This window comes from Paenarthrobacter sp. NyZ202 (assembly GCF_049860755.1).
In the GTDB taxonomy this organism is placed as follows: Bacteria; Actinomycetota; Actinomycetes; order Actinomycetales; family Micrococcaceae; genus Arthrobacter.
Genome location: NZ_CP187556.1, coordinates 2,738,625 through 2,796,295, shown reverse-complemented (window position 1 = coordinate 2,796,295; position 57,671 = coordinate 2,738,625). Strand labels below are relative to the sequence as shown.

At 64.5% G+C, this 57,671-nt stretch carries 46 protein-coding genes and 5 tRNA genes (2 of these 51 cut by a window edge); 30 read left to right on the top strand and 21 right to left on the bottom strand.

The features are described from left to right. The 4 genes from nadA to ACPFL9_RS12940 form a co-directional block, all read left to right on the top strand. Positions 1 to 683, top strand: partial view of a quinolinate synthase NadA gene (gene nadA, locus ACPFL9_RS12955; protein WP_426003131.1) — the 3' portion only. Its footprint begins 625 nt before the window's first position; 683 of the gene's 1,308 nt are visible here — the last part of the coding sequence; its start codon lies off the left edge, out of view; the stop codon is at positions 681 to 683. A 64-nt stretch (positions 684 to 747) separates the two neighbouring features. Beyond that, positions 748 to 2,511, top strand: coding sequence for an L-aspartate oxidase (locus ACPFL9_RS12950; protein ID WP_426003130.1), 1,764 nt, complete (start codon positions 748 to 750; stop codon positions 2,509 to 2,511). Beyond that, positions 2,504 to 3,382, top strand: a complete 879-nt coding sequence (gene nadC, locus ACPFL9_RS12945; protein ID WP_426003128.1) for a carboxylating nicotinate-nucleotide diphosphorylase — start codon at positions 2,504 to 2,506, stop codon at positions 3,380 to 3,382. The genes ACPFL9_RS12950 and nadC overlap by 8 nt, the downstream gene beginning before the upstream one ends. Then, the gene (locus ACPFL9_RS12940) at positions 3,379 to 4,542 is read left to right on the top strand and encodes a cysteine desulfurase family protein (protein WP_426003126.1); all 1,164 of its coding nucleotides are present in this window, start codon (positions 3,379 to 3,381) and stop codon (positions 4,540 to 4,542) included. Before nadC ends, ACPFL9_RS12940 begins: the two co-directional genes overlap by 4 nt. A 64-nt stretch (positions 4,543 to 4,606) precedes the next feature. On the opposite strand, the gene ACPFL9_RS12935 is transcribed toward ACPFL9_RS12940, so the two are convergent. From ACPFL9_RS12935 to ACPFL9_RS12925, 3 genes are read right to left on the bottom strand one after another with little or no spacing between them, the layout of a single operon-like run. Then, entirely contained in the window at positions 4,607 to 5,104 is a 498-nt protein-coding gene (locus tag ACPFL9_RS12935; protein ID WP_426003125.1) for a GtrA family protein, read from the bottom strand. Between the two features lie 17 nt (positions 5,105 to 5,121). Beyond that, a complete protein-coding gene (locus tag ACPFL9_RS12930; RefSeq protein ID WP_426003123.1) occupies positions 5,122 to 5,970 on the bottom strand; it encodes a fumarylacetoacetate hydrolase family protein in 849 nt (282 codons plus the stop codon). Between the two features lie 29 nt (positions 5,971 to 5,999). Further along, a complete protein-coding gene (locus ACPFL9_RS12925) occupies positions 6,000 to 6,569 on the bottom strand; it encodes a DM13 domain-containing protein (protein ID WP_426003122.1) in 570 nt (189 codons plus the stop codon). Positions 6,570 to 6,702: 133 nt separating this feature from the next. Here ACPFL9_RS12925 and ACPFL9_RS12920 point away from each other — a divergent pair, with 133 nt between their 5' ends. Next, positions 6,703 to 7,935 (top strand): SLC13 family permease, encoded by a 1,233-nt coding sequence (locus tag ACPFL9_RS12920; protein ID WP_426003121.1) that lies wholly within the window; start codon positions 6,703 to 6,705, stop codon positions 7,933 to 7,935. A gap of 13 nt (positions 7,936 to 7,948) precedes the next feature. Here ACPFL9_RS12920 and ACPFL9_RS12915 read toward each other — a convergent pair whose 3' ends face one another. Continuing rightward, positions 7,949 to 8,599 (bottom strand): DUF1684 domain-containing protein, encoded by a 651-nt coding sequence (locus ACPFL9_RS12915; protein ID WP_426003119.1) that lies wholly within the window; start codon positions 8,597 to 8,599, stop codon positions 7,949 to 7,951. Between the two features lie 161 nt (positions 8,600 to 8,760). Between ACPFL9_RS12915 and ACPFL9_RS12910 the strand changes: the two genes are divergently transcribed. After that, the gene (locus ACPFL9_RS12910; protein ID WP_426003118.1) at positions 8,761 to 9,567 is read left to right on the top strand and encodes a transglutaminase-like domain-containing protein; all 807 of its coding nucleotides are present in this window, start codon (positions 8,761 to 8,763) and stop codon (positions 9,565 to 9,567) included. 15 nt (positions 9,568 to 9,582) lie between these two features. Here the strand turns inward: ACPFL9_RS12910 and ACPFL9_RS12905 are convergent, their stop codons facing one another. The 7 genes from ACPFL9_RS12905 to bcp form a co-directional block, all read right to left on the bottom strand. After that, positions 9,583 to 10,044, bottom strand: a complete 462-nt coding sequence (locus ACPFL9_RS12905; RefSeq protein ID WP_426003117.1) for a MarR family winged helix-turn-helix transcriptional regulator — start codon at positions 10,042 to 10,044, stop codon at positions 9,583 to 9,585. Further along, complete coding sequence (locus ACPFL9_RS12900) at positions 10,044 to 11,168, bottom strand: LLM class flavin-dependent oxidoreductase (RefSeq protein WP_426003115.1); 1,125 nt, start codon at positions 11,166 to 11,168, stop codon at positions 10,044 to 10,046. The genes ACPFL9_RS12905 and ACPFL9_RS12900 overlap by 1 nt, the downstream gene beginning before the upstream one ends. Before the next feature lie 145 nt (positions 11,169 to 11,313). Further along, positions 11,314 to 14,535, bottom strand: coding sequence for an efflux RND transporter permease subunit (locus ACPFL9_RS12895; protein WP_426007562.1), 3,222 nt, complete (start codon positions 14,533 to 14,535; stop codon positions 11,314 to 11,316). A 69-nt stretch (positions 14,536 to 14,604) separates the two neighbouring features. Continuing rightward, positions 14,605 to 16,110, bottom strand: a complete 1,506-nt coding sequence (locus tag ACPFL9_RS12890) for a malate:quinone oxidoreductase (RefSeq protein ID WP_426003114.1) — start codon at positions 16,108 to 16,110, stop codon at positions 14,605 to 14,607. Positions 16,111 to 16,189: 79 nt separating this feature from the next. Further along, the gene (locus ACPFL9_RS12885) at positions 16,190 to 17,854 is read right to left on the bottom strand and encodes an ABC transporter substrate-binding protein (protein ID WP_426003113.1); all 1,665 of its coding nucleotides are present in this window, start codon (positions 17,852 to 17,854) and stop codon (positions 16,190 to 16,192) included. Between the two features lie 181 nt (positions 17,855 to 18,035). Next, a tRNA-Leu gene (locus ACPFL9_RS12880) sits at positions 18,036 to 18,117 on the bottom strand. A 58-nt stretch (positions 18,118 to 18,175) separates the two neighbouring features. Next, positions 18,176 to 18,649 carry a thioredoxin-dependent thiol peroxidase gene (gene bcp, locus ACPFL9_RS12875; protein ID WP_426003112.1) on the bottom strand — a complete coding sequence of 158 codons (474 nt, stop codon included), beginning with the start codon at positions 18,647 to 18,649 and terminating at the stop codon, positions 18,176 to 18,178. A gap of 85 nt (positions 18,650 to 18,734) precedes the next feature. On the opposite strand from bcp, the gene ACPFL9_RS12870 reads away from it, so the two are divergent. Further along, positions 18,735 to 19,211 (top strand): MarR family winged helix-turn-helix transcriptional regulator, encoded by a 477-nt coding sequence (locus tag ACPFL9_RS12870; protein WP_426003110.1) that lies wholly within the window; start codon positions 18,735 to 18,737, stop codon positions 19,209 to 19,211. A gap of 105 nt (positions 19,212 to 19,316) precedes the next feature. Here ACPFL9_RS12870 and ACPFL9_RS12865 read toward each other — a convergent pair. The 4 genes from ACPFL9_RS12865 to ACPFL9_RS12850 all read right to left on the bottom strand — a co-directional run bounded on the left by ACPFL9_RS12865 (position 19,317) and on the right by ACPFL9_RS12850 (position 21,836). Further along, positions 19,317 to 19,392, bottom strand: a tRNA-Lys gene (locus ACPFL9_RS12865). Positions 19,393 to 19,592: 200 nt separating this feature from the next. Then, positions 19,593 to 19,668: transfer RNA gene (locus tag ACPFL9_RS12860), tRNA-Lys, on the bottom strand. Positions 19,669 to 19,772: 104 nt separating this feature from the next. Then, positions 19,773 to 20,849, bottom strand: a complete 1,077-nt coding sequence (locus tag ACPFL9_RS12855; RefSeq protein ID WP_426007561.1) for a PQQ-dependent sugar dehydrogenase — start codon at positions 20,847 to 20,849, stop codon at positions 19,773 to 19,775. 108 nt (positions 20,850 to 20,957) lie between these two features. Further along, positions 20,958 to 21,836 carry a hypothetical protein gene (locus ACPFL9_RS12850; RefSeq protein WP_426003109.1) on the bottom strand — a complete coding sequence of 293 codons (879 nt, stop codon included), beginning with the start codon at positions 21,834 to 21,836 and terminating at the stop codon, positions 20,958 to 20,960. A gap of 234 nt (positions 21,837 to 22,070) precedes the next feature. Between ACPFL9_RS12850 and ilvD the strand changes: the two genes are divergently transcribed. From ilvD to metG, 8 genes are all read left to right on the top strand, one after another. Continuing rightward, positions 22,071 to 23,792 carry a dihydroxy-acid dehydratase gene (ilvD, locus tag ACPFL9_RS12845; RefSeq protein ID WP_426003108.1) on the top strand — a complete coding sequence of 574 codons (1,722 nt, stop codon included), beginning with the start codon at positions 22,071 to 22,073 and terminating at the stop codon, positions 23,790 to 23,792. A gap of 288 nt (positions 23,793 to 24,080) precedes the next feature. Next, a complete protein-coding gene (locus ACPFL9_RS12840; protein ID WP_426003107.1) occupies positions 24,081 to 25,985 on the top strand; it encodes an acetolactate synthase large subunit in 1,905 nt (634 codons plus the stop codon). 3 nt (positions 25,986 to 25,988) lie between these two features. After that, positions 25,989 to 26,501 carry an acetolactate synthase small subunit gene (gene ilvN, locus ACPFL9_RS12835; protein WP_011775174.1) on the top strand — a complete coding sequence of 171 codons (513 nt, stop codon included), beginning with the start codon at positions 25,989 to 25,991 and terminating at the stop codon, positions 26,499 to 26,501. 68 nt (positions 26,502 to 26,569) lie between these two features. Continuing rightward, positions 26,570 to 27,595, top strand: a complete 1,026-nt coding sequence (ilvC, locus tag ACPFL9_RS12830; protein WP_426003105.1) for a ketol-acid reductoisomerase — start codon at positions 26,570 to 26,572, stop codon at positions 27,593 to 27,595. Between the two features lie 253 nt (positions 27,596 to 27,848). Next, positions 27,849 to 29,444 (top strand): phosphoglycerate dehydrogenase, encoded by a 1,596-nt coding sequence (serA, locus tag ACPFL9_RS12825; protein ID WP_426003103.1) that lies wholly within the window; start codon positions 27,849 to 27,851, stop codon positions 29,442 to 29,444. A 209-nt stretch (positions 29,445 to 29,653) separates the two neighbouring features. Beyond that, complete coding sequence (locus tag ACPFL9_RS12820) at positions 29,654 to 32,464, top strand: FtsX-like permease family protein (protein ID WP_426003102.1); 2,811 nt, start codon at positions 29,654 to 29,656, stop codon at positions 32,462 to 32,464. After that, entirely contained in the window at positions 32,461 to 33,216 is a 756-nt protein-coding gene (locus ACPFL9_RS12815; RefSeq protein WP_426003100.1) for an ABC transporter ATP-binding protein, read from the top strand. Before ACPFL9_RS12820 ends, ACPFL9_RS12815 begins: the two co-directional genes overlap by 4 nt. Positions 33,217 to 33,319: 103 nt before the next feature. Next, positions 33,320 to 34,879, top strand: coding sequence for a methionine--tRNA ligase (gene metG / locus ACPFL9_RS12810; protein ID WP_426003099.1), 1,560 nt, complete (start codon positions 33,320 to 33,322; stop codon positions 34,877 to 34,879). A gap of 114 nt (positions 34,880 to 34,993) precedes the next feature. Here metG and ACPFL9_RS12805 read toward each other — a convergent pair whose 3' ends face one another. The 4 genes from ACPFL9_RS12805 to ACPFL9_RS12790 form a co-directional block, all read right to left on the bottom strand. Continuing rightward, positions 34,994 to 37,438 (bottom strand): ABC transporter permease, encoded by a 2,445-nt coding sequence (locus ACPFL9_RS12805; RefSeq protein WP_426003097.1) that lies wholly within the window; start codon positions 37,436 to 37,438, stop codon positions 34,994 to 34,996. An 18-nt stretch (positions 37,439 to 37,456) separates the two neighbouring features. Next, positions 37,457 to 38,251 (bottom strand): ABC transporter ATP-binding protein, encoded by a 795-nt coding sequence (locus tag ACPFL9_RS12800; protein ID WP_426003095.1) that lies wholly within the window; start codon positions 38,249 to 38,251, stop codon positions 37,457 to 37,459. Positions 38,252 to 38,338: 87 nt separating this feature from the next. Then, entirely contained in the window at positions 38,339 to 39,052 is a 714-nt protein-coding gene (locus tag ACPFL9_RS12795; RefSeq protein ID WP_426003093.1) for a response regulator, read from the bottom strand. Between the two features lie 4 nt (positions 39,053 to 39,056). Continuing rightward, entirely contained in the window at positions 39,057 to 40,241 is a 1,185-nt protein-coding gene (locus ACPFL9_RS12790) for a sensor histidine kinase (RefSeq protein ID WP_426003091.1), read from the bottom strand. Positions 40,242 to 40,361: 120 nt separating this feature from the next. Here ACPFL9_RS12790 and ACPFL9_RS12785 point away from each other — a divergent pair, with 120 nt between their 5' ends. From ACPFL9_RS12785 to ACPFL9_RS12740, 10 genes are all read left to right on the top strand, one after another. Continuing rightward, on the top strand, positions 40,362 to 41,414 hold the full coding sequence (locus ACPFL9_RS12785; RefSeq protein ID WP_426003089.1) for a 3-isopropylmalate dehydrogenase: 1,053 nt from the start codon (positions 40,362 to 40,364) through the stop codon (positions 41,412 to 41,414). A gap of 123 nt (positions 41,415 to 41,537) precedes the next feature. Further along, positions 41,538 to 42,650 (top strand): branched-chain amino acid aminotransferase, encoded by a 1,113-nt coding sequence (locus ACPFL9_RS12780; RefSeq protein ID WP_426003088.1) that lies wholly within the window; start codon positions 41,538 to 41,540, stop codon positions 42,648 to 42,650. A gap of 320 nt (positions 42,651 to 42,970) precedes the next feature. Beyond that, positions 42,971 to 43,780: an MBL fold metallo-hydrolase gene (locus ACPFL9_RS12775; protein WP_426003086.1), complete on the top strand. Its 810-nt coding sequence runs from the start codon at positions 42,971 to 42,973 to the stop codon at positions 43,778 to 43,780. 31 nt (positions 43,781 to 43,811) lie between these two features. Continuing rightward, entirely contained in the window at positions 43,812 to 44,588 is a 777-nt protein-coding gene (locus ACPFL9_RS12770; protein ID WP_426003084.1) for a fumarylacetoacetate hydrolase family protein, read from the top strand. Positions 44,589 to 44,708: 120 nt separating this feature from the next. After that, the gene (gene gltX, locus ACPFL9_RS12765) at positions 44,709 to 46,229 is read left to right on the top strand and encodes a glutamate--tRNA ligase (RefSeq protein ID WP_426003082.1); all 1,521 of its coding nucleotides are present in this window, start codon (positions 44,709 to 44,711) and stop codon (positions 46,227 to 46,229) included. Between the two features lie 11 nt (positions 46,230 to 46,240). Next, the gene (locus ACPFL9_RS12760; protein WP_426003081.1) at positions 46,241 to 46,981 is read left to right on the top strand and encodes an HAD family hydrolase; all 741 of its coding nucleotides are present in this window, start codon (positions 46,241 to 46,243) and stop codon (positions 46,979 to 46,981) included. Positions 46,982 to 47,107: 126 nt separating this feature from the next. Continuing rightward, positions 47,108 to 47,179: transfer RNA gene (locus tag ACPFL9_RS12755), tRNA-Gln, on the top strand. Between the two features lie 126 nt (positions 47,180 to 47,305). Further along, positions 47,306 to 47,381: transfer RNA gene (locus tag ACPFL9_RS12750), tRNA-Glu, on the top strand. Positions 47,382 to 47,467: 86 nt separating this feature from the next. Continuing rightward, a complete protein-coding gene (locus ACPFL9_RS12745; RefSeq protein ID WP_426007560.1) occupies positions 47,468 to 49,240 on the top strand; it encodes a dynamin family protein in 1,773 nt (590 codons plus the stop codon). Further along, complete coding sequence (locus ACPFL9_RS12740) at positions 49,237 to 50,853, top strand: GTPase (RefSeq protein WP_426003080.1); 1,617 nt, start codon at positions 49,237 to 49,239, stop codon at positions 50,851 to 50,853. Before ACPFL9_RS12745 ends, ACPFL9_RS12740 begins: the two co-directional genes overlap by 4 nt. Positions 50,854 to 50,895: 42 nt before the next feature. Here ACPFL9_RS12740 and ACPFL9_RS12735 read toward each other — a convergent pair whose 3' ends face one another. Both ACPFL9_RS12735 and ACPFL9_RS12730 read right to left on the bottom strand, forming a co-directional pair. Next, the gene (locus ACPFL9_RS12735) at positions 50,896 to 51,432 is read right to left on the bottom strand and encodes a DUF1697 domain-containing protein (RefSeq protein WP_426003079.1); all 537 of its coding nucleotides are present in this window, start codon (positions 51,430 to 51,432) and stop codon (positions 50,896 to 50,898) included. Positions 51,433 to 51,445: 13 nt separating this feature from the next. After that, positions 51,446 to 52,165, bottom strand: coding sequence for an IclR family transcriptional regulator (locus ACPFL9_RS12730; RefSeq protein WP_014922101.1), 720 nt, complete (start codon positions 52,163 to 52,165; stop codon positions 51,446 to 51,448). 132 nt (positions 52,166 to 52,297) lie between these two features. On the opposite strand from ACPFL9_RS12730, the gene leuC reads away from it, so the two are divergent. From leuC to ACPFL9_RS12705, 5 genes are all read left to right on the top strand, one after another. Continuing rightward, on the top strand, positions 52,298 to 53,749 hold the full coding sequence (gene leuC / locus ACPFL9_RS12725; protein ID WP_426003076.1) for a 3-isopropylmalate dehydratase large subunit: 1,452 nt from the start codon (positions 52,298 to 52,300) through the stop codon (positions 53,747 to 53,749). Between the two features lie 10 nt (positions 53,750 to 53,759). Continuing rightward, positions 53,760 to 54,359 (top strand): 3-isopropylmalate dehydratase small subunit, encoded by a 600-nt coding sequence (gene leuD / locus ACPFL9_RS12720; protein ID WP_426003075.1) that lies wholly within the window; start codon positions 53,760 to 53,762, stop codon positions 54,357 to 54,359. 168 nt (positions 54,360 to 54,527) lie between these two features. After that, complete coding sequence (gene murA / locus ACPFL9_RS12715) at positions 54,528 to 55,850, top strand: UDP-N-acetylglucosamine 1-carboxyvinyltransferase (RefSeq protein WP_426003073.1); 1,323 nt, start codon at positions 54,528 to 54,530, stop codon at positions 55,848 to 55,850. A gap of 12 nt (positions 55,851 to 55,862) precedes the next feature. After that, positions 55,863 to 56,657, top strand: a complete 795-nt coding sequence (locus ACPFL9_RS12710; protein ID WP_426003072.1) for a lysophospholipid acyltransferase family protein — start codon at positions 55,863 to 55,865, stop codon at positions 56,655 to 56,657. Next, a protein-coding gene (locus ACPFL9_RS12705; RefSeq protein ID WP_426003070.1) for an NAD(P)H-dependent glycerol-3-phosphate dehydrogenase crosses the window boundary here: on the top strand, positions 56,654 to 57,671 show its 5' portion. 35 nt of this gene lie beyond the right edge of the window; the window shows 1,018 of its 1,053 coding nt (coding positions 1-1,018); it begins with the start codon at positions 56,654 to 56,656; its stop codon lies beyond the right edge, outside the window. The genes ACPFL9_RS12710 and ACPFL9_RS12705 overlap by 4 nt, the downstream gene beginning before the upstream one ends.

The window sequence follows — 57,671 nt, the reverse complement described above, 5'->3', positions numbered from 1 at the left end:
CCGCCGCACTGAAGGCTTTTTGCGGCCGGAACGGCGGAATCGTCTGCACGTCCTCCAACGCCAAAATCGTGCTGGAGTGGGCCTTCGAACGCGGCCAGCGGGTGCTGTTCTTCCCCGATCAGCACCTGGGCCGCAACACCGCCAAGGCCCTTGGTGTTCCGCTGGAGCAGATGCCCATGTGGAACCCGCGCAAGGAACTGGGCGGCAACGAGGCCCGGACCTTGCAGGACTCACGCGTGATCCTCTGGCACGGATTCTGCTCCGTGCACAAGCGCTTCAACGTCGGCCAGATCGAGAAGGCCCGCCAGGACTTCCCGGGCGTCAACGTGATTGTGCACCCCGAGTGCCCCATGGAAGTGGTGGACGCGGCAGACTCCGCCGGTTCAACCGACTTCATCAAGAAAGCCATCGCAGCAGCCACCGAACCCACCACGTTCGCCATCGGCACCGAGATCAACATGGTGAACAGGCTCGCCGCGGAGAACCCGCAGCACACCATTTTCTGCCTTGACCCCGTCATTTGCCCGTGCTCCACCATGTACCGCATCCACCCCGGCTACCTCGCCTGGGTCCTTGAGGAACTGGTGGCAGGACGCATCGTCAACCGCATCACCGTGGACGACGCCGTGCAGGACAACGCCAAGATCGCCCTTGAGCGCATGTTAGCCGCCAAGCCTGCATAAACGTGCGCCGTCAAGCACGGCACAGGAATACCGGTTCACCGCAACTAGCCGAATCGAGTCCCACATGACCTCGACACACCTCCCGTCGAGCCTTTCCGGCCCACCCGCGCAGCGACTGATTGTTGTGGGGAGCGGCATCGCAGGCCTCTACGCCGCGCTGCTGGCCGCGGAGGCGGGCGCCGCCGTCGTCCTCCTGACCAAGGGCACGTTGGCGGACAGCAACACCTGGTTCGCCCAAGGCGGGATTTCGGCGGTCCTGCCGGAACCAGCCCCAGGTGACACGGTGGCCGCCCACATCGCCGACACCCTGAAGGCCGGCGCGGGCCATTGCGACCCCGAGGCCGTGCGGGTGCTGTGCACCGAGGCCCGACTGGACATGGTCGGCTTGGAACGCTTCGGGGTGCGTTTCGACCTGGACGACGACGGCGACCCCGCCTTGGGGCTCGAAGCCGCCCACTCGGCGCCGCGCATCCTGCACGCCGGTGGGGATGCCACCGGTGCCAAGGTGGCAGCTGCGTTGATCGGGAGCGTCCTGGAGTTCGAGGCGGCAGGGCGCATCCGCGTGGTCAGTGGAGCTTTCGCCACCTCCTTGCTCCGGACAACCGGTCCCGAAGGCCGCATTTCCGGTCTGACCTACCTGCACGAGGGCCATGAGGTTGCCCTTGCCGCGGACGCCGTGCTGCTGGCCACCGGCGGTGCCGGACAGCTCTTTGCGCAGACAACCAACCCCTCGGTTGCCACCGCCGACGGTCTGGCCCTCGCGTGGCGGGCCGGAGCTGCCGTTGCAGACCTCGAATTCTTCCAGTTCCACCCCACCTGCCTGGTTCCCCAGGCCGGAATGCAGCATGCTGCCGCAGGCGCCGACCCCCTGCTGATCTCTGAAGCCGTCCGGGGTGAAGGGGCCGTCCTGGTGGACGCCAACGGCCAGCGGTTCATGGGCGATTACCACCCCGACGCCGAACTCGCCCCGCGCGATGTGGTATCCCGCAGCATCGCCCTGCACTTGGCCGCCCTCGGCGACCCCAACGGACACGTCTACCTGGACGCCACGGTGATCGAGAAAGAACGCGGCGAAGGCTTCCTTGAGAAACGCTTCCCGACCATCAGCCACCGGACCCGGCAATCCGGTATCGACTGGACCACCGAACCCGTTCCGGTAGCGCCGGCAGCGCACTACTGGATGGGTGGGGTGGTGACGGACCTGTTCGGCCGGACGTCGGTGCCTGGTTTGTACGCCGCAGGTGAGGTTGCGTGTACCGGTGTGCAGGGCGCCAACCGACTGGCCAGTAATTCCTTGCTTGAAGGGCTTGTGTTTGCGCGGCGTGCCGTGGCGGGGTTCGTCTCCGGCGACCGCGGCGCTGCAGGCCCCTCGGCGCCTGCGCTCGCGGCTCGCACCGGCGATCGCCTCGCAAGCTCGGCGGCCGGTTCGGCCGCTCACGCGACAACGGCGCTTTCGGGGCCTCCAGCACCGCTTGGTGCGGGCGGACTGCCTTCTCCTGCGGATTTCTCTCGACTGGCCCTCCAGCAACTTATGACTGCCAAGGCCGGGGTGCTCAGGAATGGAACTTTGCTGGCGGAAGCCGAGGCTGTTCTCGATGGCTGGGCTGAGGATGTTTTGCCCTTGGTCGGAGCTGGTTCCTTGGATCCGCGGGAGCACGAGGACGCCAATTTGCTGCTGGCCGCGCAACTGCTTGTGCGGGCCGCCCGGGAGCGGCGTGGGTCCCTGGGGGCGCACTACCGCAGCGACAGCGTGACCGAACCAGCCGCCGTCGACCATTTTGACAAGCGTTACACCATGAGCCGGAAAGCGAGCCTCGTCCATGACTAACCTGACCCTCCCCGCCGCAGCAGTCCGGGACATCCTGGAACGGGCCTTCGCCGAGGACGCACCCAACGGAGACATCACCTCGCAGCTGCTCATCCCCGCAGACGCCCGAGCCACCGCCGTCCTGAACGCGCGCGTTCCCGGTGTCCTGAGCGGCGGAACGGTGTTTCGTGACGCGATGAAGCTCATTGACCCGGACACTGACGTTGAGTTGCTGCTCGCCGACGGTGAAACGTTCGACGCCGGTACCCACCTCGCGCGGGTCAGCGGACGCGCGCGTTCAGTACTGCTGGCTGAGCGGGTGGGCCTGAACCTGGTCCAGCGCATGAGTGCCATAGCCACGAAAACTGCCGAATTCGTGCGCTTGGTGGAAGGTACCCGCGCCAGGATCACCGACACCCGCAAGACCACGCCCGGGCTCCGGGTGCTGGAACGCTACGCCGTGCGTTGCGGCGGGGGAGCGAACCACCGCTACAGCCTGTCCGACGCCGTCCTGGCCAAGGACAACCACTTGGCCGTCATGACAGGAGGAGACTCCGCCAAACTTACCGGGCTGCTGCTCGCTGCCAAGGACCAACTGGGCCACACCACCCACTTCGAAGTGGAGGTGGACCGCGCCGAACAGATCGAGCCCGTCCTTGCCGCCGGTGTGGATACGATCATGCTGGACAACTTCACCACCGACGAACTCCGCGCGGGCGTCAAACAGGTCGACGGCCGGGCCATGGTGGAGGCCAGCGGAAACGTCAACCTCCACACTGTCGCGGAAATCGCGGCGACCGGCGTGGACGTGATCTCCGTTGGCGGCCTCACCCACAGCGTCACTGCCCTTGACCTGGGCCTGGACGTTGAACTCGAACTGAACCAGCCGTGATTTTCCTGGACGCAGCTGCCACCACACCCGTCCGCAGGGAAGTGCTCCAGGCCATGTGGCCCTACCTCAGCGGTGAGTTCGGCAACCCCTCAAGCCACCACAGCCTGGGTGAAGCGGCGGCGACAGCGCTCGCGGGGGCGCGGTCCGCCGTCGCGAATGTCCTGAACTGCCGCTCCGGCGAGGTGACCTTCACCTCCGGAGGCACGGAAGCGGACAACCTTGCCGTCAAGGGCATCGCCTTGGCCCGGAAGGCCGCAGACCCGGCGTTGAACCGGGTGGTGATCAGCGCCGTCGAACATCCGGCGGTGGAGGAATCGGCCCGGTACCTGGAACGGGTCCATGGCTTCGCCGTGGATGTAGTGCCGGTGGACGGGGACGGGCTGGTCACACCGGAGGCCCTGCGGGCAGTACTTCGTCCGGAAACCGCATTGGTCAGCATCATGTATGCCAACAATGAGGTAGGAACGGTCCAGCCTGTGGCCCAACTGGCGGCGGTGGCGCATGAACTGGATGTCCCCTTCCATACCGATGCCGTCCAGGCTGCCGGATGGCTGCCCCTGGACACCAAAGCCCTTGGCGTGGATGCCCTCAGCCTTTCAGGCCACAAGCTCGGGGCGCCGAAGGGCTCAGGGGTGCTGTTTGCCAGAGGCCGGCTGCGCCTGGAGCCACTGGTCCACGGCGGTGGCCAGGAACGTGGCAAGCGCTCGGGCACTGAGAATGTGGCCGGAGCGGTAGCACTCTCGACGGCGTTGACGCTCAGCCACGCCGAACAAAGCACTGCGGCAAGCCAGGTTGCCGGAATGCGGGACCGGTTCATTGAAGCGATCCTCGCGAACGTCCCGGGAGCTGTGTTGACGGGGCATCCTGTGAAGCGGCTGCCGTCGGTGGCATCCTTCTGCTTTCCGGGAACCAGCGGCGAGTCGGTCCTGCTGGAACTCGAACGGCTCGGCGTGGTGTGTTCCAGCGGGTCGGCCTGCGCGGCCGGATCGGATGCACCTTCGCCGGTTCTGTTGGCGCTCGGCCTGGATCCTGGAACGGCGCAGACCGCTGTACGTTTCAGCTTTACCTCTGCCGTGACCGCTGCAGACCTTGAGCAAACAGCGGTTGCCGTGGAAACCGCCGTCGGGCGCGTCAGGAACCTGGCCCACCACCCCAACTAGGTCGCAGTTGTGCGCGTTTTGACCCCTCAAAACGCGCACAAATGCGACTCAGTTGGGTGAGCCGTTAGATGTGGCGGGCGCGGCGGAAGATCCAGTGGCGCAGGAGCGTGAACCGCACAGCGGTGGCAAGGAACCCGGACAATGTGGTGGTCCACAGTTCTTCAGTGACCGTCGCTTCGGGTCTGACGAGGTGCAGGACCCCGAGGCTGCCGCCGGTGATGACCAGGGCAATGACGATGACGATCAGCCCGTTCACATGGTCCTGGGTCCGCTTCCTGCTCCCGGAGATCTTGAAGGTCACGCGGCGGTTCAGGGCTGTGTTCATCAGTGACGTCAGGATAAGGGCGATCGCGTTGGCCAGTTGGGGATCGATCCAGGGCCGGAGCACGGCGTAGATGGCCAGCGAACCGGCGGTACAGATGATGCCCACCCCCGTAAACCGGATGAGCTGGCGGACCACGGGGTATTTGAGGATGCCCCTGTGCCGTTTGCGCAGCAGTTTCGCTGCTGGGCTATCCGAGGGAGACGGGCGCAGTCCAGTGGCGTCCGCGGCTGTCTCCATGCCTTAAGCCTGTCACACTATGCGCCCTGGTTTTCCCACGAGGCCCCAGTGACCGGGTTGCGCAGCTCTCCGATGCCCTCCACACGGCACACCACCACGTCCCCGGGGCGGATCCGGGCACATTCTGCCGGGAAGCCCGTCAGCACCAGGTCGCCCGGCTGGAGGGTCATGAAGGCGCTCAGGTAGACCAGGATCTCGTCCACTTTCCAGCCGAGGTCGGCCGAACTGGCCGCCTGCAGTTCCTTGCCGTTGTGGATGATGCCGATGGCCAGGTCCGAATCGTCCAGGTCCGTGACGATCCACGGCCCAACGGGCGTAAAGGTGTCCTGGCTCTTGGCACTGATCCACAACTCGTCTGTTTTTTGCAGGTCACGGGCGGAGACATCATTACCGATGGTGAAGCCAAGGATCGCGTCGCGGGCCGTTTCCAGGGTCAATCCCCGGGCTGTGCGGCCGACGACGATCGTCAGTTCGGCTTCCGGGTCCACGTGGCCCGCCCCGTGGCCCAGCTGGATGGCTTCGTCCGGGCCGATCACGCTGGAAGCCGCCTTGTGGAAAGCCTGCGGTGGCAGGTCCCGCCCGGGTTGCCCCGTGTTGTGGGCCATCCCGAACACATTGACCGGTACCGAAGGGGCAAGGAAAGTGAACATCTTCTGGTCCACCACTGCGCCGATGTCCCAGCCGGCCCGGGCAGGGCCTGGAGCGTTGGCCCGTGATCCGGGAAAGGGGGTCTCGATGACAGTCCAGCTCCTGCCGGCATCCGAGTCGAAGTCCCGGGCATCATTGGCCACGAAGAACTGCTCGTCCGGCGTGGTGGGATCAAGGGGACGGACGCGTGCGATGCGGCGGGGGGAGAGGGACGTCATGGAGACATCCTACGTCCTCCGACGCGGTGCTAAGCAAGCGGAGCGGATCCGAAGGCGACGCTGAACCGATCGCACCACAGGACAACAGAGGCCAGCCCCGAGACATCGGTGCCCGCAGGAATGGCGTAATTCTGGTTGCCATGGGTGGCCTTGACAGCGCCGAGGTCAACATAGCGCCCCGACCGGTATTTGAACCAATCGCCGCCGGCTGGCAGGCTGCTCAGCCACACTTTGACGTCGGGCCCATCGCTGCTGGCCAGGTTCTCCAGGCGGAGAACATGGCTGCCGTCCGCGAGCTTCAGCAGCTGGGCGGTGCCACTGGTTGCATGTTCCTGCGATTGGAATGCGCCGGTACCAACCACAACCGGTACGGGGGTTTGTTGCGCTTCTGCAGGGATGGCCGCCTCGGCGCCGGAGGCCGAAGTATCAACCGCTGCGGGCGCCGAAACTCCCGGCGGCGCTTCGTCCACGGCACTGCTCGTGAAGAGCCGCCAGGGCTGGAACAGTGCTGCCCCGGCGACCAGCAATCCAAGGATTGCCGCCGCCGCAACGGCGACGAGCATCCGCTGGGTCCGCGGCCGGAAGAGGAGTCTGTTCATGCTTCAAGGCTAGGCTTCCACGGGCTCTGGCGGTGGGCCCATTGCTTACGATGCCATGACGCATTCTCCTGGCCGACAGCGAAGAACCCGGGCCGTGGGCGAAGAGCCGTGCCGTGGGTTTAGAATCCAGTCCATGCGTCTGGCGATCTTCGGGTTGGTCCTGCTGGTGGCCGGTGGGGTCACCGTTGCCGCGGGTATCCTGCCCTGGCACGAAGTGGCGGTCCTCGTGGACCGGGTGGCACCCATTCTCGGCTTCGTCGTTGCCATGACCGTGGTGACCGAGCTCGTCAGCGAGGCCGGCGCCTTCGAGTGGATCGCACGGCGCTTGGGCCGGTGGGGACGTGGAAGCAGCGTTTTGCTGTGGTTGTTATTGGCATTCTTCGCTGCGGTGAGCACCATTTTTCTGTCGCTGGATACGACGGCGGTCCTCCTCACCCCCGTGGTGGTCACCGTGGCAAAGCAGGCAGGCCTGCCGGTCCTGCCGTTCGCGTTGACCACGGTGTGGCTGGCCAACACGGCTAGCCTGTTGCTGCCGGTGTCGAACCTGACCAACCTCCTGGCACAGCACCACCTGGGCAGCATCAGTCCAGCGCAGTTCGCGCAATTGATGTGGGCGCCGTCCCTGGCCGCGGTCCTGGTGCCAATGGCATTCATTGCCGTTGTCTTCCGCCGCGACCTGCGCAGGGCCTACCCACGCAATGCTTCTGCTCCTGCGACCCCTGGGCCGTCCAAGACCATTGTGCCGTCCAAGACCACTGGGCCGTCCAAGGCTGCCGGAGACCGCGTGTTGCTGTCCGTCAGCGCGGTGGTGTTGGTTCTGTTGTTGCCCGCACTGGTATCGGGAACAGCGATCTGGATTCCAGCCACGACCGCCGCAGCCGTTCTGTTGGTCACGTTCGCTGTTCGCCGCCCCAAAGCACTGAAGGTGGCCCTGGTTCCGTGGTCCCTGCTGCTCTTCACCTGCGGACTCTTCCTGGTGGTCGAGGCCGCCCAATACCTTGGGGCATCGTCGCTGCTCGGAGAAGCCGCAGGCCAGGGTGAGGGGTTCCCGGACCTGCTGAGATTAGCGCTGACAGGTGCCCTGGGTGCAAACGTCGTCAACAATCTGCCGGCCTACTTGCTCGCCGAACCGCTCGCGGAAAGCCCCCTGCGAATGGCCGCTTTGTTGGTCGGAGTCAATGCCGGACCGCTTGTGGCTCCCTGGGCATCGCTGGCGACACTGCTATGGCACGATCGCCTGAAGCGGATGAATGTGCTGATCGCGTGGAAGGGTTACGCCGTCTTTGGCCTGATCGTGGCACCCCCGACGATACTGACGGCCATTGCCTGCCTCTCCCTTGCCGCTGCAGCCGGCCTGACTGGCTAGCCAACGCGAAAGGTTAGCCGGTGTACAACTCTCCAACAGGGATCTCCTCAGAGAGCCGGTTGGCCGGACCCGCGAGGGGGCACGCCCAGGCTTCGTTGTACGCGCACGAGGGGTTGTATGCGAAATTGAAGTCCAGCACGAACTCCTGTTCCCCAGTGCCTTGACGCACGCCGTGGTATGCGCCCTTGATGGTGTCCAAAAGATAGCGTCCGGCGCCGTAGCTGCCTCCGTCCTTGCCCGCGGTGGCGTCCCGGAAGGGGACGAAGATTCCGCCGCCATAGCTGCGCAGGCGCCAGGCAGCCAGGGAGCCGAGCCGGGGAAGCTCAAAGGTGCCGATCCTGATGAAGGGTACAACTCCGTCCGTGCCCGTGTTCACGTTCATTTCCTGGCCGGCACCCTCGGGCGACAACGGGACATACAGCCGGAAGGCGGGGTCGTAGTCCGCAGTCTTGAGGCCGGAGAAGGAAGCTTTCGCGGTATCCGTCAAAGCCGAGGCCGGATGTGTTCCAAACATGCGGTCGCGTTCCTGCCGCCAGTAATTGTGGGCGTCGAAAGGATCCCGGACGGCCAACTCACGCACGTGGTGGTACAGGGCGAACGTCCGCAAACGCCAGTCGGCGATGTCGACGGCGGACATGGTGGGAAGGCTGTCGTCGGAATCCATGCCTTCAGCCTAGTCCTGTGCGTGTTCCGGGGGTCCCGCGTGCGGATTCCCAAGCGTCCAGTGGATGCTACTGTCTCTGAAGGCCGATCTATAGTCCCGATGTCGGCCGGTCCACGCATGGCGGCACGGGGGCTGTCCCGCCGCAACCAACCCGGAGATTAATGGAACGCAACGTAGCCGCCAAGCTCGTTTTCAAGACCGCAGCGAATACCAAGGTCGCCATGGCCATTGCCGTGGCCAACAACCCCGGCTACGACTCCCTGGCCGAGACGCTTTCCATCACGTGCGACGGGCAGGACGTTCCGTACGCTGAGCTTGCCGACCACCACGGCGGACGGTTCCACTACATGGAGTTCACCGAACCCAGCGAGGTCACGGTCGACTACCACGCCACAGTGGTGGGCACGGGAGTCGCAGATACATCCGAACCCATGGAACTCATCCGCTACGTCCGGCCCAGCCGGTATGCCGAGTCGGACAGGCTGCTTCCCACGTCCTACGCCGAGTTCGGGAACCTGCAGGGAGCCGAACTCCTGGCAGCAGTGCGGAACTGGGTCCATGGCGAGCTCCGCTACGTCAGCGGATCCTCCAGGGGGACGGACGGTGCCGTGGAGACCCTCCTTCACCGGCGGGGTGTATGCCGTGACTTCGCGCATCTTGCCATCGCCCTGCTGCGGTCCAAGGACGTCCCCGCCCGCTTGGCTGCGGTGTATGCCCCTGGCCTGAGCCCCATGGATTTCCACGCCGTGGCCGAGGCCTACATCGATGGTGGCTGGCATGTCATCGATCCCACGGGCCTGGCCCCGCGCCGGTCCATGCTCCGGATCACTGCCGGCAGGGATTCCTCCGACACCGCGTTCCTCTCCACCGTAGGGGGAAGCCTCTCGCTGAAAACCCTGAGGGTCAACGCCGACGTTAACGGCGAGTTGCCCGGGGAAGACCCCGGGCAACTCATCACCTTGCGCTAGGCGCAGTGCAGCCGGCTAGTGGCCCGCGACGGACGCGCGGAGCTTCTCCGTCAGCCGAAGCAACTCGCGCTGTTCGTCGGCGGTCAAGGCCGGAGCGACCAGGTGCGCGATGTCACGGACGTGCTCGCGTCCGATCGTCTTCTGCAACTCATGTCCGGCTTCGGTGAGGGACAGCAGGACTCCACGGCCGTCGTCGGGAGCTGTTGTCCGCTCCACCAGGCCGCGCTTCTCCAGCCGGTCAACCAACCGGCTCAAACTTGACTGGCTCAGCAGGACTTTGTCGTTGATTTCGTTCAAGCGCAGCTGGCCGGAAGGGCAGCGGGAGAGCGTAAACAGGACGTCGTACTCCTTGACCGGAAGGGTCTTGAAGGCAGGGCCGGACTGCAGTTTCCGCATCACCGCCACCTGGGAGCGGAAAAGCGACTCCCAGGTTTCAGCGGCGAGACGGACGGCGGATGAGGCCGACGGGCTGGACATCAGGACTCCTGACCTGCAGTCCCCGCCGGAGCCGACTCGCCGACGCTGGCCTCCAGGGCGGTGGCAACACGTGAGGCGTGGGTCGGGGCGTCGGGAACGTGGGCGGGCTTCCGGGCCGCGTACTCCTTGCGCAGGACCGGCAGGACTTCCTCGCCGAAGAGGTCCAACTGCTCCAGGACGGTCTTCAGCGGAAGTCCGGCGTGGTCGATCAGGAACAGCTGACGCTGGTAGTCGCCGAAGAACTCACGGAAGGTCAGGGTCTTCTCGATGACCTCCTGGGGGCTGCCCACTGTCAGCGGCGTCTGCGACGTAAAGTCCTCCAGGGACGGTCCGTGGCCGTACACGGGTGCATTGTCGAAGTACGGACGGAACTCCTTGACGGCGTCCTGGGAGTTCTTGCGCATGAAGAACTGACCGCCCAGGCCAACGATTGCCTGGTCTGCCTTACCGTGTCCGTAGTGCTCGAAGCGCTCCCGGTAGAGGCCGATGAGCTGCTGGTAGTGTTCCTTCGGCCAGAAGATGTTGTTGGCAAAGAACCCGTCACCATAGTACGCAGCAACCTCGGCGATCTGCGGGGTGCGGATGGAACCGTGCCACACAAAGGGGGCCACGCCGTCGAGCGGCCGCGGGGTGGAGGTGAAGTTCTGCAGCGGGGTGCGGAACTTGCCCGACCAATTGACGGTGTCTTCATCCCAGAGCTTGCGGAGCAGGCTGTAGTTCTCGATGGCAAGCTCAATGCCGTCCTGGATGTTCTTGCCGAACCAAGGGTAGACGGGGGCGGTGTTGCCGCGGCCCAGAACCAGATCCACGCGTCCGTCGGAGAGGTGCTGCAGCATCGCAAAGTCCTCGGCGATCTTCACCGGGTCATTGGTGGTGATCAGCGTGGTGGCCGTTGAGAGTGTGATGCGCTCAGTCTGTGCCGCGATGTAGGCCAGCGTGGTGGTGGGGGACGAGGAGAAGAACGGGCGGTTGTGGTGCTCACCGAGGGCGTAGACATCCATGCCGATTTCTTCGACCTTCTTGGCAATGGCTACCGACGCCTTGATGCGCTCGTGCTCGGTGGGAGTACGTCCGGTAGTGGGGTCCGTGGTGATGTCGCTGACGCTGAAGACGCCGATCTGCATGATGTGCCTTTCTCCCTGCCCGTGGTTCCGGGCGATGAATCCAGTGTACCTGAAAATAGATGCATTTGCATGTATCAGTTCCTGCAACAGGGAAGGGCCGGGAATCATTCCCGGCCCTTCAGGTACTGCAAGTGGCGCCCTGCGGCTATTCCGCAGGGTTGGCTGCGGCGCGACGTCCGCTGACCCGGGGCACCATCCCGGTGGTCCAGTCGAGGAATTCGTCAGAGCCGTTGCCGTTGCCGTTGCCCTGGCGGACGGCGGGCCGGTTCTGCAGATCCTTCAGGAGCTGCTTCTTCTCGCGGCGGCCTTCAACCAGCTTGTAGAGCACGGGAACAAGCACCAGGGTCAGGGCGGTCGAGGACACCAGGCCGCCGATCACGACGATCGCCAACGGCTGGGAAATGAAACCCCCGCCGCCGGTCAGTCCCAAAGCCATGGGAGTCAGTGCGAAGACGGTGGCCAGGGCGGTCATGAGGATGGGCCGAAGGCGTTGCCGTGCACCATGCGTAATGGCGTCCGCTACGCTCATGCCCGCGCTGCCGTCGTGCGGCTTGCGGTACTGGTTGATGAGGTCGATCAGCACAATGGCATTGGTCACCACAATGCCCACCAACATCAACATCCCGATCAGGGACGGCAGGCCAAGTGGTACGCCGGTCAGCAGGAGGAGGCCCACTGCTCCGGTGGCGGCAAAGGGCACGGACACCAGCAGGATGAGCGGTTGGATGAGCGACTTGAAAGCGGCCACCATGATGACGTAGACGATCGCGATCGCTGCCAACAGGGCCAGGCCCAGCTGCTGGAACGACTCTGCCTGCTGCGTGGTGGCACCGCCGACAGTTGCCGTGACGGCCGCCGGCAGCTGGACGTCCGCGAGCCGCTCCTGGACAGCGGCGCTGACGCTGCCAAGGTTGGAGCCCGACGGCGTGACGCTCACCCTTGCGGTGCGCTGGCCGTTGCTGCTGGTAATCGAAACCGGCGTTTCCACCTGCTCCACCGAGGCAATCGACTCCAGGGTGATGCTGCCGCGGGGTGTGGGCAGCGGGAGGGCGCGGACGGCGGCGATGCTGGTGAAACGCGTACCCTTTCCGATCTGTACCGGGTAATCGTTCGTCCCGATCCGGACCGTACCCGCCGGGATGGGGCTGACCGTGGTGGCCAGGACCGCTCCCACCTGCTGCTCCGTCAGTCCCGCCGCCACGGCTTTCGCCCTGTCGACCCGGACCTGGACAACGGCCTGGCTGGCGGCCAGGTTGGTGGCAACTTCCGTGCTGCCCGGTACCCCTTCCATGGCCTTCACCATGGTGTCGCTGGCGCTTTGCAGGTCCGCGGAATTGGACGCCCGGATGGTGATGTCCACCGTGGACGAGGTTCCGAATCCGCCCTGCTGGGATCCCACGGTGATCTTTCCGGGCAAGCCTTCGAGTTTTGCCCTGACGTCGTCCTGCAGCTGTTTCTGATTTACTTTCTCATCCGTCACGATCGTGAAGGTCGAGTTCGAGGCGCCGGTGGAGGTCAGGGCAGCGAAGCCGGTCTGCGCATTCCCGGAGGTCACCTGGATATCCTTGATGCCTTCCAGGTCCCGCAGGGCTTCTTCGACCTTGGCGGCCTCGTTGCTGGTCGCTTCCAGGCTGGTGCCGGCAGGGAGTACCTGGCGGACTGTCATGCTGTTCTCACCGGACCGGCCCAGCAGGTCCGTAGCCAGGAGCGGAGTGGCGGCCACCGTCGCCACCAGGATGAGCGCAGCTGCCGAAAGGGTGGCCGCAGGATGTTTCTGCGTTGTGGCAAGGATGGGCAAGTACCCTCGCTGCAGGCGGGACTTCTGCTCAGCTTCCCGGGCCCTGTCCGCGACGGTCCTGGCGTCCTCGGGGCTGGCCGCAGCCTGCCCGCCCCGGCGCGGTGAGGCGAGGAACCAGTAGGCAAGGACCGGGACGATCGTCAGGGATACCAGCAGCGACGACAGGAGGGCGATGGTCACGGTCAAGGCGAACGGACGGAACAGCTCACCTGCCAGGTCGCCCACGAATGCGATGGGGAGGAAGACCGCGACTGTCGTCAAGGTGGAGGCCGTGATGGCCCCCGCTACCTCACGGATGGAGGTCAGGATCGCCGTGAGTTTGTCTTCCCCGTAGCTGAGGTGGCGCTTGATGTTCTCGATCACCACGATCGAGTCATCCACCACACGCCCGATCGCGATGGTCAGGGCTCCGAGGGTGAGGATATTCAGCGAGTACCCCGTGGCGGAGATCCCGATGAACGTGATCAACAAGGAAAGCGGAATGGACACCGCAGTCACCAGCGTGGACCGTACGGACATCAGGAACACGAGGATGACGGCGACGGCGAAGCCCAGGCCCAGCAGGCCCTCGGTGGTGAGGTCCTTGATGGACTTTTCGATGAAGGGTGCCTGGTCGAACACGGGCGTGAACGAGGCATTGTTGCCCAACTCGGCTTCCATCGGGCCGATTGCGTCACGCACGGCATGGGAAATCGCCACCGTGTCGCCTTCCGGCTTCTTGGTCACTGACAGGGCCAGCGTGGGTTTGCCGTTGGTGCGGGTGATGGAGGTTGGCGCATCATCTTCGATGCTGACGTCGGCCACTGAGCCGATCGTTGCGGAGCTCCCGCCGCCCGCCAAGGGAAGGCCCTTGATGACGTCCACGGAATCCACCGGGCTGCCGAGTTGCAGGGACAGGGTTTTGCCCTGGTCCTCGATGGTGCCCACCGGAACCAGTGCCCCGTTGTTTTTCAGGGCGTCGCTGATGGCCTGGACGGAGGCGCCGGCTGCCGCGAGCTCCGCGGGGCGGGGCTGGACCAGGATGTGCTGGCTGGCGCCGCCCGTCACCTCGGCTCCGCGGACGCCGTCGAGTTTCTGCAAGCGGGGGACACTCAGGCGTTGCAGGTCCGCGTTGAGCTCACTGAGCGGCTTGTCGGATGATACCGCGAGGAAAACGATCGGGAAGTCGCTGATGTTGCCCGCAATGGACTGCGGTTCCACATCTGCAGGCAGGACCCGCTTGGCATTCGAGATGGCGCGGTCAATCTGGTTCCGCGCGCGGTCGAGGTTGGAACCATAGGCGAACACCATGGTGATCTGCGAAACGCCGTTGCGGGACGTGGAGGTGGTGGACTCCAGGCCCTCCACACTGTTCAGCGCCGTTTCCAGCGGCTGGCTCAACTGCTTGTCCACGACTTCCGGAGAAGCCCCCGGCATGGACGTCACCACGGTGATCTGGGGGAACTCGATCGACGGGATGAGTTCCTGCTTCAACGACCCCATGGTGATCACGCCGAACACCGCCGCAAAGACGGTGATCAGCGCGATCAATGCACGGTTACCCAGGGACAATCTGGCCAAGCGGAACATGTCAGTCATCGTCTCCTGGAGTACGGATTCCTTCGGCTGACGGGAACCGGCCGCAGCCTCTTCAGTTGCCTAGCTCTTGAGGGCGTTGGCCCCGTCGAGTTGCAGGGAGCGCGCCGTGCTCGCCTCGAGCTCGGCAGCGAGCTCGGGGTTCTCGTTGAGCTTGACGCCGTAGCCGGGCATCATGTCCTTGAGCTTGGACTGCCAGCCCTTGAAGTTCTTGGGGAAGGACTTCTGGAGCAGCTCGATCATGATGGGAACGGCTGTGGACGCTCCAGGGGAGGCGCCGAGCAAGGCACCGATGGAACCGTCGCGCGATGCGATGACCTCGGTGCCGAACTGCAGGACACCACCCTTCTGCGGGTGTTTCTTGATGATCTGTACACGCTGCCCGGCGGTGATGAGTTCCCAGTCTCCGCCTTTTGCTTCCGGGTAGTACTCCCGGAGCGACTCCACCTTGGCCTCGTGGCGCTTGGCCACTTCCTTGATGAGGTAGGCCGTGAGGTCCATGTTGTCCTTGGCGACCGCCAGCATGGGAATGATGTTTCCCGGGCGGATCGACAGGGGCAGGTCCCAGTAGCTGGAGGATTTGAGGAAGTTGGTGGAGAAACCGGCGTACGGTCCAAAGAGCAGCGAACGCTTGCCGTTGACGAAGCGGGTGTCCAGGTGGGGCACGGACATCGGAGGCGCGCCTACCGAAGCCTGGCCGTACACCTTGGCGCTGTGCTGGGAAGTGATCGAATCATCCGTGCAGCGGAAGAACTGGCCGGATACCGGGAACCCGCCGTAGCCCTTGCTTTCCGGAATGCCCGATGCCTGCAGGAGGTGCAGCGCGCCGCCGCCAGCTCCGACAAAGACGAACTTGGCGTGGATCCGGCCGTGCTCACCGGACTTGCGGTGCTTGATGGAGAGGTTCCAGCCGCCTCCGGACGCCCGCTCGACGTCGGTGACGTCGTGGCCGTAGTTGACCTCCGCGCCGCTGCTTTGCAGATAGGTGGTCAACTCACGCGTCAAGGCGCCGAAGTCGACGTCGGTGCCTTCCGCCGCGCGGGTAGCGGCAACGCGCTGCTTGGCGTCGCGGCCCTTGACGATCAGGGGAGCCCACTGGGCGATACGGGCCTGGTCTTCGGAGTACTCCATGCTGCGGAAGAGCGTGTTCGGCTTGAGGGCCTCGTAACGTGTCTTCAGGAAGTTCGCGTGGTCGTCGCCAATGACGAAACTCATGTGCGGAACGGTGTTGATGAAACCTTTGGGGGAGCCGATGACCTTGGTGTCCACCAGGTGGGACCAAAATTGCCGGGAGAGCTGGAATTGCTCGTTGATGTGGATTGCCTTTGACGGATCCACCGAACCGTCCTTGGCAGCAGGTGAGTAGTTGAGCTCACACAGCGCAGCGTGTCCCGTGCCGGCATTGTTCCAGGGGCCGGAGCTTTCGAGTCCCGCTTCGTCGAGGCGTTCGAACAGGGAGATGGTCCAGGTGGGTTCAAGCTGCTTGATGAACGCACCCAGGGTGGCACTCATGATTCCGCCGCCTATGAGGACGACGTCGGCATGTTGAGTCTTGGAAATGAAGGTCACAATCAATCTCCGATAGGGGCGGCACTGGCTGTCACAGAATATCCCCGCGCGGACCCAATACTGAAATTGCCGGGAATCGTCAAGGCTTTAGGCGGACGTTTGTGAAAACTTCGTTGAGGACAGGGGATGCGGGGTAGCTTTCCACCTTGTCGGACAGTGCCAGGGCAGAGATCGGGAAGGCGATGGGAACAGCCGGGACGGAGGCCGCAATCTCGGCGTTGATGGCCTGGTACTGGGTGTTCCGGTCGTCGCCGTTGGGAAGGGCCCGCGCCCTCTCGATCTTGTGGAAGACCTCGGAATCCGCGTAGCCGAATTCGCCGCGGGACTCGCCGAACAGGGGTCCCAGGAAGTTGTCGGCATCTGCGTAGGAACCGTTCCATCCCAGCAGGTGCAGAGCGTGGTCACCCGGGGACTGGACCTTCTGCAGGTAGCCCGACTCCCAGGGCACCGGAACCGGTTTGATGTTCAGGCCCACGGCCACCAGCTGCCTGCTGATTTCGGCGTAAATCTTTTCCGGCGTGGGCAGGTAGGCGCGGGTGGCGTTCTGCGGGTAGTAGAACTTCAGTTCCTCGCCCTTGTAGCCGGCCTTTGCCAGGAGTTCCTTGGCCTTGTCCGGGTTGTATCCCAGCGACGGGGCGTTGTTGTTGAAGCCACTGAGCTTGGGCGGCACAAACTGCGACGCCTGGGCGGTGTTGTCGATAAAGAACCTGCGGATCAGGGTTTCCTTATCGATGGCCATCTCGATCGCCTGGCGCACTTCCAGCTTTTCCAGCGGTGCCACGGCCTGGTTCATGCCCAGGTACATCACGGAGAAGGGGTCGCGCTGGATGATCTGGACGCCCCGTTTGACCAGCTCATCGAAGGTCCCCGGGGTGACGAGGTCGTAGGCATCGATCTTGCCGTCCAGCAATGCCTGCTGGCGGGTTTCGGCACGGTCGTAGGGGATGAAATTGATGGTGGCAATCTGGCCCTTGTTGCCCCAATAGCCCTTGTTCGTGGCCAGCGTGATCTTCTGCTCATCCCAGGTGCTGAACTGGTAGGGTCCGGTTCCTACGGGATGGCCGGAATATGCCGATACGGCCTGCCCGTTGCGGGTCTGGTCCAGGACGTTGGCGGTCCCGGTCTCCAATGCCTTGGGCGAGGAGATCGAAAATGCCGGGAGTGTCAGGGCCTGCAGGAAACCGGTGAAGGGCCGCGTGAGGTTGATTTGCACGTTGCCCGGTGAAACAACTTTGCAGTCCTTGAAGATCGAGAACACCGGCTCATCCGAGTAGGCCTTGAAAACGCCTTGGAAGGAGATACCTGGAACCTGCTTCCGCAGTTCGGCGGGGAACGTGAACCAGCGGTTGAAGTTGGCGCAGACTGAGGCCGCGTCAAAGACGGTGCCGTCGTGGAACGTGACGTTGGGCCGCAGGGTGAAGTCGTAGGTGAGGCCGTTGTTGCTGTCTTTCCATTCGGTGGCCAGCAGTGCGGTGGTCTGTCCGGTCCCGCCGTCCACTCCCACCAGTCCTTCGAGGACCTGGCGGGTCACGCGGTAGGACTCCGAGTCTGCCGTCATCGCCGGGTCCAGTCCCAGGGGCATGGAGGCTGTCCCGAAATTGAAGGTGGCGGTTGGTTCGGCTGCCGGGCTGCTGGTGGAGGAAGAAGGGGAGGGCCCCGGTGTTCCCGTGCAAGCCGCAAGGGCCAGTGCCATGGAAATGGCCCCAAGCTGTTTCGTCAGCCGCCGCATTGTGCTGCTTGCCACTCTTGTCCCCTCAAGCCGGTCGGAAGTGCTGTGGCCGGCTTCGGCCAGACCGCATTCCAGTCTAGATGAACCTCATCGTTGCGCTGCGTGGCTTGGTACGCACACACCGCGTCAGGGCAGTCCCCGTCTGCTTGAGGAAAAAACACCCCCGGCCCGTGGGCCAGGGGTGCCTCGACAACTGTGCGCAAGGGGGGACTTGAACCCCCACGCCCGAAGGCACAGGAACCTAAATCCTGCGTGTCTGCCAATTTCACCACTCGCGCGGATGGTGGCCGGCTGTCCGGGGGACAGTCGGGCTTCCACCGGCCTCCAGTGTACCCGTTAGCTGTCCAGTTTCAGGTCCCGCCGGAGCCTGGCAACATGCCCGGTGGCGCGGACGTTGTACTGGGCCAGTTGGATGTGCCCCGCGGGATCAACCACCACGGTCGAACGGATAAGTCCCATGTAGGTCTTGCCGTAGTTCTTCTTCTCGCCCCAGGCGCCGTAGGCCTCGGCTACTGCGTGATCCTCGTCGGACAACAGGGGGAAGGTCAGGCTTTCGGCTTCGGCAAAGGCGGACAGGGACTTGACGGGATCAGGGGAAATACCCACCACCTGGTAGCCGGCTGCCTGCAGGGAAGCCAGGGAGTCGCGGAAATCGCAGGCTTGTTTGGTGCAGCCCGGCGTGGATGCGGCCGGGTAGAAATAGACAATCGTTTTCCTGCCCCGGAAATCCGAAAGGCTGACTGAATTGCCTGCCGCGTCCGGGAGGGTGAACTCCGGGGCGGTGGTGCCTGGGGTGAGTCGTTCGGCCAAAATTTACTCCTTGCATACGTGGGCGACTCCCCAGCTTAGTGGGGAGAAGCCACGGCTTCACCCTCTCCGCGCATATACTGTCGGCATGCCGGATATGGAGAGATGGCCCACTACGCGATTGCTTTCGACGGCGGCGCGGCTTGTGGAAATCTCGTGGAATGAAAAATTGAAGAACATCGGATTGACCCACGCCGGGGTGATTGCCATGCAGGTCCTTGCGGCGAAAGGGCCCATTACACAGGCTGCCTTGGCTGAAGTCGCGCGGGTCAAGGCGCAGACAATGGGCACTACGCTCGCCAGGCTGGAGTTGCACGGGCACGTCAGCCGCCAGCGCAGCGACTCGGACAGACGCAGCCATGTGGTGACACTTACAGAGGCGGGTTCGGCGGCGTTGGCCGAGGCGGTCAGGCTTGAGCAGGACGTTCTGGCTCCGGTGGCTGTGGACACATCCCGCCTCCGTGAGGAACTGAGGCTTGTGGTGCGGGGCCTTGCGGGCGCGCCGGTCCTCGACCGTCCAGCCGGAGAGCCGTTCCCCGGGGCGCCCCAGGACGGCAGTTTGTAGGAATTGCAGGAGGGCCGGCCCCCGGGCCGGCCCTCTTGCGCATCACGTATCATGACGAAAACAAAAAGGCTCCGGACCGCATCAGTGGTCCGGAGCCTTTTCTCGTGGTGCACCCCCCGGGACTCGAACCCGGAACCCATTGATTAAGAGTCAATTGCTCTGCCAGTTGAGCTAGAGGTGCAGCTGTTGTGTTGGTGTCCAGGGCTTTTTCTTTCCCTGTTGACCTCCGCAACGACAGATAACACTACACCACCTTGTGGGTGGTTATGGCCAAAAACGGCTCAGAGTGACGCATCACACTTTCGATGCCTGGAGTGGCCGCATTAAGAAGGTTCTGGAACGGAAAAAGGCTCCGGAGTGAATCACTCCGGAGCCTTGTTGTGGTGCACCCCCCGGGACTCGAACCCGGAACCCATTGATTAAGAGTCAATTGCTCTGCCAGTTGAGCTAGAGGTGCAGCTGTTGATTGGTAATCCCCGGGCAGTTTCTGCCTCAGCGATCTCCGCAACGACAAGTAACTCTACACGAGAACGCCGGATGTGTGAAATCGGCTGGAAGGCGTTAGCGGGACGACCGCAATACCAGCGCGAAATCGGGATTTCTGTTGTTGCTCAGCACCCACAGAGCACCCCCCGGCGCGGCAGCGACGTCCCTGAGCCGGCCGTACTCACCCGTGAACCAAGCCACCGGGGCGCCGGCTGTCTCCCCATCAAGCGGCACAGCCCAGAGGCGTTGACCACGCAGGGCGCCGGTGTAGGCGACTCCGTCCACGATTTCCAGTCCGCTGGGCGATGCTTCCGAGGTGGACGGCCAGACGACCTTGGCGTCCAGGAAGCCGCTGCGGCCCGGGGCGCCGGTAACAGCAGGCCAGCCATAATTGCCGCCGGGAATGATGAGGTTGAGCTCGTCATCAACGTCAGGACCGAATTCACTGGCCCAGAGGCGGCCCTCACTGTCCCAGGCCAGGCCTTGCACGTTCCGGTGCCCGTAGCTGTAGACGGGGTTGTCGCCGAACGGGTTGCCCGGAGCGGCCTTTCCTTCCGCGGTCAGCCGGAGGATCTTGCCGCCCAGGGCGTTCGTGTCCTGGGGTTGTTCCCGGCGCTGTGAGTCGCCCGTTCCCACGTACAGATAACCATCGGGACCGAACCGGATCCGTCCGCCGTTATGGGTGGAAGCTTTGGACATGCCGGAGAAAATGACGTCGGGAGTGCCCAGTGCCAGGTTCCCGGAGGCATCTTCTGTCAGTTTCATCCGGGCTATCCGGTTATCGCTCGCAGCCGTGAAATACGCGTAGAGCCAGCGGTCGCTGGCAAAGGTAGGGGACAGGGCCAGTCCCAGCAGGCCCCCTTCGCCGCCAGGGTCGACGCCGGGAACCTCGCCGACCGTGGTGGTGCGGCCGTCCCGGATGCTCTTGACCAGCGCCGAGTCGCGTTCGGAGACTACCGCCGTGGCGTCCGGCAGGAACACGACGGACCATGGCAGCTGCAGGCCGGCGTCGAGCTTTTGCTCCACCACCAAGGCGGGCGGTGTGGCAGCGGCTGGCGGTGCTGAGGTCCTGCCCGGGGTCGCGGCGGTGCCCGGGGTCGCGGCGGTGCCCGGCTGGGAGGGGGTGCCTGTGCATCCGGCGATCAGCAGCATCCCCGCCGCCAGTGCACCGGCGGACCGTGCACGCAGAGCTTTAGCCCTGCCGCGGTGATGTTTGACGCCGGTCACGCTGGTCCCTCCGGTTCCCTTGCCGCAGTCTCCTCAATAACGGGTGCGGCGCGGTGGCCGGAAGCCGGCAGCCTCGGCATGGGCCGGCGATTCGAACCACACATCAGCTCCGGCCTCTGCGTACCCGGTTGAATCTTCGTCGTAGTAGGTCATGGAAGCGGCTTCTGCCTTGACGGGGTATCCCTCCGGGCCTGAACCGTCCTGGGCCGGCGCGGCCGAACCGACACCATAGGGGTGGTCCGCGGCGAGATGCCCTGATGCTGCGGCGGTGTCGGGCGCCACCGTACCTTCTTCTTCTGCGGCGGCCGTTTCTGCGCCCGGAAGGGTAGGGGCGTGTGGATCGGTGTATTCGTGGTGGTGGACGGGGGTTCCCTGGGCGTCAGTCCACGACGATTCCCACTCCGCCCGGTCGGCAGAGGTGTTTGCGGACGCGTCTGCAGGGGAGTCCTCCCAGTCATCCACGTCGCCGCCCGTGGCGGCCCCGGCGGGGGAAGCTGGGTCGGCGGCCGGTGAATCGACAGCGGCCGTATCCACCACGGGCCCGTCCAACGCAGGTTCGGCCACTTCAGGCTTGTCGAGCACTGGCTCCTGGATGGCCGGCGAATCAGCAGGTGGATGTACTCCGGTGGGTTCTTCATCGACGGGGCCGCTGCCCTCCGAAGCTGCCTTGCCCAGGTTGGTAACGCCTGCCAGTCCTGCCACGCCTGCGGCTGCGGCAGCTGTCTCGGGGACGGAACGCGTATTGGCCGGTTCCGTAGCGGCCGGCGAAGTGGCACCGGGCCGGCCCGGTGCGCCCGCGGGGGCTTCTCCCGAGGACGCCGGTACCTGGTTTTTGCCGGTGTTGCGGCTCATCAGCCACCAGACGACGGCTACCACGACAACAATGACGATGACCCAGATCAACCAATCCATGGTGTAGCCCTTCTGCTCACAGGGTGCAGTTAGTGGTGTTCCCGACGTTACGTCGCCGGAATTGGGCTGTCCAGCATTCCGCCGCCGGTGCGGCGGGATGGCTGTGCGCCGGGATTCCTTCAGTTCGCGGCGCATCCAGGGGCCGCTCCGGCAGCGCCTGAAATATTCGCACGTTTCCCACTTAATCCGGGTTTCCCGTCGCCGGGGGAGGGCCGGACACATAGACTTTGGCTCATGAGTGACGCCTCCCCTACTCCCACAGCCACCAAGCCGGACATCAAGCCCCGGAGCCGGGCAGTCACGGACGGTATCCATGCCGCGCCCGCCCGCGGCATGTTCCGTGCCGTCGGAATGGGTGACGACGACTTCGCCAAGCCCCAAATCGGTGTGGCGAGCTCCTGGAACGAGATCACGCCCTGCAACCTTTCCCTCAACCGACTCGCCCAGGGCGCCAAGGAAGGCGTCCATGCAGGCGGCGGGTTCCCGATGCAGTTCGGGACCATCTCCGTATCGGACGGCATCTCCATGGGCCACGAGGGCATGCACTTCTCGCTGGTTTCCCGCGAGGTCATCGCCGACTCGGTGGAAACCGTCATGCAGGCGGAGCGTATTGACGGCTCGGTTCTCCTGGCAGGGTGTGACAAATCCCTGCCAGGCATGCTCATGGCGGCCGCGCGGCTGGACCTTGCCAGCGTCTTCCTTTATGCCGGGTCGATCATGCCCGGCTGGGTCAAGCTTGAGGACGGTTCGGAGAAGGAAGTCACCCTCATCGATGCCTTCGAAGCCGTCGGTGCCTGCGCAGCGGGGAAAATGAGCCGCGAAGACCTGGACCGGATTGAGAAAGCCATTTGTCCGGGCGAAGGTGCGTGCGGCGGCATGTACACGGCGAACACCATGGCCTGCATCGGAGAGGCGCTGGGTATGTCGCTGCCGGGGTCCGCGGCGCCTCCTTCGGCAGACCGCCGTCGTGACGAATTTGCCCGCAAGTCGGGCGAGGCTGTCGTCAACCTGCTGCGCCTGGGAATCACCGCGCGCGACATCATGACCAAGAAGGCCTTTGAAAACGCCATCGCCGTCACCATGGCGTTCGGCGGTTCCACCAATGCGGTCCTGCACCTGCTGGCGATCGCCCGCGAGGCCGAGGTGGAGCTGTCGTTGGATGACTTCAACAGGATCGGCGACAAGATCCCGCACCTGGGCGACCTCAAGCCTTTTGGGCGCTATGTCATGACGGACGTGGACAGGATCGGTGGCGTGCCGGTCATCATGAAGGCACTGCTCGACGCCGGTCTGCTGCACGGCGACTGCCTCACCGTCACGGGCAAGACGCTCGCGGAGAACCTCGCCTCCATCAATCCGCCGGACCTGGACGGGAAGATCCTGCGCGCCCTGGACAACCCCATCCACAAGACCGGTGGCATCACCATCCTCCACGGCTCCATGGCTCCTGAAGGGGCCGTCGTGAAGACCGCCGGCTTCGACGCCGACATTTTCGAGGGCACCGCGCGTGTCTTCGAGCGGGAACAGGGTGCCCTGGATGCCTTGGACCATGGCGAAATCCACAAGGGCGACGTCGTGGTGATCCGCTATGAAGGCCCCAAGGGTGGTCCCGGCATGCGTGAAATGCTTGCCATTACCGGTGCCATCAAGGGGGCTGGTTTGGGCAAGGATGTCCTGCTGCTCACGGACGGCCGCTTCTCCGGCGGCACCACCGGTTTGTGCATCGGGCACGTTGCGCCGGAAGCCGTCGACGGCGGTCCGATCGCCTTCGTGCGGGACGGCGACCGAATCCGGGTGGATATCGCGGCCCGTTCCTTCGACCTGCTCGTCGATGCCGCGGAGCTCGAAGCCCGCAGGGCCGGCTGGGAACCCTTGCCGGCGAAGTTCACCAAGGGTGTCCTGGCGAAGTACGCCAAGCTCGTCCACAGCGCCTCCACTGGCGCCTACTGCGGCTGAATACCTGGCCTGGGCTCCGCCTTCTCCAAGGGGGCGGAGTCCGGCACTTGGACACCGTTGTCCAAATAGTGGGATACGATGGTGCTCGATTGACACGTATCTCACTTAGAGGGAACACTGAACGCATGATCTCATTCGTTACCGTCGGCGTCGTCGTCCTTACCAAGCGCGTGGCATAGCCCGACTGGTAACGAACTGTCACGCGCAAACCCCTCGAAGAGCCGCAAGGCTGAGGGGTTTTTTTATTTGCAAGACCCATTCAACAGAAGATCCACAAGGAAGAGTCCGATGAGCAAAGGATCGCCGATCAGCCCCTCGCTGATGGCTGCAAAGTCCGCTGGAGCCACTAAAGCTCCGGAAAAGTTCGACCGTTCGGCCGAGGCCGTCGTCGTCGACGCTGCTGCACCTCTCTCTCCTGTCCTTGGGCCGAACAACGTTGTACCCCCAACGGTGATGACCGGCTCGCAAGCAATTGTCCGTTCGCTCGAAGAACTCGGCGTGGACGATATTTTCGGTTTGCCCGGTGGCGCGATCCTGCCCACCTACGACCCCTTGATGGCCTCCCGGATGAATCACATCCTGGTCCGTCACGAACAGGGAGCCGGCCACGCCGCGCAAGGCTACGCCATGGTTACCGGACGGGTTGGCGTTTGCATCGCCACCTCGGGCCCCGGTGCCACCAACCTCGTTACCGCCATCATGGATGCCCACATGGACTCCGTGCCGATGGTGGCCATCACCGGACAGGTGTCCAGTGGCGTCATTGGTACGGACGCCTTCCAGGAAGCCGACATCGTGGGCATCACCATGCCCATCACCAAGCATTCGTTCCTGGTGACGGACCCCAACGACATCCCGCATGTCATGGCCGAGGCCTTCCATCTGGCCTCCACCGGCCGTCCGGGCCCCGTCCTCGTGGACATCGCCAAGGATGCCCAGGTGGGCCAAATGACTTTCTCCTGGCCCCCCAAGGTGGACCTGCCCGGCTACCGGCCTGTGGTCCGCGGCCACAACAAGCAGGTCCGCGAGGCGGCCAAGCTCATTGCCGCCGCCAGCAAGCCGGTCCTGTACGTGGGCGGCGGCGTCGTCAAGGGCCACGCCTCCGCTGAACTCATGGAGTTGGCCCAAGCCACCGGTGCGCCCGTGGTCACCACGCTGATGGCCCGCGGTTCATTCCCCGATTCCCACCCGCAGCATGTGGGCATGCCGGGCATGCACGGAGCGGTATCCGCTGTGACGGCGCTCCAGCAGGCCGACCTCCTCATCACCCTCGGTGCGAGGTTCGATGACCGGGTCACGGGCGTGCTGAAGACCTTCGCCCCCTTTGCCAAGGTCATCCACGCGGACATCGACCCCGCCGAAATCTCGAAGAACCGTACGGCCGATGTGCCGATCGTGGGCTCGGTCAAGGAAATCATTCCGGAACTGACTGAGGCCGTGAAGGCACAGTTCGAGCAGACCGGCACCCCGGACCTCGACACGTGGTGGGCGTTCCTGAACAACCTGCGGGAAACCTATCCGCTCGGCTGGACCGAACCGGAAGATGGCCTGAGCGCCCCGCAGCGGGTCATCAAGCGCATTGGTGAGCTGACCGGCCCCGAAGGCGTCTACGTCGCGGGTGTGGGGCAGCACCAGATGTGGGCTGCCCAGTTCATCAACTACGAGCGTCCGCACGCCTGGCTGAACTCCGGGGGAGCGGGCACCATGGGCTACTCGGTCCCTGCCGCCATGGGTGCCAAAGTGGGTGAACCCGACCGCGTGGTCTGGGCCATTGACGGTGACGGCTGTTTCCAGATGACCAACCAGGAACTGGCAACCTGTGCCATCAACAACATCCCGATCAAGGTCGCGATCATCAATAACTCCTCGCTGGGAATGGTCCGCCAGTGGCAGACCCTCTTCTATGAGGGCCGATACTCGAACACCGACCTCAACACCGGGCACGACACCATCCGCATCCCGGACTTCGTCAAGCTGGCAGAGGCCTACGGCTGCGCCGCCCTGCGTTGCGAGCGGGACGAGGACATCGACGCCACCATCCGGAAGGCCCTTGAAATCAACGACCGCCCCGTGGTGGTCGACTTCGTGGTGAGCCCCAACTCGATGGTGTGGCCGATGGTCCCCGCCGGCGTCAGCAATGACCAGATCCAGGTTGCCCGCAACATGACCCCGGAATGGGAAGAAGAGGACTAAACCATGAGCCGCCACACATTGTCCGTCCTGGTTGAAGACAAGCCGGGTGTGTTGACGCGCGTTGCCAGTCTCTTCGCCCGCCGCGCCTTCAATATCAACTCCCTGGCAGTGGGACCCACCGAAGTTCCAGGCATGTCCCGCATGACGGTTGTCGTCGATGCCGACGGCGACCTCATCGAACAGGTCACCAAGCAGCTCAACAAACTGGTCAACGTGATCAAGATTGTGGAACTGACTTCCGAATCTTCCGTACAACGCGACCACATCCTGGTCAAGGTACGTGCGGATGCCGCAACACGTCTGCAGGTCACCCAGGCTGCAGACCTGTTCCGTGCCGCTGTCGTCGACGTCTCTACAGACTCGTTGGTGATCGAGGCCACCGGTACTCCGGAGAAGCTCGCAGCATTGCTTTCAGTGCTGGAGCCCTTCGGCATCCGCGAAATTGTGCAGTCCGGCACCTTGGCCGTTGGACGGGGATCCCGCTCCATGAGTGACAGGGCGCTTCGCTCCGCCTAGCGGACCGTCGTGTCCCGAACCGCAGCACCACATCAATATCCAGAAAACACTCAAGAGGAGTTACGCAAGTGACTGAAATGTTCTACGACGACGACGCCGACCTGTCGATCATCCAGGGTCGCAAGGTTGCCATCGTCGGCTATGGCTCGCAGGGCCACGCCCACGCGCTCAACCTGCGCGATTCCGGCGTCGAGGTTGTCATTGCGCTCAAGGACGGTTCCAAGTCCGCACCCAAGGCACAGGATGCCGGCTTTACGGTCAAGAACGTTGCCGACGCCGCCGAGTGGGCCGATGTCATCATGATCCTCGCGCCGGACCAGCACCAGCGCTCGATCTACAACGACTCCATCAAGGACAAGCTGACTGAAGGCAAGGCCCTCGCCTTCGCCCACGGCTTCAACATCCGCTTCGGATACATCGAGGCTCCGGCCGGCGTCGACGTGATCCTGGTTGCCCCGAAGGCTCCGGGCCACACCGTGCGCCGCGAATTCGAAGCCGGTCGTGGCATCCCGGACATCATCGCCGTCGAGCAGGACGCTTCCGGTTCCGCCTGGGACCTCGCCAAGTCCTACGCGAAGGCCATCGGCGGCACCCGCGCCGGCGTCATCAAGACCACCTTCACCGAAGAGACCGAAACCGACCTGTTCGGCGAGCAGTCCGTCCTCTGCGGTGGCGTTTCCCAGCTGGTCCAGTACGGCTTCGAAACCCTGACCGAAGCCGGCTACCAGCCGCAGATCGCCTACTTCGAGGTGCTCCACGAGCTCAAGCTCATTGTCGACCTCATGTGGGAGGGTGGCATCGCCAAGCAGCGTTGGAGCGTCTCCGACACCGCTGAGTACGGCGACTACGTCTCCGGCCCGCGCGTCATCACCCCCGAGGTGAAGGAAAACATGAAGGCCGTCCTGGCCGACATCCAGTCCGGTGCGTTTGCCAAGCGTTTCATCGACGACCAGGACAACGGTGCCGTCGAGTTCAAGGAACTGCGCGCCAAGGCAGAGCAGCACCCGATCGAAGGCGTTGGCCGCGAGCTGCGTTCCCTCTTCTCCTGGCAGCAGCAGGACGAGGACTACGTTGAAGGCTCGGCTGCACGCTGATCCGTTCACCAGCAATGCCCGTCCGGCGTTCCACAGCCGGACGGGCATTGCTGTTTTCACGGTGGTCCGTCTCCCAGCGGAGGACTGTGAACTTCTTCACAACACAGCCTGCCCAGACCGTAACATCACCCCCCGGCAGCGGATTCACAGCCCCGATTCGATATTCTGGGCTGGTCCCGGCGTCGTGCCCGGGCCACGCATCCGCTCCTTGTCCAGTACTGTTCCCAAGTTGTCCAAAGTAAGGTGCCACCCCGTGTCAGCCACCAAACCCGTCGTCCTCCTTGCCGAGGAACTTTCGCCCGCCACCATCGAGGCATTGGGCCCGGATTTCGAGATCCGCCAGACCGACGGCGCCGACCGCTCCCAGTTGCTGTCCGCCATTGCCGACGTCGACGCTATCCTGGTCCGTTCGGCCACCCAGGTTGATGCCGAAGCCATCGCCGCCGCGAAGAACCTCAAGGTCATCGCCCGTGCAGGCGTGGGGCTGGACAACGTGGACATCAAGTCCGCTACCCAGGCCGGCGTCATGGTGGTCAACGCGCCCACCTCCAATATCGTCTCCGCGGCCGAACTCACGGTGGGCCACATCCTGAGTCTCGCGCGCCACATTCCCCAGGCCAGCAGCGCCCTCAAGAACGGCGAGTGGAAGCGCTCCAAGTACACCGGCATCGAGCTGTTCGAAAAGAAGATCGGCATTATCGGACTTGGCCGCATCGGCGCGCTCGTGGCTGCCCGCCTGCAGGGTTTCGACACGGAAATCCTGGCCTACGATCCCTACATCACGGCTGCCCGCGCTGCCCAGCTTGGCGTCAAGCTCGTCACCCTTGATGAACTTTTGGAAAACTCCGACTTCATCACCATCCACATGCCCAAGACGCCTGAGACCGTCGGCATGCTGGGCGCAGACGCCTTCCGCAAGATGAAGGAAACGGCCTACGTGATCAACGTTGCCCGTGGCGGTCTGGTGGACGAGGAAGCACTTTACATTGCCCTCAAGGAAGGCCAGATTGCCGGTGCCGGCGTCGATGTCTTCGTCAAGGAGCCCAGCACGGACCTGCCCTTCTTCGAGCTGGACAACGTCGTGGTCACCCCGCACCTGGGTGCATCCACGGACGAGGCCCAGGAAAAGGCCGGCGTATCGGTAGCCAAGTCCGTCCGACTGGCCCTGGCCGGGGAACTCGTTCCGGATGCAGTCAACGTCGCCGGCGGCGTGATCGCACCGGACATCCGTCCAGGCATCCCGCTGATCGAAAAGCTTGGACGCATCTTCACCGCACTGACCCACGCCTCCCTGACCCAAATTGACGTCGAGGTCGCCGGCGAAATCGCTGCCCTGGATGTCAAGGTCCTCGAGCTGGCCGCCCTGAAGGGCGTCTTCGCGGACGTCGTAACGGAGCAGGTTTCCTACGTCAACGCTCCTGTGATTGCGGAGCAGCGCGGCATCAACACCCGCCTGATCACCACCCCGGATGCCGAGGACTACCGCAACGTCCTGACCATCCGCGGTGCCCTCAGCGATGGCTCCCAGATCTCCGTGGCGGGCACCCTGACCGGTCCCAAGCAGGTGGAGAAGCTGGTGGGCGTCAACGGCTACGACGTTGAAATCCCCATCAGCGAGCACCTCGTCGTGGTGGCCTACGCCGACCGTCCGGGTGTCATCGGAACCATCGGCCACATCCTTGGCATGAACAACATCAACATCGGTGGCATGCAGGTGGCGCGCCAGACCGAAGGTGGGCAGGTTCTGGCCCTCCTGACCATCGACAGCTCCGTTCCCCAGCAGGTTCTGGAAGCCATTAAGGCCGGTATTGGGGCAGAAATGGTCCGCGAAGTGGACCTCGAAGACTAAGCCTGCTTACTACCGCCAGGTTGACGTGCCGGGGACACACCCCTGACACGTAAGGGTGGCCGGTCTGCTTACAATGGCTGGGTCCGGGATTCGGACCCGGCAGCAGGCCGGCCACTACTTTTTGCACACCAGGCCCGGGATACCTTTGTGTTTTTCGAGGAATCACGGACTACGTGTGCGCGCCCGCAATCAAGGTCACAGGGAGCCCAATGAACGCCGTCCAAAGGTTCATCAGAAGCCGTGTGCTGCTGCTGACCGCGGCCATTCTGATCGTCGCGATGTGCTTGTCCGTCCTCGTCCAGAGCCAGTCGCAGGCAGCACTGAACAGGACCGTGGACGAGAACTCGCGGGGTCTGTACGACATCCTGGTCCAGGCCAAGCCGGACCAATCCAAGGACGGCGACGGTGGTTCCCTCATCCAGCCGGAGATCGCCAATGGCCAGGGCGGCATCAGCTTCGAACAACTTGATGCCATCCGTGAAATGGGCCAGACCGCGGTGGCGGCGCCCATCAGCCTCGTCTCCCGCGTGTCACAAAACCTTGAAGCGCCCCGGCTCAACGCCATGGACTACCTCGGCTACAACGCGGCCCTCGCCGGTGCCGTCACGGCGGGCGATCCGTCCGCACTGGACTCCAGCAAGTGGCCTGCTGCCGAGTCCGTGTTGTCCGATACCGCGAAGAAGTACCGCCTGACCGCCTCGGCCACCAGCTCTGACGGCGTCAACGAACAGACTCTGTTCAAGACCAGCGCCGAAGGCAGCCTTGGCAAGGGCAGGCTGGTCCAGGAGAAGACTGCCGGTGGCTCCAACGTCCGCATCGCTGGTCCGGAAGGCGAGACGGGCATCAAGTTCCCGGCCCCCGCACTGGGCTCGGAGCACAACCTCTTCAATCTCTCGGTTGCCCTTCCCCTGGCGCCCGAGGTGACCGAGTCCGTCGTCGCCGTCGACCCTGCCGCCGAGCGCGCCCTGCTGGGGTCCGCTGGCGACTTCCTGTCACCGCTGGAGAAGGCCCCTCCGGCCGACGCCCGCAACGCCGGAGCCATCGGCCGCCACTTCGAAAGCCTCTTCACCACAGGCCTCAGCATGGAGCAGTTGGAAGAGGGCCCGGACTTCCTGGGCGTGAAACTGAAGTACTGGGCTCCGCTGATGACGCAGTACCAGCAGGCCAAGCGTGATGGCCTGTTGACAGACGACTCCCAGGCCATCCCGCTGATCGTCCGCACCGGGACCTCGCTGGACCTTAAGTACTCGGTCAAGATCGAGGAAATCGACGACTCAGGCAAGGTGGTCAACGAGGTCGGCACCGTGACCAAGTCCCTGGACAAGGATTACCTGCCCTTCGTATCCAAGGCGCCGTTCGACCTTGAATGGCCCGGTTCCAAGGACCACAGCGAACTCCTGGGCAGCACGGCCTCCTTCAGCCAGGGCCTGTACAACCCGGCAACGTGGAGCACCGACTTTGCCGCGGCACCCACCTACCAGGATGGCGACGAGGCTTCCAACGGTGCCTCCGACAAGACGGCCACCCCTGGAGAATGGGTAACCGTCAACCGCCTCCCGGAGAAATCGTCCTTCGGCGCGGCCGTGGACCAGACCCAGCGCAAGCCGGTGGACGAGCGTTCCTACCGCGAGGACCTGGAAACCGGCAAGAAGCCGGCGGCTCCCATGCCCATGGTGTACGGCACGTTCGATCCCGCCGCCGTGCAGGAAGCCGCGGGCGACGTCAACAAGCTGCCCTTGGGCGGCTACGATCCCGCTCCCATGACCCTCACCAAGGACGCCGAAGGCAAGGACGTCACGGAAACCGGCCTCAAGCCCTCCCTGAGCGCTACGGGCCTGGTCAGCCAGTCCGCCGGAGCCATCACCGACTACTACGGTCTGGCGGCAGCCCGCGGATACGATTCCAACGCCAACGTCATCGACGCCGTGCGGGTTCGTGCCACGGCAACCGGCAACTGGAAGCAAGCCCAGCCCGAGGTCGAGAAGCTCGCTGTCCAGATCCGCGACATGGGCCTGGAAGCCACTGTCGTGGCAGGTTCCGCCCGTGAAGACGCCAACATCTTCGTCCCCGGTTACAGCAAGGACGACGCCGGCAAGGAATCCGCGCTGGGCACCGTCCAGCAGTCGTGGGTGCGGCAGGACGCCGCCGATGCCGTCTCCGGCTCCCTGACGGGCACCAACATCACACTGCTCTTCCTGACGCTGCTCGGTGCCACGCTCCTCACTGCCGCGTCAACGGTCAGCTACATCCGCCAACGGCGGAGCGAGGCCGGGATCCTCCGGGCCATGGGCTGGACCCAGAAGCGCATCAGGACCTGGGTGCTGGAAGAGTTCGCCGTGGGCGCTGCTGCCCTCGCGGCTGCAGGCATCATCCTGAGCCTGCTCAGCTGGAACCTCGCCACGGTGATCGTCTCGGTGACCATGCTGCTGATCTACAGCGGTGCAGCCTTGCTTGCCTCCCAGCAGTTGCGGCACCGCGTGGTGGTGGACCAGGAACCGCAGCATGACGACCGTCTGGTGACCGTAGATTCGCCGTTGACCTTTGCCAACAGGCAGCTCACCACCAACCGCTTCAACTCTGTGTCACTGGCCGTCGCTGTGGGTGTCTTCGGCGCGGCCGTCGGTGCGCTCATCGCGCTGCTGATTGATATTCCGCGTGCCGCCGGCGCCAGTGCCCTCAGCGGTCTGGCTGCTGCGAGCATCGCGCTGCCCAGCGTGATCCTTGCTGTGTTCGGTGTGGTGGTGGGCCTGCTGCTGACCCTGGTGACCGGCCGCTTCGAGCTTCACGCAAAGCGCGAGTACCTTGGCACGCTGCGTGCCATGGGATGGAATCCGGACATGCTGGGGCAGGTCCGGTTCTTCGAAAACGCACTGGTGGGCACGGTAGCCCTTCCCCTGGGCGTTCTGGGCGCCCTGGGGCTGGGCCTGCTCCTTGCTCCATATGCGGCGCTGTGGGCTGGCCTGGCTGGCCTGCTCGCCGTGATCTGCTGGATTCCGATTGCAACGAAAGTAGTCAAATGACGGACAATCACAACCCCGAACTGGCGGCGACCCCGGAATCCACGGAAGAGTCGCTGCAGACCAGGGCCAACACGATCGTGAAGGCCGCCGACCACGCAACGCCTCTGGAGCTGAGCCGAGTCACCATCCACTACGGCGGGGACAAGGGCGGCGCAGAGGAAGTTGACGTCGTCGACGACTTCAACCTGACGCTCCACGCAGGCGAAATGCACTGCATCGCCGGTCGAAGCGGTTCCGGCAAGACGAGTATCCTGACCGTCAGCGCGGGCCTGACCCTGCCGACGTCGGGCAAGGTGTTTTGGGAAGGCCAGTCCCTGGAGGCCATGGGCGATGACGAAATTGCCGACCGCCGCCGGGCGCTGATCGGCTACGTGGATCAGGGCGGGGCCCTCATTGACGGCATGAGCGCACTGGAAAACGTGCTGCTCCCGGCGGTTCCCGACGGCGAAGTCGAGCAGCGCACGGAGATGGCCAAGGACCTCCTGGACCTGGTGGGCCTGGGTCGTCGCATGCGGCACCGTCCCGCCCAGTTGTCCGGTGGTGAGCGCCAGCGCGTGGCCATCGCCCGTGCCCTCATCCTAGGCACGCGTGTCCTGGTTGTTGACGAGCCAACGGCCAGCCTCGACCGGGCAGCGGCCAACCGCATCATCGGCATCCTGAAGGACACCACCAGCGACGGCATCGCCGTGTTGGTGGCGTCCCACGACCACGAGTTGGTCCGCTTGAGCGATACGCTCACCGAACTGAACTAGTCCAGGCAGGCATATGTCGCCGGGTTGCGCCGGCACCAGCCGGACCGGCCGTCATATGCGGCCGGTCCGGCCATTCCATTCGAAAAAAAGGTAACTTCTTAGAGTGACGTCTGCAGAGAAACCCCCGTTTTACATCACCACGGCCATCAGCTACCCCAACGGTGTGCCCCACATCGGCCACGCCTACGAGGTCATCGCCACTGATGCCATGGCGCGTTTCAAGCGCCTGGACGGCCATGAAGTGTTCTTCATGACCGGAACGGACGAGCACGGACTCAAGATGCAGCAGTCGGCTGAAAAGGAAGGCCTGACCGCCAAGGAGTTGGCCGATCGGAACTCCGCCGCGTTCAAGCAGATGAGCAAGGACCTGGGGATCTCCCACGACCGCTTCATCCGCACCACGGACCCCGACCACTACACCGCGTCCCAGGCAATCTGGAAGAAGATGGAAGCCAACGGGGACATCTACCTGTCCAAGTACGAGGGCTGGTACTCGGTGCGCGACGAGGCCTACTACGTCGAGGACGACACCGTGGTCAAGGAGGACGGCCTTCGCTACTCCAAGGAGACGGATACCTTGGTCACCTGGACGGCGGAGGAGAGCTACTTCTTCCGGCTGTCCGCCTACCAGGAGCGGTTGCTCGCCCTGTACGAAGAGCAGCCCGATTTCGGTGCGCCGCAGTCGCGCTTCAACGAAGTCATCAGCTTCGTCAAGCGTGGCCTTGAAGACCTGTCCATCAGCCGGACCACTTTCGACTGGGGCGTTCCGGTCCCGGGCGATGAAAAGCATGTCATGTATGTCTGGGTGGACGCCCTGACCAACTACCTGACCGGCGCCGGATACCCGGACGTCGAATCGGAGTCCTTCAGGAAGTTCTGGCCTGCCGACGTCCACGTTATTGGCAAGGACATTTCCCGCTTCCATGCCATCTACTGGCCGGCGTTCCTCATGAGTGCCGGGCTGGACTTGCCCAAGCGCGTGATGATCCACGGCTTCCTGACCAACAACGGCGTGAAGATGTCCAAGTCCCTGGGCAACGTAGTGGCACCGCAGGACTTCGTGAACCAGTATGGCCTGGACCAGTGCCGGTTCTTCTTCCTGCGCGAAGTGCCCTTCGGCGCCGACGGCAGCTACAACCACGAGGCCATCGTGGGCCGCATGAACTCCGACCTCGCCAACAACTTCGGCAACCTGGCCCAGCGTTCGCTGTCCATGGTGGCCAAGAACTGCGAGGGCAAGGTCCCCGTCCCCGGCGAATTCACGTCCGAGGACAAAGCGTTGCTGGCAAAGGCGGGAGAACTGCTGGAAACAGCCCGCGGGGCTTTCGACAAGCAGGAGTTCAGCCGCGCGTTGGAGGCCATTTGGTCCGTGCTCGGGGATACAAACGCCTACTTCGCCGAGCAAGCACCATGGGTCCTGCGCAAGACCGACGTCGAACGAATGAACACGGTTCTCTACGTCACCCTCGAAGTGGTGCGCATTGTGGCGATCCTTGCCCAACCCGTCATGCCGTCGTCGTCCGCGAAGCTCCTTGAGGTGCTCGGCCAGCCTGAGGGCGAAGCCCGACAGTTCTCCGCGATCGCCACCCCCATCGTGGCCGGGACACAACTGCCCGCCCCGGCACCGGTCTTCCCCCGCTACGAGGAACCGGCCGAAGCCTAGCCAACGCTCTCTCACCTATTACCCCTTTCACGCCAACGCTCTCTCACTTCCCGCCCGTCAGGCTGACGGAAGTGAGAGAGCGTTTGGCGTTGGGGCCGTTTTGGTGAGAGAGCGTCAGGCGGTAGCGAGGCCCTCAACCGGTGACAAGCGGGCTGCCCGCCGCGCGGGAAGCACCGATGCCAGGAGGCCGGCTACCACTGCCACTCCGAAGACGGCCGCCAGCTGCAGCCACGGCACTGACGGGACGACGTCGGCCACCCCGCCCAGCGTTGACTGGGCGCCCAGCCAGCCGTACACGATGCCCAGGGCTGCGCCCAGCACGGCAGCTACGCCGGCCACGAGCACGGCCTCGAGGGCCAGCATCCCCCTCAACTGTCCCTTGGTCAGGCCGAGGGCGCGGAGCAGGGAGTTCTCCCGCGTCCGCTCCAGGACCGATAGGGAGAGGGTATTGGCCACACCGATCAGGGCGATAACCACGGCCACGCCCAGCAACCCGGTGACCACCAGCAGCAGGACATCGATGATGCTGTTGAACGTTGCGCGTTCAATCGCGGCACCACTGACGCTCCGCTCGGGGACTCCCAAGGCTGCGGCGATGTCCTTCTGGATGGCCAGGACCTGGTCGGCGCCTACCGTGTCGGCCACTTTCACCCACATCATCCCGGCAGTACCCGGAAGGGGCGCGGACTTGATCGTGGAACTGTCCACGAAAGCAGGGACATGCCGGGTCCGGAGCACGGTGGCGTCCAAAGCGACAGGCCCCGCCCCGGTTGACACCGTGGCCTTGCCCGCGGGCGAGTCCTCCGGAAGGTAAATGACGCCCGGACGCAGTTGCTGCAAGGTGATGTCCCGCATGACCGAAGCGGCATCGGCGGCGTCCAGGGCATGGACGGGAGAGTCAGCCAGGGTTCCGACGGCGGGCAACAGGACTGCTTTTTCCACGCCCTCCAGGGCAGAGATGCGGGTAAGGGCCTGGTCCGTATCCAACGGCCCGGTCGTGCCGTCCACGACGGTCTGTGCAGCCAGATCCACGGGGTAGTTCTCCGCCAGCGTCGAATTGAACGCCTGCCGTGCCGTAGCCGCACCGGTCATCATCAGCGACACGAGGGTCACTCCGATCAGCAGGGCAGCAGCCGTGGCCGATGTCCGGGCCGGGTTCCTGATGGCGTTGAGTGCGGCGAGCCGTCCAGGAACACCTGCCGGCGATGCCAGCCGTCCGGCGAGGGCAACCACGGGAGGAATAAAGAGCGATGCGCAGAGCAGGATGCCGATGAACGACGCCGCTCCGCCAAGCAGGGCCACGGGCAGCGAAACATTCATGCTGCCCCATGCCAGCAGCGACGCACCGCCGGCTGCGCTGAGCAACCCCAGTGCCAACCGGAGCCGTCCGCGCCGGTTGCTCACCGAAGCTTCGTCCGCGGGCCTCAGGGCTGCCAGGGGTGCGACGGCGGTTGCGGCCTTGGCCGGAACCAGTGCGGCCAGGATGGTCAACACGGTTCCTGCGGCGAGCCCCGCGATGACGGCCGAGGGCGGTACGGCCAGTGTCGCGAAGGACTGCTCCGGCTGCGTTCGTGCCCAGGCGATCAGGCCGGACATCAGGCCCACAGCAGCCGCCACTCCCAGCACCGAGGACAGGAAGCCGACCACCAGGGCCTCAAGTATCACGGAGTTCCGGATCTGCGACCGGCCCGCACCGAGGCACCTCAGCAAGGCCAGTTCCCTGGTCCGTTGGGCAATAAGTACCGAGAAGGTATTCGCGACCACCAGCGTGGATACCAGGATGGCCACCCCGGCAAAGGCCAGCAGGACCAGAGTCAATTGGTCCTGCCCCGCGCTCAGCATGGCGACGGTCGATGTGACCTTTTCCTGGGCCGTTTCCACGGTGGTGTCCCCGGCTCCTGCGGCTTTCATCCGATGGGTGATGTAGTCCTTGGCGGCCGCCGTGTCTTCCCCGGGCTTAATGGTGAACTGCAGCCCCGAGTAGCCGGTACCGGCGTCCTGCACTGCGTTCAGGACAGGTGCGGAGGCTACAAGCTGGGCAGCGGAGGAGGAAAACGGGTCGTTCGTCGGCTGGATCAAGCCGGAAACGGTCACTTTGGCGTTCTTGACCGGTCCTGGGCCGTGCAGCTCGAGGGTGCTGCCGGTCTCGAGGCCCAGATGCCGGGCTGTCTTGGAGTCGATAACGACGTCGAAGGGGCCGGACGGCATGGACCCGGAGGTCAGGACGGCTGGTTCCAACGCGGGCGGCGCGGCAGTCCGCACCTTGCCGTACTGTTCGCCGTCGCCGGCCTGGAAGGTCACGTAGGCCGAACGTTCGGCGTAGGTTTCCTCCACGGCAGGGGAGGACGCGGCAGCATCAACGGCGGCCTGTGTGAAGGGAACGCCTTCAGCGGACGTGGCCACGAGGTCTGCCTTCCGGTAGGCCTCGCCGATGCTGGCGCCAAGGGAAGCGGTAGTGCTTGCCCCCACCATGAGGGTGGCAGCGAGGAACATGACGGACAGCATCACCGCCAGGCCGATGGCGATGAACCGCCGGAAGTGAGTCGTCACTTGGGACATGGCAACACGAAGCACGGCTCATGCCCCCAGTTTGCCGAGGGCTGCCAGGACCGAGTCGGCTGATGGCTGGTGGATCTCGCCCACCAGTCCGCCGTCGCTCATCAGCACCACCCGGTCTGCGTAACTGGCGGCCACGGGGTCGTGCGTGACCATTATGATGGTCTGGCCCATCTCAATGCTGCTGCGGCGCAGCAGCGACAGGACCTCGCCGCCGGACTTGGAATCCAGGTTTCCCGTGGGCTCGTCACCGAACACGACGTCCGGACGCGTCAGCAGCGCCCTGGCCACGGCGACCCTCTGCTGCTGGCCTCCAGAGAGTTCGTGCGGCCGGTGCATTAACCTGTCCCTCAAGCCCAGGGTACTGACAACGGTATCCAGCCACCCGGCGTCGGCTGTTGTGCCCGCCAGCGCCAGCGGCAGGGTGATGTTCTGCTCGGCGGTGAGCGTGGGCACCAGGTTGAAGGCCTGGAACACAAACCCGATCCGCTCCCGACGAAGGGCTGTCAGTTGGCGGTCGTCGAGTCCGGTGATGTCGGTTCCACCCAGGACGATGCGGCCCGAGTCTGCGGTGTCCAGCCCGGCCAGGCAATGCATCAGGGTGGACTTGCCGGAGCCCGAAGGGCCCATGATGGCGGTGAACTTTCCGGCCTCGAAGCTCACCGAGACCTCGTTGAGGGCCATGACCCGGGTGGCGCTGCGGCCATAGCTTTTGGTCAACGCGAAAGCTTCGACGGCGGGCCGTGCGGTGGGCTGGGCGGCAGCGGGTCCGCGGTCCGGACCGGACGGGTGGGGTATGGACGTGAAAGTTGTCATGGTTTCACGCTATTTTCCGGACCCGCCCTGCCGGATCGGGCAGAAGTACCATCCTTCCGGCAGTCCACTCATACCCAGGTCTGAGGGCTACGTTCCCGGCGACACGACTCCGGTCTCATAGGCAATGACCACAACCTGCACGCGGTCGCGGGCGCCCAGCTTGGCCAGGATGTGCCCCACGTGGGTCTTGACGGTGGCCTCGGAGAGGAAGAGCCCGGCGGCAATCTCCGGATTGGACCGGCCTTGTGCGATGAGCTTGAACACTTCGTGCTCGCGGGCGGTGAGGCTTTCCACGGCGGCAGCGTGCTTGCTTCGTTCCGGTGTTTGCGCCTGCAGCAAGGGGGCGACGTGGTCCAGTAGCCGGCGGGTCGTGGACGGCGCGATGACAGCATCCCCGCGGTAAACCGTACGGATGGCATCAAGGAGTTCCTCCGGGGGAGCATCCTTGAGGAGGAATCCGCTGGCCCCCGCCTGGATGGCCGCGAGGGCATATTCGTCAAGGTCGAAGGTGGTGAGCACCACGATCTTTACGTCGGCACGCCGGGAACCTGCAGGCTGGGCGGCGGCCTGCTCCAGCAGGCGTCGGGTGGCTTCGATGCCGTCCATGCCCGGCATCCTCACATCCATCAGTACGACGTCGGCCGCAGTAGCATTCAAAGCGCGCACGGCTTCGATTCCGTTGCCGGCCTCGGCAACAACCTCCAGGTCCGGCTGCGAGTTGATCAGCATGCCGAAACCCGAGCGGACCAGGTGCTGGTCGTCAACGAGTGCCACCCTGATGGGCGGGAGAACATCCGGCATGGGGTCAAGCCTCCGAGTAGGGAATGAATGCGGACACACGGAAACCGCCGCCCTGTTCCGGGCCTGCGGTCAAGGAACCATCGTAAAGGGAGATCCGCTCGCCCATGCCACGCAGTCCGTTGCCGCCCCCGGGGGGCGGCGGATCAGCAGCGGCTCCGCGGCCGTCGTCGAGGATGTCCAGTTGCAGGCCGCGGCCCTGCCACGCGAGCGAGACCTTTGCGGTCGCCGTCGGACCGGCGTGCTTCATAACGTTGGTGAGGGCTTCCTGGATGATCCGGTAGGCGGTCAGTTCAGCACCGGCCGGAAGGTTGCGGCGGGGGAGGCCGCTCTGTTCGAAGGTGACCTGGAGGGTGGCCGCGCGGAAGCCCAGGAGGAGTTCGTCCAGGTCGGCCAGCCGCGGCTGCGGCCTGGTGGGGGAGTCGTCGTCGGAGCGCAGGACCCCCAAAAGGCGGCGCATCTCGGCCAGGGAGTCCCGTCCTGTGGCAGCAATGGTCGCCAAGGCTTCGGTGGCGAGTTCGGGCTTCGCCGCGGCAGCATAACGTGCGCCGTCGGCCTGGGTGATGATCACGGACAGGGAATGGGCCACGATATCGTGCATTTCACGGGCGATGTGGGAGCGTTCATCGGCGGCAGCCAACTGGCGTTCCTGCTGCTGCTCGACTTCCATCCGCCGCGTCCTGTCCTCGAGGGCCTGCAGTTGCAGCCGCCGGACCCGGGTGAGGTCGCCCAGCGTCCAACTGACCAGTACCAGCATCCAGATCAGTACGGTGTAGAGGGCACCGATGGTGAGACCCATGATGCCGGACTCGGCCGAACCGGAGTATTCCCGCGTGGTAAGCATGACGCCACCGAGCAGTCCCAGCAGCAGGACAGTGCGGCTGGCCCATGCGGGACCATAGGCGGCTGTCGCATAGATGATGAGCGGGACGGCGATTTGGCCGGCTACCGGTTCTGCGCCCACCGCCCATTGGACGAGGCACACAAGGACCACGACGCCGGCCGCCACCACCGGGCGGGTGCGTCGCCAGGCGAGCGGCAACAGGAGGCCGCAGGAGAAGAGGAACAGGAGGGGGCGGTCGGCCAGCAGGTAGACAGGGCCAAACAACAGAAGCAGGAGGATGGTGGCCGTCAGGTCCACCGTAAAGCGGTTTAAGCGGAACCATTCATATAACGCGTGCCTTCTGTCCACCCCACGACTCTATGTGCCGGGACCGCTCCGGGCATCATGCCAGGGTCTGAGGTTCAGGGCGGCTGTTCACAAGATGAGACGATTTTGACCAGCATGTGGATGACGCGGCTAGATGGAGTCATGAGTGCATCGTCCATCAATCTTGCTGTCATCCCCGGCGACGGCATTGGCCCCGAGGTCATTGCAGAAGCCGTGAAGGTCCTGGAAAAGGCTGTGGCCGCCGAAGGCGTCACCCTTGAGCAGACCCACTACAAGCTCGGTGCCCAGCACTGGCTTGAGACCGGCGAGACACTTCCGGACGAGGTACTCGAGGACCTCCGCACGCGCGATGCCATCCTTTTCGGCGCGGTGGGGGCAGCCCCGGGTGACACCCGGATTCCCTCCGGCATCATCGAACGCGAGATGCTGCTCAAGCTCCGCTTCAGCCTGGACCACTACGTCAACCTGCGCCCCTCCCGGCTGTACGGCACGGTGGGAAGTCCGCTGGCAAACCCGGGCGAGATCGACTTCATCGTGGTCCGCGAAGGCACCGAAGGACCCTACGTTGGAAACGGCGGCACCCTCCGCGGCGGAACTCCGCATGAAGTTGCCACCGAAGTCTCCCTGAACACGGCGCACGGTGTGGAGCGGGTGGTCCGCGATGCCTTCCGCCGCGCCAACGAGCGTCCGCGCAAGCACGTCACCCTCGTGCACAAACACAACGTCCTCGTCTTTGCCGGACACCTGTGGAAGCGCACCGTCGAGGCCGTGGCCAAGGATTTCCCCGAGGTCACCCATGACTACCTGCACATCGATGCTGCCACCATCTTCCTGGTGACCGACCCCGCCCGATTCGATGTCATCGTCACCGACAACCTCTTCGGCGACATCCTGACCGACCTTGCAGCTGCCGTCACCGGGGGCATCGGACTCGCCGCGTCAGGCAACATCAACATGGACCGCACCGCACCGTCCATGTTCGAACCCGTCCATGGCTCCGCCCCGGACATCGCAGGCCAGCAGAAGGCAGACCCCACTGCTGCGATCCTGTCAGCAGTGCTGTTGCTGGACCACCTTGGCTACACCTCGGCGGCCCGCAAGATCGAAGCGGCAGTCATTGCCGACGTCGAAAGCCGCACCGGCGAGCCGCGCAGCACCGCTGCGATCGGCGACGCCATTGCGGCCGCACTTTAGGCCCATTACCCAGGCGTAAGCTTGTCTTGAATTATTTACCTGCTTCCTTGGTCCATCGCTGAACCACACCCTCTTTAAGGGGGCCGCGGTTCGCACTGCCAGGTAGCTGACTGTGGAGGAAACATGACTCAGACTGCCCATGGCGTCGAATTCAGCCAGCAGCTTTCGGCCAACCCGAAGTCTGTTGAGGAGCGTGCAGCCGTCCTGGCGAACCCGGGGTTCGGCGACTACTTCACCGACCACACCGCCGTCGTCGACTACAAGGTCGACGCCGAAGGCAAGGGAGGTTGGCACAATGCCCGCATCGAACCCTACGGACCGATCGCCCTGGATCCTTCGGCTGCGGTTCTGCACTACGGCCAGGAAATCTTCGAAGGCCTCAAGGCCTACCGCCACGCCGACGGTTCGGTCTGGACGTTCCGTCCGGAGGCCAACGCGGCGCGCCTGAACAAATCCGCCCGTCGCCTGGCGCTGCCGGAACTGCCCGAGGAGTATTTCCTGGGTGCTATCCGTGAGCTGGTCCAGGCCGACAGGGAATGGGTACCCTCCGGTGACGGCGAGGCCCTGTACCTGCGTCCGTTCATGATCGCCACCGAGGCGTTCCTTGGCGTCCGGGCAGCCCGTGAAGTTTCCTTCCGCGTCATCGCCTCGCCGGCGGGCAACTACTTTGGCGGTGAGCTCAAGCCCGTTTCCATCTGGATTTCCCGCGAGTACGCCCGCGCAGGCCGCGGTGGCACGGGTGCGGCGAAGTGCGGCGGCAACTACGCCGCGTCCCTGATCGCCCAGCAGGAAGCCGAAGCCAACGGCTGCAAGCAGGTGCTTTTCCTTGACCACTTCAACGATGACGCCGTGGAAGAGCTCGGCGGCATGAACGTGTTCTTCGTGTTCAAGGACGGCTCGCTTGCTACGCCGGCGCTGAGCGGCACCATCCTTGAAGGCGTCACCCGGTCCTCCGTCATCCAGGTGGCCAAGGACATGGGCCGTGAAGTTTCCGAGCGCAAGATCACCCTCGACGAATGGCGTGAGGGCGTAGCGTCCGGCGAGATCACCGAGGTCTTTGCCTGCGGTACCGCCGCGGTCATCACACCGATCGGGGTGCTCAAGGACGCCACCGAGTTCATCGGCTCCGAGGACGCCAAGGCCGGCGAGACCACCATGGCCATCCGTGAACAGCTTCTCGGCATCCAGACCGGAACGGTCGAGGACCGCCACGGTTGGCTGACCCGCCTGGTCTAGCAGCAGAATCCACGACGGCGGCCGGTTACCTTGGGCTTTCAAGGTGACCGGCCGCCGTCGTACTCCCCGACCCTCTCTCACCAAAGTCCCACTTCCCGCGGACCCTCTCTCACCCAAGCCCCACTTCCCGCGGACCCTCTCTCACCCAAGCCCCACTTCCCGCGGACCCTCTCTCACCGATGCCAGGCGGGTGAGAGAGGGTTGGCTGTAAGGGGGCCTTCGGTGAGAGAGCGTCCAGTGGAGGGGGCGATTAGGTGATAGAGGGATGGCAGGAAGGTGGCGATAGGTGAGAGAGGGTCGAAGGGTGCCAAGATAGGACGGTGACTTCCAGCGACGCATTCCATCAGCCCGAGAGCCGGCCCGACAGCTCGCTCCAGCAAAGCAGCGGGCTGACCCGCTTCCGGCTGGCCCCCAATCCCGGGCCCATGAGCCTGGATGGCACCAACTCCTACGTCATCGGTGCGCCGGGATCGGACCACGTGGCCATCGTCGATCCTGGACCGGAGGACGGGCCGCACCTGGCCGCACTGGCTGCGGCCGGAAAGGTCGACGTCGTCCTGATTACGCATCGCCACGCCGACCACACCGAGGCCTCCGCCCGGTTCCATGAGTTGACCGGAGCGCCTGTCCGGGCCGCCCTCGCAGAACATTGCCATGGTGGGGAGCCACTCACTGATGGCGAGGTGATCCATGCAGCCGGCGTCGAAATCCGCGTTCTTGCAACCCCTGGCCATACCTCGGATTCTGTTTGCTTCCACCTGCCTGCTGACGGTCCCACGGGGTCGGTGCTGACCGGCGACACTATCCTCGGCCGCGGCACAACGGTCCTTGACTACCCGGACGGACGCCTGGGTGACTACCTGTCCAGCCTCGACCGGCTCGAAGCACTCGGACCTGCGACCCTGCTCCCGGCCCATGGCCCCGTGCTGCCGGCTCTTGACGCCAAATGCAGGGAATACCGTGCGCACCGCGAGCAACGGCTGGAGCAGATCCGTGCCGCACTCGCCCAGGTGGGGGAGGACGCTTCCATCGCGCAGGTCACCGACGTTGTCTATGCCGACGTCGATCCTTCCGTCCGCTGGGCAGCTGAAACGTCGGTGGCGGCCCAGTTGGACTACCTGCGCAGCTGAACGCCTCCAGCCTGACGGTAGGCTTGAGCCCATGCGTATCGCCCGGTTTGTAGTTGATTCTGATCCCCTTTACGGCATTGTCGAAGGCGAGCCCGGCAGTGAGGACATCACTGTCATCAACGGCGACCCTTTCTTCAACGGTGTTGAGCGAACCCACACCAAGCACAAGCTTGAGGACGTCAGGCTGCTGGCTCCGATCATCCCGCGCAGCAAGGTCATCGGCGTGGGCCGGAACTTTGCCGAGCACGCCGCCGAACTTGGCAACGAAGTTCCCCAGCAGCCGCTGTTGTTCCTCAAGCCCAATACGGCCGTGATCGGTCCCAACGATCCAATCGTGTTGCCGGAGTTCTCCGAGGAGATCTCGTTCGAGGCAGAGCTGTGCGTGGTGATTGGCCGGATCTGCAAGGACGTTCCCGAGGACCGCGTTGATGACGTCATCTTTGGCTACACGTGCGGCAACGACCTCACTGCCCGCGATGTCCAGAAAACCGACCTGCAGTGGGCCCGCGCCAAGGGGTTCGACACCTCCGCGCCGTTGGGGCCCTGGATCGAGACTGAACTCGACCCGGATGACCTGGACATCCGTGCGCGCCTCAACGGCGACCTCCGCCAGGACGGCAACACCACGCAGATGATCCGCGGTGTCCGCGAACTGGTCTCGATCGTCTCCCACGCCTTTACCCTTCTCCCGGGCGATGTGATCATGACAGGCACGCCGGCCGGGGTAGGCCTGATCTCCGAAGGCGACCGCATCGAGGTGGAGATCGAAGGCATCGGCCGCCTTTCCAACCCGGCCGTCCGCCGCTGACGCACCCGGCCCCGCCCAAAGCACGACGGCGGCACCCGCCTTCCGTACGGAAGGCGAGTGCCGCCGTCGTGCGGTTAAGCGGGAAAACGAAAGGAAGCCAAGCGGTAAAGTTGAAGCACTATGACTACTGCTTCTGCGTCGAACGCTGCCTCCAGCGACATCCCTGCCGTCAACGCCGAGACTCCGGTCCGCGTCCGCTTCTGCCCGTCTCCCACAGGTACGCCGCACGTTGGCCTGATCCGCACCGCCCTGTTCAACTGGGCCTACGCCCGCCACACCGGCGGCAAGCTGATCTTCCGGATCGAAGATACGGACTCCGCCCGGGACAGCGAGGAGAGCTACCACCAGCTGCTGGACGCGCTCAAGTGGCTTGGCATCAACTGGGACGAGGGCGTGGAGGTCGGTGGGCCGCATGAGCCCTACCGCCAGTCGCAGCGGGGCGATATCTACCAGGACGTCATCGCGAAGCTGAAGGCCGGCGGACACGTCTACGAGTCGTACTCCACTCCGGACGAAATCGAAGCACGGCACAAGGCTGCAGGCCGCGACCCCAAGCTCGGCTACGACGGCTTCGACCGCCACCTGACCGAGGAGCAGCTTGCCCAGTTCAAGGCCGAAGGCCGTGAGGCAGTCCTTCGCCTGCGGATGCCGGATGAAGACATTACCTTTACTGACCTTGTCCGCGGTGAGATCACCTTCAAAGCAGGTTCCGTTCCGGACTTCGCGGTGGTCCGGGCCAACGGCGCACCCCTGTACACGCTGGTCAACCCCGTGGATGACGCCCTCATGGGCATCACCCATGTCCTCCGCGGCGAGGACCTGCTAAGCTCCACGCCCCGCCAGATCGCTTTGTACCGCGCGCTGTACGCCATCGGTGTGGCCGAGTACATGCCGGAGTTCGGCCACCTGCCTTATGTCATGGGCCAGGGGAACAAGAAGCTCTCCAAGCGCGACCCCGAGTCCAGCCTGTTCCTGCACCGCGAGCGTGGCTTCATTCCTGAGGGCCTGCTGAACTACCTTTCCCTTCTGGGCTGGTCGCTCAGCGCGGACGAGGACATCTTCACGGTGGAGCAGCTGGTGGCCAACTTCGACATCCACGATGTCCTCGGCAATCCTGCACGTTTCGACCTGAAAAAGGCCGAAGCCATCAACGGTACCCACGTCCGCATGCTCTCGCCCGAAGTATTCGAGGAACGGCTCGTTCCCTACCTTCGTGCTGCAGGTTTCGTGGGGGAGATCCTCACGCCGCGCCAGGAGGAGATCCTGCGGGAGGCAGCTCCACTGGTCCAGGAGCGCATCGCCCTGCTCGGCGAAGCACCGGAAATGCTGGCCTTCCTGTTCAAGGCAGACGACGCGATCGACGTTGCCGACGACGCCCGCAAGGGACTCCCGGCGAATCTCGATGAAGTCCTTGATGCGGCCCTCGCAGCGCTTGAGCCGATCCGGGAGTGGACCGCGGAGAACATCCAGGCCGCGCTGAAGCAGGCCCTGGTGGAAGACCTGGGCATCAAGCCCCGAGCGGCCTTTGGCCCCGTTCGCACGGCAATTTCCGGCCGCCGGATCTCGCCGCCGCTCTTTGAATCCATGGTCATTCTGGGCAAGGAGTCTTCCTTGGCCCGAGTCCGCGCCTTCCGCGGCTAGGAGGAACCGGCATGGCGATCGCAAGTTCCTTTGGCACCATCAGCGGTGTGCTTTTCGACATCGACGACACCTTGGTGGACCTTGAGTACGCCATGACCACTGCGTTGCGGGACGTCAGCGAACATCTCCTGCCCGGCCTGGACCAGGCCGGGTGGGTGAAGTTCGGACGCATCTTCACCCATGAAACGACGCACTTCTACGACCGTTACCTTGCGGGCGAACTGACCTTCAATGAGCAGCGGCTGCTGCGTGGCCGGGCGGCGCTGGGTCACTTCGGCGTGGAACTTGCCGATGGTGAAGAGTCCCGGGCCTGGGTAGCCGACTACCACGAGCGGCAGACGGCGTATGTCCGCGCCTTCGAAGATGTTGCCGGGGTGCTCGACGCCCTGGACGCAGCCCGTGTCCCTTACGGAGCCGTCAGCAACAATGTCCATGATTACCAGCGGGCCAAGCTGGATGGCGCCGGACTCTCCAGGATCCGGACCTTGGTCGGTACGGATACCGTGGGCGTCCCCAAACCTGATCCGGCGATCTACCTGGAGGGCGTCCGCCTGTTGGGCACTGCCCCCGGTGAGACCCTCTACGTGGGGGACAACAGACTGCTGGATGCGGACGGTGCCACCGCGGCGGGGCTGGTGGGAGTGTGGCTGAACCGGACCGGAGAGTTCGTGGAGGGATTCAGCGGGCGGCAGGTCAGCACCCTGTCTGAACTGCTGGCCAGTGGAGTCCTGACAGGCCCCGCGTCGGTGTGATGCAGGTAACGGCCTGACGATTTGTGCAGGTCAAAAGTGTCGGGTAGAGTAATTACTCGTGCTGAGGGGCACGGAGGGAAAAACCAAGGGAAACCGCGGTAAGGAACTCCGGTCCAAAAAGTGCTTTGGGATATGGTGTAATTGGCAACACTACGGTTTCTGGTACCGTCATTCTAGGTTCGAGTCCTGGTATCCCAGCTCTGAATATCACCGTTTGGAACGGTGAAATTCGGAAATTCAAATCGCTGAGTCGATTTGGATGAGAGCTGAAAGTGTGAAATACTCGTTCAGCTTGATCAGCGGAAACGATGATCAAAAGTGCAAGGCCCCATCGTATAGCGGCCTAGTACGCCGCCCTCTCACGGCGGTAACGCGGGTTCGAATCCCGCTGGGGTCACCAGCAAATCCCCCGGAACATCACGTTCCGGGGGATTTCTTGTTTGCTGCTTGTGCGAATGCAAAGCACCGGGGCCAGTGGCTGGCATGATGATCCTTGTGACACATCACGAACCGGATCCGAACCGCGAGGACTTGACCTCTGCTGTCCGGACCCTGGAGGACGCACGCGAAGCACTTGCCGCCACCACCCTTCCGCTGGAACTGCCGGGAGCCGACGCCGACCGGCGCCGGATCAAGGAGACGTTGGCCCAACTCGACGACTACATTCTTCCCCGGTACCGCAGCCTCGACGCTCCGCTGCTGGCCGTCGTCGGAGGTTCCACTGGGGCCGGCAAATCGACGCTGGTCAACGCGCTGGTGGGGTGGCCTGTCACCCGTGCCGGTGCAATCCGCCCCACAACCCGCCAGCCGATCCTCCTGCACCATCCTGAAGATGCCGAGTGGTTCCGGGGGCAGCGGATCCTCCCCGGCCTGGGCAGGATCCACGCGACTGTTTCCCAGGAACCCATGCCCGCCAGCCAGGCCGGTGCCTCGCCTGATGCCCAGGCCGTATCATCCTTGGTGTTGGTGGGCCACCCCAACGTTCCCCGGGGGATTGCCTTGCTGGATGCCCCGGACGTTGACTCCATATCCGACGACAACCGCAGGCTCGCAGGCCAACTGCTTGCCGCCGCCGACCTCTGGGTGTTCGTGACCACTGCCAACCGGTACGCCGACGCCGTCCCATGGCGCCTTTTGCTCGACGCAGCTTCCCGGGACATTACGGTTGCCGTAGTGCTGGACAGGGTGCCCGCCGAGGCGGAAGAGGAGGTCCGGACGGACCTGCAGGCAATGCTGCACCGGCAGGGACTCGGAGCGGCACAACTCTTCGTGGTCCGCGAAACCACTTTGGACGCCATGGGCATGCTGCCCGCCGACGCCGCTTCGGAGCTGCAGGCCTGGCTGTCGGAGCTGGCAGCCGACGCGGCCGCCAGGTCCGGCGTCGCGCGGCGGACGCTCAATGGTGCGGTGAAGGCGATCAGCAGCCGCTTCGAGGAGATCGCAGCCGCAGCCGCAGAACAAGACGCTGCTGACCGGCAACTTCGCACCGCCTGCACGGACGAATACGGGGCGGCACTCTCGCGGATTCTCGAGGCGACCAAGGATGGTGCCCTGCTGCGGGGTGAGGTACTCGCCCGGTGGCAGGACTTTGTAGGAACCGGCGAGTTCTTCCGGGCCGTTGAACAGAACATCGGTCGCTTCCGGGACAGGGTCAGCGCCTTCTTTCGAGGTGAGCCGGCGCCCGCGATCAAGGTGGAGACCGCCATCGAAACCGGTCTCCAGGCCGTCATCCTGGACGAGGCCGCCAACGCGGCAGAAAATGTTGACCGGCGGTGGCGGGCCGATCCTGCGGGACGGCAGTTGTTGGGCACGGACGATCTGGCGGGAACAAGTCCGGGATTCGATGCCCGTGCTGCGGCGGCCATCCGGGCCTGGCAAGAAGGCCTGATGGACCTTATCCGGACGCAGGGTCAGGGAAAGAGAACCCAGGCGCGGTGGCTTTCGTTCGGCGTGAACGGCCTGGGAGCCGCGCTCATGGTGGTGGTGTTCTCCATGACCGCGGGCCTCACCGGACTGGAGATCGGCATCGCAGGAGGCACCGCCGTGGTAGGGCAGCGGTTGCTGGAAGCCGTTTTTGGTGAGGACGCCGTCCGCCGGCTGGCGCATCAGGCGAGGGAGGACCTGCACACCACCTGCCAGCGGCTGCTGGACGGGGAGCGCGGGCGCTTCCTGGACAAGTTGGATGGCATGCAGTCCGGAGACGGCGTGGACCTCCACCCCCACGCAACTTCCCTCCGGCGCCTGGCAGGAGCCGCATGAGCCGACACGGCCAGGTCAGGCAAGCGTCCCGCCTCCAGCAACGGTTGGAGGCATTGAACACTGTGCGGGAACTCGCGGAGGGCATTCTTCCCGGGCCGGAGCTTCAGGCAGTCTACGAGGTATTGGAACGAGCCTCCTCGCGCCGTTCCCTGTCCGCAGGCCACACGGTAGTGGGTTTCTTCGGTGCCACCGGCAGTGGCAAATCGTCCCTCTTCAACGCTGTGAGCAACACTTCGCTGGCAACCGCGGCTGCCCGCCGGCCCACGACGTCGGCTCCGCTGGCCGGCATTTGGGGCGAACAGGACAGCGGACCCCTGCTCGACTGGCTCGATGTCCAGGAGCGCCACGTTCTTCCGGCTGTGCCCGGGCTGGCGTCGGAGGACTCAGGCCTGATTTTGCTGGACCTGCCGGACTTTGATTCCACCGCGGTGGCAAACCGGGAAATCGTCCAGCGGCTCGCGGGAATGGTGGACGTGTTGGTATGGGTCCTTGACCCGCAAAAGTACGCCGACGCAGCAGTCCATCACGGGTTCCTCCGCCCCATGGCCTCGCACGGGGCAGTCACCCTTGTGGTACTCAACCAGATCGACAAGCTCAATGATGTGGACGCTGCTGCGGTCATGGCATCCCTGGAAGGCATCCTGGACCGCGACGGGCTCGGCGGTGTCACCGTGCTGGGCGCCTCAGCGGTGACCGGGGCCGGCGTCGGGGAGGTCAGGGGCGCCATAGAGCGGGTGGTGACGCAGCGGGACGCTGTCACCAGGAGGCTGTCCGCCGATGTCGACCGGGTTGCCGCCGGTCTCACCGCAGCCTCCGGAACCGGGGAAGCCCGGGGCGTCAAGGGCAGTGCCACGGCAAGACTGGCCGCGGAATTGGCGACGGCGGCGAATGTTCCCGTGGTGGTCGATGCAGTGGCGCGCTCCTACCGGCTCGAGTCAGCCCGGCGGACCGGATGGCCCGCTGTCCGCTGGCTGCTTCGGTTCCGTGCAGACCCCCTCCGAAGGCTGAACCTTGGCAGGAAGGACGTACGGCCGGACCTCAACCGGACTTCCCTTCCGGCAGCGGGAGCGCCTGAGCGCGCCCGGACGGATGCTGCTGTCCGGGAATTTGCAGACACGGCATCGGAAGGGGCTCCGGGCCCTTGGCGGGCCAGCATCCGCAACGCCGCCCGGGAAGGGCGGGAGCAACTGCCGGACGCCTTGGACCAGGCGATCGCCGGCACTGATCTGAAGGCGTCCAGGCGCCCGGCTTGGTGGATGCTGTTCAATGTCCTGCAATGGACTGCCCTGCTGCTTGCCGCGGGAGGCTTGGGCTGGCTGGGTATCCTTGCCCTGCTTGCCTACTTCCAGATGCCGGTGCCGGACGTTCCCAGGACTGAGGGCTGGCCGTGGCCGACTCTCATGGTGGCAGGAGGGGTCGGGCTGGGCATCGCCCTGGGCCTTCTGGGCAGGATCATCTCAGGATGGGCCGCCAGGGTCAGGGCAAGGGGAGCCGGAAGGCGACTGCGGGCGGCAGTGGCTGCGGTGGCAAACCAGCGGATCGTTGCGCCCGTGGACGCCGGTATCAAGCGCCTGAGGGACTTCAACGCGGCGCTGAAGGACGCCCGCAGCTGAGAGTCCCCGCCCCAAGGGACAGGCGCCCCCGCTCATTCAGCCCTACAGTGCAGCGGCTGCGTCCCGGACCTTGACCAGGGTCCGCAGGTTCCGTGTGGTGGTTGATGCCTTGTAGCGGGCTTTGGCGGACAGTTTGCTGAAGGGGCTGTCCAAGGTTCCGCCTGCCGGCGCCAACCAGGCAGAGGCCTCCGGACCCAGCCGTACCTGTTCCACGCCGCCAAGCTCCTGGCCTGCCTGGAAGAGTTCATCGAGCATCGAAGTGTCCGAGGCGAGCGTGATGTAGCTATGGGTTGCCTTGTCGTCCGCCGGGTAGGGGCAAGCGTCCACCAGTTCAGCAACGCGGGCAGCGGTCAGGACGACCACCCATGCGTCGTATCCGAAAGCCTTCCGCAGGCAAGCCTCGAATTCCGCCTTCACGTCCTTGGCGGCGAGGTCGCTTTGCAGGACCACATTGCCGCTGGCCAGGAGCGTTTTGACCTTGCTGAAGGGGTAGTCCGCCAGCGCGGCCTTGAGGTCGGCCATCTTGATGTTGATGCCGCCAACGTTGATGCCCCGGAGGAAAACCGCGTAGCTTTCCATGCCACTCCTGGAGTTAGTCGTTGTTCTTGCGCAGTGCTTCGGTGAGGACCCGTGCGGCGTTGCAGACAACTTCCGCGTGCAGTCGACCGGGCTGGCGGGTGAGGCGCTCGATCGGACCCGAAATCGAAACGGCGGCGATGACGCGGCCGGACGGTCCACGGACCGGAGCCGACACCGAGGCGACCCCGGGCTCGCGTTCGCCAAGGCTCTGACCCCAGCCCCGCCGTCGTACTCCTGCCAGGACAGTGGGGGTGAACCGCGCGTTTTGCAGTCCTTCCAAGAGGCGGTCGTGATCTTCCCAGGCGAGCAGGACTTGGGCAGCTGAGCCGGCCTTCATGGACAATTGGGTTCCGACGGGAATGGTGTCCCGAAGGCCGATAGGCCGTTCGGCGGATGCGACGCAAACCCGCCAGTCGCCCTGGCGCCGGAAGATCTGCGCGCTCTCGCCGGTGGCGTCGCGCAATTGGATGAGGACCGGTCCTGCCGAAGCGATGAGCCGGTCTTCGCCGGCCGCGGAGGCGAGCTCCACGAGGCGGCTGCCCAGGACGAAGCGGCCCTGGATGTCACGGCTGACCAGGCGATGGTGCACCAAGGCCAGCGCCAGGCGGTGGACGGTGGGGCGGGCCAATCCCGTGGCGGCTACAAGCTGGGCAAGAGTCGTTGGTCCGGCCTCAAGTGCATCGAGTACCTGGGCCGCTTTATCAATGACACCGACTCCACTAGAATTGTCCATGTAATGATATTGCCGTCTCAATATCTGAGATGCAAGTTGTTTCGCTGGCTTGTTCGCCGGAGGTGCTGCTTCAGTGGATGAAGAACATTCCGGTGAACTGGAACAACCAACCGCAGTGAAGGGAGCAAGGCCGTGGGAAAGACACTGGCCGAGAAAGTCTGGGACGCGCACGTGGTGCGCAAGGGTGAAGGCGAAGGAGCCAATGCCCAGCCCGACCTTCTTTTCATCGACCTTCACCTGGTCCACGAGGTAACCTCCCCGCAGGCGTTCGAGGGCCTGCGGCTGGCCGGCCGCAAGCTGCGCCGCGTGGACCTCACCATTGCCACCGAAGACCACAACACGCCGACGCTGGACATCGACAAGCCGATCGCCGACCTGACCAGCCGGACGCAGATCGAAACCCTGCGCGCCAACTGCAAGGAGTTCGGCGTCCGCCTGCACTCCCTGGGCGACAAGGAACAGGGCATCGTGCATGTGGTCGGTCCCCAGCTGGGACTGACGCAGCCGGGCATGACAGTTGTCTGTGGTGACTCGCACACCTCCACCCACGGAGCGTTCGGAGCCCTGGCCATGGGCATTGGCACGTCCGAGGTGGAGCACGTCATGGCCACCCAGACGCTGTCCCTGAAGCCGTTCAAGACCATGGCCATCAACGTCGAGGGTACCTTGCGTCCCGGCGTGACGGCCAAGGACATCATCCTGGCGGTCATCGCCAAGATCGGCACCGGCGGTGGGCAGGGTTACGTGCTGGAATACCGTGGCTCGGCGATCCGCTCGCTGTCCATGGACGCCCGCATGACCATCTGCAACATGTCCATCGAAGCCGGCGCCCGCGCAGGCATGGTCGCTCCGGACCAGACGACGTACGACTACATGAAGGGCCGCCCGCATGCGCCCGAAGGCGCGGACTGGGATGCCGCCGTCGAGTACTGGAACACGCTGCACACCGACGAAGACGCGACGTTCGACGTCGAAGTTGACCTGGACGCCAACACGCTGGAGCCGTTCGTGACCTGGGGAACCAACCCGGGCCAGGGCGTCTCCCTCTCTGCCAAGGTGCCTTCGCCGGAAGACTTCGGTGATGAGAACGCCAAGCTCGCGGCAGAGCGTGCCCTGCACTACATGGGCCTGGAAGCGGGAACCCCCATGAAAGACATCCGCGTGGACACCGTCTTCCTGGGCTCCTGCACCAACTCCCGCATTGAGGACCTGAGCGCCGCCGCGGACATCATCCGTGGCCGGGAGAAGGACCCGAACGTGCGCATGCTGGTGGTTCCCGGTTCTGCCCGCGTCAGGCTGGAAGCCGAAGCAATGGGGCTGGACAAGGTGTTCAAGGACTTCGGCGCCGAATGGCGTTTTGCCGGCTGCTCCATGTGCCTGGGCATGAACCCGGACCAGCTCGAACCGGGTGAGCGCTGCGCATCAACGTCCAACCGTAACTTCGAAGGCCGCCAGGGCAAGGGTGGACGGACCCACCTGGTCTCGCCCGTGGTCGCTGCAGCCACTGCCATCCGGGGGACGCTGAGCTCGCCGTCGGACCTTGAGCCCGCAACGGCCGGAACGCTGACCGGAACCGCAGTCTAGGAGGATCCCCATGGAAAAGTTCACCACCCACACCGGTATCGGGGTCCCACTGCGCCAGAGCAATGTGGACACGGACCAGATCATCCCCGCTGTCTACCTCAAGCGGATCACCCGCACGGGCTTCGAAGACGCCCTGTTCGCAGCGTGGCGCAAGGACGAGTCGTTCATCCTCAACCAGGCTCCGTTCAACGCCGGCTCCGTGCTGGTGGCCGGACCGGACTTCGGTACCGGCTCCTCGCGTGAACACGCGGTCTGGGCCCTGAAGGACTACGGCTTCAAGGCCGTCCTCTCCTCCCGTTTTGCCGACATCTTCCGGGGCAACTCCGGCAAGCAGGGCCTCCTGGCGGCGCAAGTGGCCCAGGACGACATCGAGCTCATCTGGAAGGTCCTGGAGAACAACCCGGGCGCCGAAGTCAAAGTGGATCTGGTCTCCAAGACTGTCGAATGCGGCAACGTCGTGGCTCCGTTCGATATCGACGACTACACCCGCTGGCGCCTGCTGGAAGGCCTCGACGACATCGGCCTGACCCTGCAGCACGAGGAAGACATTACGGCGTACGAGGCCACCCGGCCTGCCTTCAAACCGACCACGCTGCCGGCGAAAAGCTGATAGACGACGGCGCTGAATTGCTGCCGGCCCATTTCCGTTTCCGCTGCCGGGGCTGGAGATCTGCCCGGCACGGCGCGGATGCATTTCGGTTCGGTAACGCGAGCTTCTATGCTTAGCTGGAGCCTTTGTTAGTTTGGGGGGCGAGTAGTCGTGAGGAAACCGGTATAGATGAGTAGTGTTCTGACAATCCGCGGTGGCGTGCCTTTGACTGGGCGAGTGACCGTTCGCGGTGCCAAGAACCTCGTACCCAAGGCCATGGTTGCGGCCTTGCTGGGCAATGAACCATCAGTGCTGAGGAACGTCCCGGAGATCAAGGACGTCGAGGTCGTCACCAGCCTTCTGCAGCTCCACGGGGTCACTGTGGCAAAGGACCCGGCCACGGGGGACCTGACCCTTGACCCCAAAGAGGCCAAGACGGCTTCCAGTACCGCCATCGACGCCCATGCGGGCGACTCCCGGATCCCGATCCTGTTGTGTGGTCCCCTGATTCACGCGATCGGTGAAGCCTTCATCCCCGATCTCGGTGGATGCAAAATCGGCGACCGTCCCATCGACTACCACCTGAATGTCCTGCGCCAGTTCGGTGCGGTGGTGGAGAAGCGCCCCGGCGGCATCCACATCTCCGCCCCGAACGGGCTCCACGGGGCCAAGATTTCCCTGCCGTATCCGTCGGTGGGGGCCACGGAACAGGTCCTGCTCAGTGCCACCCGGGCAGAGGGCATCACTGAACTCAGCGGTGCCGCCACCGAGCCGGAAGTCATTGACCTGATCGCCGTGCTCCAGAAGATGGGCGCCATCATCAGTGTCCAAACGGACCGCACCATCAGGATCGAAGGCGTCAAGGACCTTGGCGGCTACAACCACCGTGCCCTTCCGGACCGCAACGAGACCGCGTCCTGGGCCTCGGCCGCCCTGGTGACCCGTGGAGATATCTTCGTCGAGGGCGCCTCTCAGCGCGACATGATGACGTTCCTGAACACCTACCGCAAGGTCGGCGGAGGCATGGACATCGGGGATGACGGCATCCGTTTCTACCACCCCGGCGGCAAGCTCACGCCGCTGGTGCTTGAGACAGACGTCCACCCCGGGTTCATGACGGACTGGCAGCAGCCGCTGGTGGTTGCCCTGAGCCAGGCCGAAGGGGTGTCCATTGTCCACGAGACGGTCTATGAGAACCGATTCGGCTTCACGGACGCCCTGGCCCGGATGGGAGCCAACATCCAGGTGCACCGTGAGTGCCTTGGCAGTGTCCCGTGCCGGTTCGGCCAGCGCAATTTCCTGCATTCGGCCGTCATTTCCGGGCCCACGCCGCTCAGGGGTACCGAGATCGATATCCCGGACCTCCGCGGCGGGTTCAGCCACCTCATCGCTGCGCTGGCCGCAACCGGCACCTCCCGGGTGACGGGCATTGACATCATCAACCGTGGCTACGAACGGTTCACGGAAAAGCTCGCCGCCTTGGGCGCCGATTTCGACCTCACCACCAACTAGCGGGGGACTCCTTTGAAGGAATCGGCCAAGAGCCGTGCCACGTTCGTGTTCCTGGCGGGCATTGCCCGTCCGCTCATGAATATCCTGATGGCCAAGAAGTGGGAGGGAACGGAGAAGCTTCCCGCCGGAGGTTTCATCGCAGCACCCAACCACTGCACGGAGATCGACCCCATCGTGGTCGGCCACATGCTGTACAACCAAAACCGCCCGCCGCACTTCCTGGCCAAGTCCGGCCTGTTCAAGGCTCCCGTGCTTGGTTCCTTGTTGCGGGCAACCCGCCAGATCCCCGTTGAACGTTCGACGGCGGGTGCCAACCGCTCGCTGCAAGTGGCCCGTGAGGTGGTGGACGCCGGAGGCGCCATCATCATCTACCCCGAAGGGACACTGACCCGCGATCCCGACATGTGGCCCATGAAGGGGCACACCGGAGCTGCGCGGCTGGCGTTGAAGACCGGGGCGCCTGTGGTACCGATCGCCCATTGGGGCGCCCAGGAAGTTTTTCCGCGCTACGCGAAGCGGTTCCATATCTTCCCCAGGAAGACCGTCCGGGTCCTGGTGGGTGATCCCGTTGATTTGAGCGCTTTCGCTGACCGGCCGCTTGACCGCACGACGCTGCAGGAAGCGACCGACGTGATCATGGACGCCATCACCGGGCTCCTGGCCGAACTCAGGGGCAGCCAGCCGCCCGCCGAGAGGTGGGACCCGGCCAGCAACAACCAGTCCAAGCACGGCAGGTTCGTGGAGCGGGGTACCGAACCGGCCCGCGACCAGGCTGAACCCGGCGCCCCGGAAGGGGACACGAAATGACGATTGCCCCGGGCAGCACGGGAACACCGGAGACAATCGCGGTCCTGGGTGCAGGCTCGTGGGGAACCACGTTTGCCAAAGTCCTTGCAGACTCTGCTGCCGCTACGGGCGCCGTGCGCGACATCCGCATTTGGGGACGCCGCGCTGAAGTCGTTGAGCAGATCAACAAGGAACACCGCAACGGGCAATACCTCAAGGACATCGAGCTGCCCGGCGGTATCACGGCGTCCACGGATGTCGCCGAAGTCCTGAAGGATGCGCAGCTGGTGGTGCTCGCAGTGCCGGCCCAATCCCTCAGGCCACAGCTGGGCGAGTGGAAGCCGCTGATCGCGCAGGACGCCATTGTCGTTTCGCTGATGAAGGGCCTGGAACTCACTACGGATGCCCGTATGAGCGAGGTCATCGCGCAGGAGCTGGGCATTCCCGCGTCGCGCGTTGTGGTGGTTTCAGGTCCCAACCTGGCGATGGAAATCGCCAGGGAACAGCCAACGGCGTCCGTGGTCGCCTGCAGTGATGCCGAAACCGCTGCTTCTGTGGCGTTGTGCTGCACGGCGCCATACTTCCGCCCATACACGAGCACTGATGTCGTGGGCGTGGAAATCGGGGGCATCGTGAAGAATGTGATTGCCCTTGCCGTAGGTATCTGCGAAGGACGCCAGATGGGTGACAACACCAAGGCGTCGGTGATCACCAGGGGCCTGGCCGAAACCTCGCGGCTGGCCTTGGCCCTCGGCGGAGAAGCCCACACCATGGCCGGCCTGGCGGGCCTTGGGGACCTCGTGGCTACCTGCTCTTCGGCGCTGTCGCGGAATCACACGGCCGGCCGGTTGCTGGGTGAAGGCCTCAGCCTGGAGCAGGTGGGTGAACGCATGACGCAGACCGCCGAAGGCATCAAATCAGGGCCTGCAGTGCACGAACTCGCAGGCAAGCTTGACGTGGAAATGCCGATCACTGCAGCAGTGGTGGCCGTCCTTGAAGGCAAAATGTCCGTTGACGACCTGGGGCCACGATTGC

What these genes read in the sequence shown, in the direction of transcription:
- gltX (WP_426003082.1), top strand. Translation starts at nt 44,709, where the DNA reads ATGACTACTGCTTCTGCGTCGAACGCTGCCTCCAGCGACATCCCTGCC.
- ACPFL9_RS12855 (WP_426007561.1), bottom strand. Translation starts at nt 20,849, where the DNA reads ATGCTGCTGATCGCCGGATGCACAGGCACCCCCTCCCAGCCGGGCACC.
- ACPFL9_RS12785 (WP_426003089.1), top strand. Translation starts at nt 40,362, where the DNA reads ATGAGTGCATCGTCCATCAATCTTGCTGTCATCCCCGGCGACGGCATT.
- ACPFL9_RS12815 (WP_426003100.1), top strand. Translation starts at nt 32,461, where the DNA reads ATGACGGACAATCACAACCCCGAACTGGCGGCGACCCCGGAATCCACG.
- ACPFL9_RS12840 (WP_426003107.1), top strand. Translation starts at nt 24,081, where the DNA reads ATGAGCAAAGGATCGCCGATCAGCCCCTCGCTGATGGCTGCAAAGTCC.
- ACPFL9_RS12870 (WP_426003110.1), top strand. Translation starts at nt 18,735, where the DNA reads ATGCCGGATATGGAGAGATGGCCCACTACGCGATTGCTTTCGACGGCG.
- ACPFL9_RS12925 (WP_426003122.1), bottom strand. Translation starts at nt 6,569, where the DNA reads ATGAACAGACTCCTCTTCCGGCCGCGGACCCAGCGGATGCTCGTCGCC.
- ACPFL9_RS12795 (WP_426003093.1), bottom strand. Translation starts at nt 39,052, where the DNA reads ATGCCGGATGTTCTCCCGCCCATCAGGGTGGCACTCGTTGACGACCAG.
- ACPFL9_RS12905 (WP_426003117.1), bottom strand. Translation starts at nt 10,044, where the DNA reads ATGTCCAGCCCGTCGGCCTCATCCGCCGTCCGTCTCGCCGCTGAAACC.
- ACPFL9_RS12850 (WP_426003109.1), bottom strand. Translation starts at nt 21,836, where the DNA reads ATGGATTGGTTGATCTGGGTCATCGTCATTGTTGTCGTGGTAGCCGTC.
- ACPFL9_RS12920 (WP_426003121.1), top strand. Translation starts at nt 6,703, where the DNA reads ATGCGTCTGGCGATCTTCGGGTTGGTCCTGCTGGTGGCCGGTGGGGTC.
- ACPFL9_RS12895 (WP_426007562.1), bottom strand. Translation starts at nt 14,535, where the DNA reads ATGTTCCGCTTGGCCAGATTGTCCCTGGGTAACCGTGCATTGATCGCG.
- ilvN (WP_011775174.1), top strand. Translation starts at nt 25,989, where the DNA reads ATGAGCCGCCACACATTGTCCGTCCTGGTTGAAGACAAGCCGGGTGTG.
- ACPFL9_RS12770 (WP_426003084.1), top strand. Translation starts at nt 43,812, where the DNA reads ATGCGTATCGCCCGGTTTGTAGTTGATTCTGATCCCCTTTACGGCATT.
- leuD (WP_426003075.1), top strand. Translation starts at nt 53,760, where the DNA reads ATGGAAAAGTTCACCACCCACACCGGTATCGGGGTCCCACTGCGCCAG.
- ilvD (WP_426003108.1), top strand. Translation starts at nt 22,071, where the DNA reads ATGAGTGACGCCTCCCCTACTCCCACAGCCACCAAGCCGGACATCAAG.
- ACPFL9_RS12900 (WP_426003115.1), bottom strand. Translation starts at nt 11,168, where the DNA reads ATGCAGATCGGCGTCTTCAGCGTCAGCGACATCACCACGGACCCCACT.
- ACPFL9_RS12935 (WP_426003125.1), bottom strand. Translation starts at nt 5,104, where the DNA reads ATGGAGACAGCCGCGGACGCCACTGGACTGCGCCCGTCTCCCTCGGAT.
- ACPFL9_RS12950 (WP_426003130.1), top strand. Translation starts at nt 748, where the DNA reads ATGACCTCGACACACCTCCCGTCGAGCCTTTCCGGCCCACCCGCGCAG.
- ACPFL9_RS12760 (WP_426003081.1), top strand. Translation starts at nt 46,241, where the DNA reads ATGGCGATCGCAAGTTCCTTTGGCACCATCAGCGGTGTGCTTTTCGAC.
- ACPFL9_RS12730 (WP_014922101.1), bottom strand. Translation starts at nt 52,165, where the DNA reads ATGGACAATTCTAGTGGAGTCGGTGTCATTGATAAAGCGGCCCAGGTA.
- ACPFL9_RS12915 (WP_426003119.1), bottom strand. Translation starts at nt 8,599, where the DNA reads ATGGATTCCGACGACAGCCTTCCCACCATGTCCGCCGTCGACATCGCC.
- ACPFL9_RS12745 (WP_426007560.1), top strand. Translation starts at nt 47,468, where the DNA reads ATGATCCTTGTGACACATCACGAACCGGATCCGAACCGCGAGGACTTG.
- ACPFL9_RS12780 (WP_426003088.1), top strand. Translation starts at nt 41,538, where the DNA reads ATGACTCAGACTGCCCATGGCGTCGAATTCAGCCAGCAGCTTTCGGCC.
- ACPFL9_RS12820 (WP_426003102.1), top strand. Translation starts at nt 29,654, where the DNA reads ATGAACGCCGTCCAAAGGTTCATCAGAAGCCGTGTGCTGCTGCTGACC.
- ACPFL9_RS12910 (WP_426003118.1), top strand. Translation starts at nt 8,761, where the DNA reads ATGGAACGCAACGTAGCCGCCAAGCTCGTTTTCAAGACCGCAGCGAAT.
- nadC (WP_426003128.1), top strand. Translation starts at nt 2,504, where the DNA reads ATGACTAACCTGACCCTCCCCGCCGCAGCAGTCCGGGACATCCTGGAA.
- ACPFL9_RS12735 (WP_426003079.1), bottom strand. Translation starts at nt 51,432, where the DNA reads ATGGAAAGCTACGCGGTTTTCCTCCGGGGCATCAACGTTGGCGGCATC.
- ACPFL9_RS12740 (WP_426003080.1), top strand. Translation starts at nt 49,237, where the DNA reads ATGAGCCGACACGGCCAGGTCAGGCAAGCGTCCCGCCTCCAGCAACGG.
- ACPFL9_RS12930 (WP_426003123.1), bottom strand. Translation starts at nt 5,970, where the DNA reads ATGACGTCCCTCTCCCCCCGCCGCATCGCACGCGTCCGTCCCCTTGAT.
- ACPFL9_RS12805 (WP_426003097.1), bottom strand. Translation starts at nt 37,438, where the DNA reads ATGTCCCAAGTGACGACTCACTTCCGGCGGTTCATCGCCATCGGCCTG.
- murA (WP_426003073.1), top strand. Translation starts at nt 54,528, where the DNA reads ATGAGTAGTGTTCTGACAATCCGCGGTGGCGTGCCTTTGACTGGGCGA.
- ACPFL9_RS12800 (WP_426003095.1), bottom strand. Translation starts at nt 38,251, where the DNA reads ATGACAACTTTCACGTCCATACCCCACCCGTCCGGTCCGGACCGCGGA.